The following is a 56,159-nucleotide window of genomic DNA, read 5'->3' on the forward strand; positions in this document are numbered from 1 at the left end:
GCGTCGAACACCGCGTTGGCGATGGCCGCCGCGCTGGGCACTGACGCCGACTCCCCGGCGCCCAGCGGCGGATCGTAAGGGCGCGGCATCATCACCACGTCCACCTCCGGCACCTCCGGGAAGGTCAGGATCGGGTAAGCCCCCCATTCTTTGGCGGAGACCGTTGATTCCTCAAAGGTCACTCGCTCTTTCAACACCCGGCTGGTCGATTGCAACACGTTGCCGTGAATTTGGTGGCGCACACCGTCCGGGTTGACCATCATGCCCGCGTCGTGGCCGACCACGATGCGCGTCACCGCCACTTCGCCGCTGGCTTTGTCGATCGCCACGTCGGCCACCCAGGCGGCCCAGGCCGCGCCAAAGCCGGGAAACTTGCTGTGGATGTAACGGGCGTAGGCAAAGCCGCGCCCGCGCAGCACGCCGTCTTCCGCCGGGGTCTGCATCGGTTCGGTATGCGGCGTCCAGCCGGCGCGCTCTGCGGTGCTGCGCATCAGCTCACTGGCGCGTTCGTCATGGATATAGCGCAGCCGGTATTCCAGCGGATCGACGCCGGCGGCGTGGGCCAGCTCATCGATATAAGATTCGTGGGCGAAGGTGTTCGGCAAGGCGGAAACGCCACGCATCCAGGAGGCGCGCACGATCGGCGCCATGTCTTCGATGCTGACGCGCAGCGCCGGATATTCATAAGGCGGCACCGAGGTGCGGTCGCCCATTTCATAGGCCACCGGCAACGGCTCGACCCGACCGGTCAGCAGCAGCGCCAGCGTCGGCGCGCCGTTGGAAGGGTAATAGGTGCGAAAGTCGTAGGCGACCGGGTGCCCGGCGGCGTCCAGCCCGCCGTCCACCTCCATCAGCTGCGCCGTGCCCTTCGGTTCCCACACATGTTCTTGTTCGCGGGTCAGCTGCACCCGCACCGGCCTGCCCACCGCGCGCGACAGCAGCGCCGCGTCGGCGCAGACGTCATCGGCGCAATTGCGGCCATAGCAACCGGCCGCCTCCATGCGAACAATCTCGATCTGCGCTTCCGGGTATTCCAGCAGCCAGGCCAGATCGGCGCGCAGCAGGTGCGGGTTCTGGCTGCCTGACCAGACCTGCAGGCGCTCCGGCCGGTAGTCCGCCAGCGCGCAGGAAGGGCCAATCGAGGCATGCAGCTGATACGGCCACAGGTAGCTGCGGGTGAAACGCCTGTCGGCCGCCGCCAGCGCCGCGTCCACATCGCCGGTATCGTGCACCACCCGGGTCGAATGCGGGTTGTCGTGCAGCGCCTGCGCCACGTCGGTCATCTGCGGCAAATTGCGCCGCCAGTCTTTCCAGCTGACCTGCAGCGCCTGCGCTGCCTTGATCGCCTGCTCTTCACGCTCGGCGACAATGCCGATGAAATCGCCGATCACCACCAGTTTGACGATGCCGGGAATATGCGCGATCGAGGTTTCGTCCACCGCCAGCAGGCTGGTGCCGACAAATTCGCCGCTGTCGTAACCGGCATAGGGCGGCCGCACCACTCGGCCGTGCAGCATGTTCGGCAGGCGCATATCGTGTACGAAGGTGGTTTCGCCGGTCGCCTTGGCCGGAATATCGACGCGCGCGGCGCTGGTGCCCACCAGGCGATACTCCGCCTGCGGTTTCAGCGGCGCGTCGCCGGAAATCGACAGCTCGACATGACCGCCGGCCACCAGCTCGGCGTAGCTGAGCGCCTGCCCCTGCGGACTGCGGATCACGCCCTCCTCCAGCGTCAGCTGTTCCACCGGCGCGTCGAAGCGCTGCGCTGCCTGGCGCAACAGCCAACGGCGTGCTTCGGCGGCGGCGTTGCGCAGCGGCACGGCGGAGATCTGCAGCGTGGCGCTGGCGATGGTGGCACCCTGATTCGGCGCGCGCTCGGTATCGCCCAACACCATACGCACCTGATCCATGCGCAGGTACAGCTCTTCGGCGACGATCTGCCCGAGCGCGGTGCGCACGCCGGTGCCGAGATCGACATGGCCGTTAAAGGCATAGATTTCGCCGCTGCCGCACAGGGCGATAAACAGCCCTTGCTCCCTGGGCTTCAGCACCGGCGTTTGCCCTTTGGGCACCGGCCCCGACGGCGGTTGCACGCTGTCAACGATCAGCAGCACGCCGTCGCGCTGCAGCAATTCGGCCTGGCTCGGCGATGAGGGACGGGAATCAGTCATGGGCGTGGGCGTCCTCATCGCGGCAGAGAATGATGGCGCGCTGAACCGCACGCAGGATTTCGAGATGGGTGCCGCAGCGGCACAGGTTGCCGGACAGCGCCTGACGGATCTCCGCCTCGCTCGGGGCGGGATTGCGATCCAACAGGGCTTTGGTGGTCATGATCATGCCGTTGAGGCAGTAGCCGCATTGCGCCGCCTGCTCTTCGATAAAGGCACGCTGCACCGGGTGCAGGCGCTGGCGATCGCCAAGGCCTTCCAGGGTCACGATCGCCCGGCCGGACACGCCGAGCGCCGGGATCACGCAGGAGCGCGCCGCCACGCCGTCGATCAACACGGTACAGGCGCCGCATTCGCCCAGGCCGCAGCCGTATTTCGGGCCGTTGAGCGCCAGATCGTTGCGCAGTACCAGCAAGAGCGGCGTATCCGCCATCACCTGCGCATGAAGCTGTTCGCCGTTCACCGACAGCATCAGCGGATGCTCCGTCAGCGTGGTGTTCGCGCCTTCCCTGGGCGACTGCACTTCAGATATCGCCATTGTTCGCGTCTCCGCCTGCACTTGATGGTCTTATGGGCTGGCCTCTCGCCACCCACCACCAGGCAACCGACGTTGCGCGGGCGAATCAGCCGGTGGGCGGATCTTCCAGCATTTTATTCAGCAGGAATATCAGCGCTATCCGTTCGGCCGGGTTGAGCGTGCCGAACGTCAGCTCTGTAATTTTCGCCGCCTGCGGCACCGTTTCCGTCAGCAGCACGGCGCCGGCGTCGGTCAGGCCGACCACCACCTTGCGCCGATCCACCGGATCCGGCGTCACCGTGATCAGATCGCGCGCCTTCAGCCGCTCGACGATGCCGCGTATGGTGGCCTGATCCACCGCCGTCACCTGCACCAGCTCGGTCAGCGAGCTCGGCCCCATATCGCGCACCGCGCACAGGGTGATGAACTGCACCGCCGTCAGCTGCGAGTCGCCGACGTTTTGCTGGAAAATCGCCAGGTGGCGCTGATAAACCTTGCGCAGCAGGTGCCCGACTTGCTCGGTAAAATGATAATTTTCGGGTTGGCCGCTCACGGCTGACGGGTATTCGGGGGGCGTCATTGCGTTACTCTCACCATCTATGGAATCCACGAGAATAGTACAAACCCCCGCCGTTGGCAGCAACGATTAAGCCCGGCGCACGCGCGAGGCCTCCGGCGCCACCACTTCCCCGTCCGCCACCACCGTTTGCCCGTCGAGGCGGATGTCGCAGCGGCGCAGCGCGATGTCCATATGGCAAGGCGTTTTGCGCGTGCCGCCCACTTCGGTATTCGGCCCGGTGGAGAACAGGAAGTTGCCGTAAAACGCGCGCGCGTCCATGCACATGCCGTCGTTCTTGTCGTGCAGGCCCATCGCCGTCCACTGGGCGCGCGGCTGCAGGCCCCAGCCGATGTGCGAGATGCCGTACACCTCCGGATCGTCAAAGTATTTCATGTATTCGCGCAGGTATTCCGCCTCGAAACCGCCGTGAATGCGGGCAACGAACCCTTGTTCGATCTCCAGCGTGATGCGTTCGCGCGCGTAGCTTTTAAACGGCAGCAAGATATCGCCGACCTCCAGCACCAGCACCCCTTCCGCCTGCTCCTCATTCGGCCAGGTGAACAGGAAGCCGCTCGGCCAGTGATCCCAGCGCCCCGGTTCATCGGCATAGCCGTACTCGGTCACCGTCGGGTATTGCCCGAGCGGCGCGCGGAAATCGCTGCCGGCGGCGGAGGTCACCTGCATCAGCTTCGCCTGCTCCAGTACGGCGGCGGCGGCCAGCACCCGCGCCTTGTCATCCGCGTTGGGCAACATGCGCGCCAGCACCTCCGGCGGCTCCACCGCCAGCAGGATGCGGGTGCCGGTTTTCAGGATCTGCTCCTGCTCCGGCGAATGCAGCAGCATCATGGTATCGACGATCAGATCGGCAGCCTCCAGCGCACGCTGCGCCGCCAGGTTGCCGGTCAGCGCGGTATCGCCGCAATAGGCGGTCATGTCGTTGCCCATCGCCCGCGGATGGTTGAACGCCGGCAGCTCGACGGCATACACCCTGGCGCCCAGCCGCAGCGCCGCGTCGGTCGCGGCGCGCACCGTGCGCGCATCGGAATAATGGCTTTTCAAAATCGCCACGCTCTGCGAAGCATCGACCTTCGACAGCGTAAGCACCTGCTCGAACAGCTGTACCAACTGGGTTTCATTGACCGCCATGGCCTGTCTCCTGTCTCGTCAAGGGTGTCCGACGCCCGCAAGGCGGCGGTGATTTTTCAAACAATTTAAAGTGAACACACTCGTTTTTATCTAAGTCAAAAAAGCAAAGGAAAGCAAGTCGCGACTGTCCATCATAAGAAAGTCCTATTTCATCCCTCTGCAATCCTGTGATTAACATGAGTTTAACAGTAATGCGCCGTCAATTAGCGTGAGCAAGATCTGATTTAACACTTTTGCAACTTTGCGTTATCTAGTGCATACACTATAAATCGATCGTCCAGCCACGCGTTGGGCCTACGCTGAAAAAAGCCAACAGACAGGGGAAACATGATGAGCAAACAACCACGCATCGCCGTCGTCGGCGCCGGGCTGGGGGGCGCCGCCGCCGCCGGGCTGCTGCAAAAAGCCGGCTTTACCGTCGATCTGTATGAACAGAGCCCGGCGTTCTCGCGCCTCGGCGCCGGCATTCACATGGGGCCGAACGTCCTGAAGATTTTCCGCCGGCTCGGCATTGAGCAGCGGCTGGAGCAGATGGCGTCTCATCCCGATTTCTGGTTCAGCCGCGATGCCGAGAGCGGCGACTATCTGTCGCGCATCGAACTGGGCGCCTTCGCCCGCCAGGAGTACGGCGCCGCCTATGTGACGGTACACCGCGGCGATCTCCAAGCGTTGCAGCTTTCCGCGCTGCAGCCCGGCACCCTGCATTTCGGCAAATGCCTGAGCAAGATTGAAGATCGCGGGGACGAGGTGGTGCTGAACTTCGTCGACGGTACCTCGGCCCATGCCGACATCGTGATCGGTGCCGACGGCATCAATTCGCGCATCCGCGAACATCTTCTGGGGGCGGAAGCGCCGACCTACAGCGGCTGGGTGGCCCACCGCGCGCTGATCCGCGGCGAGAAGCTGGCGAAATACAACCTGACGTTCGAAGACTGCGTGAAGTGGTGGTCGGCGGATCGCCATCTGATGGTCTACTACACCACCCAACGGCGCGACGAGTATTACTACGTGAGCGGCGTGCCGCACCCGGCCTGGGATTTCCAGGGCAGTTTCATCGACAGCAGCCGTGAAGAGATGTTCGAGACCTTCGCCGGCTACCACCCGATCGTGCAGGCGCTGATCGAATCCAGCGAGCAGGTCACCAAATGGCCATTGCTGAACCGCAAACCGCTGCCGCTGTGGAGCGAAGGCCGTCTGGTGCTGCTCGGCGACGCCTGCCATCCGATGAAACCACACATGGCGCAGGGCGCGGCGATGGCGATCGAAGACGCCGCCATGCTGACCCGCTGCCTGCAGGAAACCGGCCTCGGCGACTACCGCACCGCCTTCCAGCTGTATGAAGCCAACCGCAAGGAGCGCGCCTCCAGGGTGCAGGCGGTGTCCAACGCCAACACCTTCCTGCGCACTCAGGAAGATCCGGCCTGGGTCTACGGCTATGACCTGTACACGCAAGCGCTGAAATCGGAGAACGCCGCATGAGCACCTTCCTCTACGGCGCCCACGTTCACGCCAACGGCATTCGCCAACATTACCTGCGCTACGGCGGCCACGGCCCGGTGCTGATCCTGATTCCCGGTATCACCAGCCCGGCGATCACCTGGGGCTTCGTCGCCGAGCGGCTGGGAGAAAAATACGACGTCTACGTACTCGACGTGCGCGGCCGCGGTTTGTCGTCCAGCGGCCCGGAACTGGCTTATGACGCAGAGACCTGCGCGCAGGACGTCAATGCCTTCGCCGCCGCGCTGAACCTGGCCAGTTACGCCCTGCTCGGCCATTCGATGGGCGCCCGCTTCGCCCTGCGCGCCGCCGTTTTGCAGCCCGCCGGCGTGCGGCGGCTGGTGCTGGTCGATCCGCCGGTTTCCGGCCCCGGCCGCCGCGCCTATCCCGGCCAATGGCCTTGGTACGCCGACTCTATCCGGCAGTCGCTGCCGGGCATGAGCGCCGAGCAGATGCGCGCCTTCTGCCCGACCTGGAGCGAGGAGCAACGCCGGCTGCGCGCCGAGTGGCTGCATACCTGCTACGAGCCGGCGATCCAACGCGCCTACGACGATTTTCATCAGGTGGACAGCCACCGTGACTACCCGCTGCTGGCCATGCCGACGCTGCTGATGGCCGCGGGCAAAGGCGGCGTCATTCAGCCCGAAGACCGGGCAGAGATCCGCGCGCTGCAGCCGGAGATCGCCATCGTCGAGGTCGAGAACGCCGGACACATGATCCCGTGGGACGATTTCGACGGCTTCTTCCGCGCCCTGGGCGATTTTCTGGATTAACTGAGGAACACCGACATGAGCAACCACTACCGCATCGGCCAGATCGTGCCCAGCTCCAACACCACGATGGAAACCGAGATCCCGGCGATGCTAGGCGCGCGCCAGCTGATACGCCCGGAGCGTTTCACCTTTCACTCCAGCCGCATGCGCATGAAACACGTCAATAAAGAAGAGCTGGCGGCGATGGACGCCGAGTCCGATCGCTGCGCGCTGGAACTCTCCGACGCGCGGGTCGACGTGCTCGGCTACGCCTGCCTGGTGGCCATCATGGCAATGGGGCTGGGCTACCACCGCGAATCGCAGGCCCGGCTGGCGCAGGTGACGAAAGACAATCAGGCCGCCGCGCCGGTTATCAGCAGCGCCGGCGCGCTGGTCAACGGCCTGAAGGTGATCGGCGCCAAACGCATCGCGCTGGTGGCGCCCTATATGAAACCGCTGACCCAGCTGGTGGTGGACTACATCCAGCACGAAGGCATTGAGGTCAAGGTATGGCGCGCGCTGGAGATCCCGGACAACCTCGACGTCGGCCGGCACGATCCGGCCAGGCTGCCGGGGATCGTCGCCGAGATGGACTTACGCGAAGTCGATGCTATCGTGCTGTCCGCCTGCGTGCAGATGCCTTCGCTGCCGGCCGTTCCGACGGTGGAGGCCCAAACCGGCAAACCGGTGATCACCGCCGCCATCGCCACCACTTACGCGATGCTGACCGCGCTGGAGCTGGAGCCGATCGTCCCCGGCGCCGGCGCCCTGCTGTCCGGCGCCTATTGAGGAGGCATGATGAACGACACCCTCAGCGACAATTATCGCGGCGTCTGGGGCCAGCGCCTCGGCTTCGGCCGGCGCCCGGCGCTGCTGGCGATCGATTTTATGCAGGCCTACACCACCGAAGGCGCGCCGCTGTTCGCGCCGGGCGTGGTGAGCGCGGTCGAGGAAAGCCGCGAGCTGCTGGCCTGTGCGCGCCGCACGGGAATTCCTGTGATCCATACCCATATCCGCTATCATGCAGGCCATTTTGCCGATGGCGGCCTGTGGGTCAAAAAAGCGCCGGTGATGAAGGACATGGTGGCGGGCAACCCGCTGGCGGCGTTCTGCCCGCCGGTGGCGCCGCTGGCCGATGAGGTGGTGCTGAGCAAGCAATACGCCAGCGCCTTCTTCGGCACCGCGCTGGCGCCGCTGCTGGTGGCGCAAGGGATCGACACGCTGCTGATGATCGGCTGCTCCACCAGCGGCTGCATCCGCGCCAGCGCGGTGGACGCGGTGCAACACGGCTTTCGCGCCATGGTGGTGCGCGAGTGCGTCGGCGATCGTCACCCCGGCCCGCACGAAGCCAACCTGTTCGACATCGACAGCAAATACGGCGACGTGGTGCACAAACGGGAGGCGCTCGACTACCTGAACCGGTTATGAATCAACGATTCACCTGCAACGACAATAACGAAGGCGCAAACAGCGCCTCACGCGACCGCCCGAAACAGGGCGGCGCCCCTGCAACGCAAACACAACAGGCGCCTCCTGCGGAGGCCAACACGCACCACCTGGAGACAACATCATGGCCATTGTCGACACCCCGCTGGCGGGGAAAGCGGACGCAGAATCGCTGCTGCTGTACCGCAAAATCACCTGGAAACTGATCCCGTTTCTTTGCCTGTGTTACCTGGCGGCCTACCTCGATCGCATCAACGTCGGGCTGGCCAAGCTGCAGATGGCCGATGCGCTGCAGCTGAGCGAAGCGGCCTTCGGCCTGGGCGCCGGGCTGTTTTTCGTCGGCTATATTCTGTTCGAGGTGCCGAGCAACCTGATCCTGCAGCGCGTCGGCGCCAAGATGTGGATCGCCCGCATCATGATCACCTGGGGGCTGCTGTCCACCGCCACCATGTTCGTCACCACGCCCACCCAGTTCTACGTCATCCGCTTTCTGCTCGGCGTGGCGGAGGCCGGTTTTCTGCCCGGCGTGCTCTTTTACCTGACGCTGTGGTTCCCGACCTATCGCCGCGGCCGCATCATCGCGCTGTTCATGATCGGCCTGCCGCTGTCCAGCGTGATCGGCGGGCCGCTCTCCGGCTGGATCATGGGCCATTTCGACATGCGCCACGGGCTGCACGGCTGGCAGTGGCTGTTTTTGCTGGAGGGCATTCCCAGCGTGCTGTTGGGGGTGCTGACCTTCTGGCTGTTGCCTAACACTTATCAGCAGGCCAAATGGCTGACGCCCGAGGAAAAACAGCGCATCGCCGACGATTTGGCGCGTGACGACGCCGAGGCCGATCACGGCAAGCACAGCTTCCGCGACGGCTTCTTCAACCTGAAGGTGTGGATGCTCGGCGGCATCGACTTCGCCATTCTGCTCAGCGCCTACGCCATGGGCTTTTGGATGCCGACCTTCATCAAAACCGCCGGCGTTACCGACATCACCACCATCGGCTACCTGACGGCGATCCCCAGCGTCGCCGCCCTGCTCGGCATGTTGCTGATCGGCAGCAGTTCCGACCGACTGCGCGAACGGCGCTGGCATATCATCGTGCCGTTTATCGTCGGCGCGTTGGCAATGGCCGGCAGCACCTTCTTCACCCACAATGCGCTGGCCACGGTGCTGCTGTTCTCCATCGCCCAGGCGGCGATCATCGGCGCGGTGCCGGTATTCTTCAGCCTGCCGGCCACCTTCCTGCGCGGCACGGCGGCGGCGACCGGCTTCGCGCTGGCCTGTTCGCTGGCCAACATCGCCGGGCTGGTGAGCAATTCGCTGATGGGGCTGGCGCTGGATCTGACCGGCAAGAGTGGCGGCGCGCTCTGGGCCTTCGCCGGCTGCCTGCTGCTCAGCTCGCTGCTGGTGGTGGCCCTGCCGGCCAAGGTGGTGAACCGCTGAATGTCGGCCAAGCCGAAAAAGACGAAGGGCGCATAACGCGCCCTTTTGTTTACTTACCGGGAATGGCCGAACTTACTCGTCCTTCAGCCCGCGGTTGATCAGCATCGGTTCGATGCTCGGCTCTTTGCCGCGCCAGTCGATGTACAGCTTCTCCAGATCCTGGCTGTTGCCGCGCGACAGGATCATGTCGCGGAAGCGTTGGCCGTTTTCGGCGGTCAGGCCACCGTGTTCGGTGAACCACTGGAAGGCGTCGTCCGCCAGCATTTCCGTCCACAGATAGGCGTAGTAGCCCGCGGCGTAGCCGTTACCCCAGATGTGCTGGAAATAGCTGGAACGGTAACGCGGTGGCACATAGCTGAGATCGACCTTGTCTTTTTGCAGCGACTCGGCCTCGAACTTGTCCACGTCCTGCTGCGGCTGGTCGGCCGTCAGCATGTGCCAGTGCATATCCAGCAGCGCGGCGGACAGCAGCTCGGTCATGCTGTAGCCCTTGTTGAACTTGTCGGCCTTCTTGATCTTGTCGACCAGTTCCTGCGGCATCGCCTCGCCGGTCTGGTAGTGCTTGGCGAAGTGGCTGAACACTTTCGGATCGCTGACCCAGTGCTCGTTGAACTGCGACGGGAACTCGACGAAGTCGCGCGCGGTGTTGGTGCCCGACAGGCTCGGGTATTCCTGATCGGCGAACATGCCGTGCAGCGCGTGGCCGAACTCGTGGAACATGGTGATTACGTCGTCATACGACAGCAGCGCCGGCTGGCCCGGCGCCGGTTTGGTGAAGTTGGCGACGTTGTAAATCACCGGCTTGGTGCCGTTGAGCTTCGACTGATCGACGAAGTTGCTCATCCAGGCGCCGCCGCCCTTGTTGTCGCGCTTGAAGTAGTCGGTGTAGAACAGCGCCAGCGATTTGCCGTCCTTGTCGAACACTTCATACACCTTGACGTCCGGCTGGTAGACCGGGATGTCCTTGCGCTCCTTGAAGCTGATGCCGTACAGCAGGTTGGCGGCGTAGAACACGCCGTTGTTCAGCACGTTGTTCAGCTCGAAGTAAGGCTTGATCTGCGACTCGTCCAGATCGTACTTGGCCTTGCGCACCTGTTCGGCGTAGAACTGCCAGTCCCAGGCCTGCACCTTGAAATCGCCTTTCTGCTGGTCGATCACCGCCTGAATGTCCTTGGCCTCACGCTCGGCGCGCGCGGTGGCCGCCGGCACGATGTTGCGCATAAAGCTCAGCGCGGCATCCGGCGTCTTGGCCATCTGGTTTTGCAGTTTCCAGGCGGCGTAGTTCGGGTAGCCCAGCAGCTTGGCCTGCTCGGCGCGCACCTTGGCCAGACGGGAGATGGTCTGGCGGGTATCGTTGCCGTCGCCCTTCTCCGCACGCGTCCAGGAGGCGTCGAACAGCGCTTGGCGGGTATCGCGATCTTTCAGGCTCTGCAGCAGCGGCTGTTGCGTGGTGTTTTGCAGCACCAGCAGCCACTGTTTCTCCAGCTTGCGTTCGGCGGCCGCCTGGGCCGCCGCAGCCAGCTCGCCTTCCGACAGGCCGTCCAGCTTCGCCGGATCGGTTATCGCCAGCGCGCCGTTTTTGCTCGCCGCCAGCAGTTTGTTGGTGAACTGGGTGCTCAGCGTCGCCGCTTCCTGGTTCAGCGCCTTCAGCTTGGCCTTGTCGGCGTCCGACAGGTTGGCGCCCGCCAGCTCGAAGTTCTTGTAGGTCACTTCTACCAGCCGGCGCGATTCCGGATCCAGCTTCAGCGCATCGCGATCCTGATAGATGGCCTTGATGCGAGCGAACAGCTTGCCGTTGAGCATGATGTCGTCGTTCAATGCCGCCAGCTTCGGCGAGGTTTCTTCATCCAGTTTCTGCAGCGCGTCGCTGGTGTTGGCCGAAGTCATGGCGCCGAACACGTTCATCACCCGCGTCAGCAGCGAACCGGCCTGCTCCAGCGCCACGAAGGTATTCTTGAAATTAGGCTTGGCCGGGTTGTTGGCGATCTTCTCCACCTCTTCCCGCTTTTGCTTGATGCCCGCCTCGATCGCCGGCGCGTAGTCGCTCTCCTTGATCAGGTTGAACGGCGGCGCCTGGAACGGCAGACGGCTTTGATAGAAGAACGGATTCTGAGTCTTTTGCTTGTCGTGCTGATTGGCTTCACCGGTCACGGTAGCCTCCTTCGCCTGGCCGCTGGGCAGCGCGCTATGGTCGGCGTGAGGTTGGGTTTCTGCTGCCTGTGCCTGCGAGCCCAGCGCCATGCCGATCGCCAGCACCAATGTGGATAAACGCATCAAATCGAAACTCCTCCATGTTCACGGAATAAGGTCTCGGGGAATCGCTCCCTCTGAGTCATCACCTAGCTTAGGTGCAGTTGGCAGTTTGAGCAAAAACAAGTGATTAGAAGTTAGCCGCCTCGCCAACCTGCTGTATCAGGAACGTCAGCAACGCGCGCGTTTTGGCCGGTAGATAGCGGCGGCCGGGGTAAACGGCATACAGCTGCAACGGCGCCGGCGGCAGTGCCAGCGGCACCTCAACCAAACGGCCGTCGGCCAGAAACGGCCGGCAGCCGAGCTCGGAAAGCATGGCGAACCCCACGCCGGCCAAGGCCGCCTTCAGCGCCATCTCCCCGCTGTTGACACGATAGCGCGTATTGACCGGGACGGTAACGAAGGTTCCGTCCGGGCGGACGAACTGCCACGGCATCCCCTTCAGCGCATCCACCGTGCTGATGCAGGGCAATTGCGTGAATTGTTCAATCGCCGACGACGGCGGCCACTGCGCCAGCAACGCCGGAGCGGCCACCACGATGCAGGGGAAAGACGCCAGCGGCTGCGCGACATAGTCGCTGTCGTCCAGCATGCCCCGGCTGATCATCACCGCCAGATCGACATCATCGAGCAGCGACGCCATACCCGCCAGGTTGGTCACGCAGCTGATTTCGATCTGCGGATGCTGCACGGCGAACGCCGCCAGCGGCTCGCCCAACAGGTATGGCCCCACTTCATTGGGCACGCACAGGCGCAGCGGCCCGCGCAGCTGTTGCTGCCGCTCGCTGAGGGTTTGCGCGGTGTGTTCCAGCGACGCCAGCAGCGGCTGGGTGCGTTCATGCAACAGCTGGCCGTTCGGCGTCAGCCGCATCGAACGAGTGCTGCGTTCGAGCAATCGCTGCTCGAGCTGGCGCTCCAGCTGAGAGATGTAGCGGCTGACGTTGGAGGTCGGCATCGCCAGCGCCCGCGCCGCCCCGACGAAGCTGCCTTGCTCCACCACCGCCACGAAGATGCGTAACAGGTTTAAATCCAATTTATCGCGCATGATTATCCCTAATTTGATAACAAACCATGCCATTTCTACCATCTAATCCCGATCAACGCCAAGCGCTACACTGCCGGCCTGACTCTGCAACCGATAGATGCTTATGACACCCACGAGAAAGCTGACGGCGATAACGCTGGTCATCGCCTTTATTCAGTTCACCAATGCCCTGGAATACATGGTATTCAACCCGATATTCCTCTACATGGCCGCCGATTTTTCCGTGCCCGTCAGCTTCGCCGGCTATGTCAGCGCGGCCTATACGCTGGCCGCGGTGATTTCCGGCATCGGCGCATTTTTCTGGATCGGCGGCGTTGAGAAGCGGCGCTTTCTGCTGCTCAACGTCACGCTGCTGGGCGTGACCACCTTATTGATCGCCACAACCCAGCAGTTTTACTGGCTGCTGGCACTGCGGCTGTTGGCCGGGCTGTTGGGCGGCACCACGATGGGCGTCGGGATCGGCCTGCTGCTCAACGCCGCACCGGCCGCACTGCACGGCAAAATGTTGGCGACGGTGATCGCGTCCTTTTCGTTGGTGAGCATTGTCGGCATGCCGGGCATGCTGTACCTGTGCGAAGTGGCGAGCTGGCGCGCCGCGCTGGTGACTATCGGCGGGCTGTGTCTGCTGGCGGCCGTCTTGGTCGCGCTGTTCGTTCCCAGGGATGCGCCGCAGCCACGGGCTACCGCGCCCGTCGCGCTCGATCGCCGATTGCTGCTGTTCGCCGCCGCAGCCGGCCTGACGCAGTTCAGCCCGATGCTGCTGATCCCGGTGCTGGCGCCGCTGCTCACCCAGCGGCTACAGGTGGCAGACGCGCATTTGCCCTGGCTGTTTCTCATCGGCGGCGTGGCCGGCTATCTGGCGACCGTACTGGCGGGCCGCTGGCTGCAACGCTTTGGCACCGTGACGCTGACGGTGGGCGCCACGCTGTTGCTGCTGGGCAGCCTGTGGCTGGCGGCGCGCGGTGGCGATCGCGGCGAGCTGTTCATGGTCGCGTTTCTTGCGGCGGCCTATGCGCGGCTGGTGGCGATCTCTTCCCTGAGCATGCGCTGGCCGGACGCTCGGCAGCGCGCCGCCTTTGGCGTACTGCAAACCGCCCTGATACACCTGAGCGCCACGGCGGCCTTCTTGCTCTCCTCCGCGTTGCTGAGCAGCGGCCTCACCCCGCTTAGCCTGCAACGCCTGTTATGGCTGTGCGCGCTGAGCGCGGTCGCCGTCGCGCCGCTCAGCGTTTGGCTGCAGGCGCGGCTGCGTCAGCGCGGCGCCTGATAAACCACCTTGCCGTCCACATAGGTGCGATAAATGTTGCGATCGTCTCCCAGCGTCATCAGCACGAACCCTTGTTCCGCCGACGTGGCGCTGTTGGCGTAGCGCAACTGCTGCAGCGGCGTGACCGCCGGATCGAGCACCACAAAATCCGCCTCTTTGCCGACGTTGAAGTTGCCGATTTTGTCGTCCAGCGCCAGCGCGCGGGCGCCGCCCAGGGTGGCGTGATAGAACGCTTCTACGGCGGAGAGCCGGTAATGCTGCAGCTGGCCGACTTTGTACGCCTCCCCCAACGTGCGCAGCATATTGAAGGTGGTGCCGGCCCCCACGTCGGTGCCGATGCCGAGCTTCACCCGCTTGCGCCAGGCCTGCTGCAGGTCGAACAGCCCGCTGCCGAGGAACAGGTTGGAGGTGGGGCAAAACGCGATCGCCGAGCGGGTCTCGCACAGGCAGTCCCACTCCTGCTCCTCCAGGTGCAGGCAGTGGGCGAACACGCTTTTGCCACCGGTCATGCCGTAGCGATGGTAAACGTCCAGATAGCTTTGGCTCTGCGGGAACAGCGATTTTACCCAGGCCACTTCCTGCGGATTCTCGCTCAGGTGCGTCTGCAGCCAAACGTCGGGGAATTCTTCGCGCAGCCGCTGCACCTGCGCCAACAGCGCCGGGGTACTGGTGGGCGCAAAGCGCGGCGTAATGGCGTAGCCGAGGCGGCCTTTGCCGTGCCAGCGTTCGATCAACTCACGCGTCTGGCGATAACTTTGCTCCGGCGTTTCCAGCAGCGCCTCCGGCGCATGGCGATCCATCATCACCTTACCGGCGATCAGGCGCATATTCAGCGCTTGCGCCTGGGTGAACAGCGCATCGACCGACTGCGGGTGCACGCTGCCGAACACCAGCGCGGTGGTGGTGCCGTTGCTCAGCAACTCCCGCAGAAAGAAGGCCGACATCTCGTCGGCGTGCTGTTCGCAGCCGTAACGGCTTTCGGTCGGGAAGGTGTAATTGTTTAACCACCCCAGCAACTGGTCGCCATAGGCGCCGATCATTTCGGTTTGTGGGTAGTGGATATGGGTGTCGATAAAGCCCGGCACGATCGGTTTATCGCGATACTCCGTGACCGCGAAACCCGGCGGCAACAGCGCCTCACCCTGCTGCCAGCTGCCGAACCAGACGATGGTGCCCTCGTTGAGCAGCAACAAACCGTCGGGAATGTGCCGCAGGCGTTCGTCGAGCTGTTGCGCTTCCTCCACGCAGGCGGTGATATCAAAAAAATTGCCACGAATAGCCGTGGTGAATTGCAGTGCCATTATTTTCTTCCTTGTGACGACCGGCCAAGCTCACCCGCGTAATAATCTTCGCTGATGAAACAATGCCTTTTATTACCCAAACTCAAAGACCGGATTAAGCATAGCAAGCCGTGTGCCAATAGGCGGCCATAAAATACATTTACATTTAAAAACAGAGACATATTAATTTAATCAAAGAAAAACAACCGATGAAAAAGAATAAAACGCGCGGCGATCTTCAACGGTAGACCAATAGCAACCGTTTGCTTGCCGGAATAACGCCGCGCCGCTGCACCTTTACCGGGCAAGCGGATAATTTCGCGGCCGCTGCGGTTATTTTAACGCGATGCAAAGCGGTCTGCCCCATTCCGCAGGCCACCCGACAAACTTGAAACGATAACCATTCTCAATTATCATCCGCGCATCTTTTTGACCAGCAATGCGAAAACCATGTCCGCCACCGCTTCTGCCCCGCACACCGCGCTGTCGCGCCTTTACGCCACCCACCATGCCTGGTTGCAGGGATGGCTGCGCAGGCGGCTGGGCTGCGCTTTCGACGCGGACGACGTGGCGCAGGACACCTTCATGCGCCTGCTGAAAAGCGACGCCGCGGCGACCCTGCGCGAGCCGAAAGATTTTCTGGTCACCGTCGCCAAGCGGGTGATGGTCGATCTGTTTCGCCGCAGAACGCTGGAGCGCGCCTATCTGGAGATGCTGGCGCTGATCCCGGACGGCTATGCCCCGTCGCCGGAGCTGCGCCAGAGCCTGCTGGAAAGCCTGCAGCAGATCGACGCCATGCTCGACGGCCTGGGGCCAAAGGTGAAACAGGCCTTCCTGCTGTCGCAGCTCGAAGGCCTGGGCTATGCGGACATCGCCGTGCGCCTCGGCGTGTCGGTCAGCTCGGTTAAAAAATACATGGCCAAGGCCACCGAGCATTGCCTGCTGTTCAGCCTGGAAAACGACGTTTTCTCATGAGCAACGCCATCACCCCCGAGCAGCGCCAGGCGCTGAAGATGGCCGCACACTGGTATGCCCTGCTGTGCGATGAACACGTCACCGACCGCCAGCGCCAACAGTGGCAAGCCTGGCATCAGCAGCATGACGATCACCGCTGGGCCTGGCAGCGCGTCGAAGCGTTGCAGAGCCAGCTGCAGGGCGTACCGGGCAAGTTCAGCTACCGTGCGCTCGATCGCGCCGGCCGCCAATCGGCGATCGATCGCCGCACCCTGCTGAAGAGCCTGCTGCTGTTGCTCGGCGTGGGCGGCGGCGGCTTCCTTTACCAGTCGCCGCTCGGCCGGGAGCTGCGCGCCGACTACCGCACCGCCACCGGCGAGATCAAACCCATAGTGTTAAGCGACGGTACCCAGCTGGTGCTGAACACCGCCAGCGCGGTGGACGTGCATTACGACGATCGCCAACGGCTGATCCGCTTGCACGCCGGGGAAATCAGCCTGGTGACCGGACGCGACCCCCGGCCGCTGTGGGTGCAAAGCCCGCAGGGAGCGATGCGCGCGCTCGGCACCCGCTTTTTGGTGCGTGAGAACGGCGGCGAGACGCGCCTGACGGTGCTGGAGCATGCGGTCGAAGCGCAGCTGGCGCAGGACGCGCGGCAAACTCGCCGGGTGGAAGCCGGAGAACAGATAAGCTTCAGCGCCGCGGCCTTCAGCGACAAACAACCGGCTGCGGCGGAGGACGGCTGGCTGCGCGGCGTGCTGAGCGTCAGCCAGTGGCGGCTGGACCGGGTGATCGCCGAACTGGCGCGCTACCGGCGCGGCCATCTGAGCTGCGATCCGGCCGTCGCCGGCCTGCGCGTCAGCGGCAGTTTCCCGCTCAACGATACCGATCGCGCCCTTGCCCTGCTCAGCCAGACCCTGCCGGTGCGCCTGCAGAGCTTTACCCGCTATTGGCTGAAAATCGTCCCCGCCTGAATCTTTTTAAATGAAAATGATAAAAAATCGCATTCTTGATTGTCCCTTTTGCTTTGCTCATCCGACTCCCAGGAAAACACTGCAGCAATAAATAAAAAATGATTCAGGAGAAGGTATGAACAACGCTTGGGGAAAGGGAGCGCCGGCTTCGCTTTGGGGAAAACGGGCCACGCCGCTGGCCGTGGCCATTGGCCTGGCCTTCGCCGCACCGCTGACGGCGAGCGCCGCCAGCGCCGCTGCAACCTATCACATTCCGGCCGGTGAGCTGGACGGCGCGCTGAACGCGTTCGCCGCGCGCGCCGGCATCGCGCTCTCGGTGGACGGCACGCTGACCGCCGGTAAGCGTTCGCCGGGCCTGAGCGGCAGCTACGGCGTCGATGACGGCCTGAACGCCCTGCTGGCCGGCAGCGGCCTGCAGGCTAAAGCGCTCGGCAACCACGGTTACACGCTGGCCAAACTGCCGCAGCCGCAGAAGGAAGAAGACATCACCGTGGTCGGTGACTGGCTGGCGGAAGGCCGTCAGGTAGACGTGTTCGAACATCCCGGCGCGCGCGACGTGGTGCGCCGCGAAGAATTCGCCAAAACCGGCACCACCACCGTGCGCGAAGCGTTGAACCGCGTGCCGGGCGTGGTGGCACCTGAGAACAACGGCACCGGCAGCCATGACATGGCGCTGAACTTCGGCATTCGCGGCCTCAACCCGCGCCTCGCCAGCCGCTCCACCGTGTTGATGGACGGCATCCCGGTGCCCTTCGCCCCTTACGGCCAGCCGCAGCTGTCGCTGGCGCCGGTCTCGCTCGGCAATATGGATGCGATTGACGTGGTGCGCGGCGGCGGCGCGGTGCGTTACGGGCCACAGAGCGTCGGCGGCGTCGTCAACTTCGTCACCCGCGCCATCCCGAAAACCTTCGGCATGGAGGCCGGCATGCAGGGGCAGCTCAGCCCAACCTCGCGCCAGGATCACCCGAAAGGCACCGGTAACCTGATGATCGGCGGCACCGCCGACAACGGCCTCGGCGCGGCGCTGCTCTACTCCGGCACCCGCGGCAGCGACTGGCGCGAACACAGCGCGACCAAAATTGACGATGTGATGCTGAAAAGCCGTTACGCCCCGAACGAAGTGCACACTTTCAACAGCCTGCTGCAATACTACGAAGGCGAAGCGGACATGCCGGGCGGCCTGAGCCGGGCGGACTACAACGCCAACCCGTTCCAGTCGACGCGCCCGTACGACAAGTTCTGGGGTCGGCGCCAGCTGGCGAACTTCGGCTACCAGTATCAGCCGGATCAGCAGCATAAGTTCGACGTGCAGAGCTTCTACACCTACACCCTGCGCAGCGGCTATCTCGATCAGGGCAAAAACCTGACGCTGTCGCCGCGCGAATACTGGGTGCGCGGCGTGGAACCGCGCTACAGCCAGAGCTTCCGCTGGGGCGATTCAGCCCATGAAGTGGGCGTCGGCTACCGCTACGTCAGCGAATCCACCCACGAGCTGCGCTACACCAGCAAAGCCAGCACCGGCCGGCTGCCGTCCACCGCCAGCCCGTACGATCGCGACACCCAGTCCGGCACCGAGGCGCACGCCTTCTATATCGACGATCGCATCGACATCGGCGACTGGACTATCACGCCGGGCATGCGCTACGAGTACATCAAGTCGTATCAGAACAACTACATCAAGAACAACCGCCTCGACGTTAGCTATAACGCGCCGCTGCCGGCGTTGAACGTGATGTATCACCTGAACGAATACTGGAACCTGTACGCCAACACCGAAGGCTCCTTCGGCACCGTACAGTACAGCCAGATGGGCAAAGCGGTCGACAGCGGCAAGATTGAACCCGAGAAGGCGCGCACCTGGGAGCTGGGCACCCGCTACGCCGGCGATGCGCTGACCGGTGAGATCGGGCTGTTCCTGATCAACTTCAACAACCAGTACGACTCCAACCAGGTGACCGACAGCGTGACCGCGCGCGGCAAAACCCGCCACGCCGGGCTGGAAGGCAGCCTGCGTTACGATCTGTCGCAGCTGACGCCGAAACTGGACGACCTGACCGCCTACGCCAGCTACGCCTACGTCAACGCCACCATCCGTGAAGACGGCGGCTACAAGGGCAATCAGGTGCCGTTCTCGCCGAAGCATAAAGGCACGCTGGGGCTGGACTACACGCCGGGCAACTGGGCGTTTAACCTTAACGGCGAGTTCCAATCCAGCCAGTTCGCCGACAACGCCAACACCGTGGCGGAAAGCGCCGACGGCAGCACCGGCCGCATTCCCGGCTATATGCTGTGGGGCGTGCGCGCCGCCTATGATTTCGGCCCGGAAATGGCCGGTCTGAATCTGGGCGTCGGCGTGAAAAACCTGCTCAACCACGAGTATTTCACCCGCGCCTATGACGACAATAACAAAGGTCTGTACATCGGCCAGCCGCGCACCATCTATCTGCAAGGCTCGGTGAAGTTCTAATCCCCGGCGGCGGGCGCACCTCATCGCGCTCGCCGTCTCACTAATAGCGTGACATTGTCACCAAACCCGTTCTTTCCACCTTGCCCAAGCGACGAAAAATAAGTCGCTTCTGCCGCCAATGCGCGTAATATCGACGATCCGCCCTAATTTATGGGCGCGGATTTTTTGCCGTTCTGGCCTGAAAAGCGAGGGAAAATAAGATGAATCATAATGACCTTTCTCAGTGCCGCGTGGACACCGACCGTTTGTTGATTGCCCCCTTTACCGCAGCAGACGCCGACGATGTTTACCAAGCGATCACCCCCACTCTGACGCGCTTTATGACCTTTGAGCCGGAGGCGTCGCCGGAAGATTTCGCCAACGTCTGGCAAGGCTGGCTGCCGCTGATGCGCGAAGGTGAAGAAGTGATCTTCGTCGCCCGCCGGCGTGAAGACCGGCAGTTCGTCGGCGTCGGCGGCGCACATAACCTGCGCAGCCACACCCCGGAGCTGGGCATCTGGGTGAAAGAGGGCCTGCACGGCCAGGGCTACGGCCGCGAAATCGTGCAGAGTATCGCGCGCTGGGCCACCGAGCGCTTTCAGCCGCCGCACCTTGTCTACCCGGTGGCCGAACAGAATACCGCCAGCCGCCGCCTGGCCGAGTCGCTGGGCGGCGTGCTGGCCGGCCGCTGCGAACGCGTCAAGTATGACGCCGTGGTGTACCACCTGCCGCCTCAGCGCTAATCAGCATCGGGCCGCCGGCCCGGTGTGACCTTTTTTTCTCTGCGCCGTGATAACCGCTGCCACTGCCTGCAGGTTTGTGCTAATGATAGAGGCATGTAGGGTAAAAACAGTTGAGGAACAGCAACATGATTATTTTTGTTACCGGCGCCACCTCCGGTTTCGGCGAGGCCATTGCGCGCCGTTTTATCCGTGAAGGCCATCAGGTGATCGCCGCCGGGCGCCGCCTTGAACGTCTCGAAGAGCTGCAGGAAGAACTCGGCCAAGCGCTGCACATCGTGCGGCTCGACGTGCGCAACCGCGCCGCCATTCAACAGGCGATCGAAGCGCTGCCGGCCGAGCTGCGCCAGATCGACGTGCTGGTGAACAACGCCGGGCTGGCGCTGGGGCTGGAGCCGGCGCACAAGGCCAACGCCGATGACTGGGAAACCATGATCGACACCAACGCCAAGGGGCTGGTGAACATGACGCGCGCGCTGCTGCCGGCCATGGTCGAGCGCAACGTCGGCCATGTGATCAACATCGGCTCCACCGCCGCCAACTGGCCTTACGCCGGCGGCAACGTGTACGGCGCCACCAAGGCGTTCGTCAAACAGTTTAGCCTGGGCCTGCGCGCCGATCTGCACGGCACGCGCATCCGCGTGACCGATATCGAGCCGGGCCTGGTGGGCGGCACCGAATTCTCCAACGTGCGCTTCAAGGGCGATGACGGCAAGGTCAACAAAACCTACGAAGGCGCCGATGCGCTGACGCCGGAAGACATCGCCGAGTCGGTGTTCTGGGTCGCAACGCTGCCGGCGCGCGTCAACATCAACACGCTGGAAATGATGCCGGTCAGCCAGTCCTTCGCCGGGCTGAACATCCACCGCGGCGCCTGATCTCCAACGGCGGGAGGCGACTCCCGCCCTGTTTCCTCAGGCCGCACGCCAGCCGGAAACGATGATCAGCATGCCCACCAGCGCCACCCCGGCGCCCACCCAGTCCAGCGCCGACAGCTTCACCCCGTCCACCACCCGCAGCCACAGCAGCGCCGTCGCTACATACACGCCGCCGTAGGCCGCGTAGACCCGCCCGCTGGCCGCCGGATGCAGCGTCAACAGCCAGACAAACAGCATCAGGCTCAATGCCGCCGGCAGCAATAGCCAGGCGCTGCCCTGTTTCTTGAGCCAGAGATAAGGCAGGAAACAGCCGATAATTTCGGCGAGCGCAGTGGCGAAAAACAACAGCGTGGTTTTTAACATCGGTCGCAGTTTTCTCTCGGTAAATTAAACGAATCGGCGCTTGGCTGGTGAATTCCAGGAACGCAGTGGTATATTTGTCACCACGCCTGCGGGCGAGGTAACGTCAGTGTCGCCATCATCAGGCGCACTCACTCATAAGGATGAAACGATGAAAACATTTTCGACCCAACGACTGCTACGCGGGATGCTGCCGGTCGCCATGCTGGCCGTCATGGGCGCCTGGCAGGCGCCGGCGCTGGCCGCCACCTGCACTCAGGGCAGCACCTGCGTCACCGTCGATGGCAAAGGCAGCGGCGCGATGAGCACCGAAGAAGCGCGCCAGAGCAAAGAGCAGTGGAATGATACCAAAACCCTGCGCCACAAGGTTAACACTCGCGTCGAGAAAGAGTTCGACAAGGCCGATCGCGCGGCGGATGACGAAGACCGCTGCAACGACAGCAACAACGTCAACGCGTACTGGGAGCCGGACACCCGTAAATGCCTGGATCGCCAGACCGGGCGTCGGATTATTCCTTAATCCGCCTGCGGCGGGCGGGCAAGCGTGAAACCCGGCCGCCGTTACTGCTATCCTGTTACAGGAAGTCCATTGTCTAAAAGGATGACGTGATGAAAAAAACGCTGATATTAACCGCTGTATTGCTGGCCGGCGCGCCGTTGGCGGCCCTGGCCTCCTGCGAAAGCGTGAAAGCGGACATTTCGCAAAAAATCATCAATAACGGCGTTCCGGAGTCCGGCTTCAAACTGGAGATCGTGCCTAACGATCAGGCCGATCAAGCCGGCGGCCAAGTGGTCGGCCACTGCGAAAACGACACCCAGAAGATCGTCTATACCCGCCTGAACAACGGCGACGATCGCGGTGACGCGGCGCAGACCGGCACCAGCCAGGACACCTCCAACACGCAGTAAGCCGCTTCGGCTACCCAGGGCGCGCAACAGCCGCGCCCTTTCCTTTTCCCTTAAGCCTGCTCCGCCTCTTCCTCTTCGCCCTGCGGTCGACAACGCGCCGGGATCAGCATCGCCGCCGCCAGCGCCAGCAACGACACCAACGCCGACACCAGGAACACCCAATGCAACGAAGCCGCCACCTGCTGGATCAGCTGCGCCAGCGCTTCGCTCCCCATGCTCTGCCGCACCGCCGGCTCCATCAGCCGTTGCACCGGATCGTCGATTTCCGGCAAACGCCACTGCAGGTTGAGGTTCAGCGTGGCGCCCAGAATGGCGGTGCCGATGGCCGACCCCACCATGCGGGTAAATACCGTGCAGGCGGTGGCGATGCCGCGAATGCTGTAATGCGCCGCGTTCTGCACCGACACTAAAAACGTGGTGTTGCACAGCCCCATGCCGGCGCCGACCATAAACGCCGCCACCCGGCCCCACAGCAGGCCACCGTTCGGCTGCAGCATCAGCAGGATCAGGCCGCCCGCCACCAACAGCAGCGCCCCCAGCAGCGCCGTCGCGCGATACGAGGTCATCAGCATCAAACGGCCGCTCAGCGTGCTGGCCAGCGGCCAACCGATCGACATCAGCGCCAGCGTGGTGCCCGCCTCCAGCGGCGAGCCGCCCATCACGCCCTGAATGAAAGTCGGCAGGAAGGCGCTGATGCCCATCATCGCCGCGCCGATCACCAGCCCGCCGATGTTACCGGCGACGATCACCCGGCTTTGCCACAGCGCCAGCGGGAACAGCGGTTCGACCGCGCGCCGCTCCTGACGTATCAGCAGCGCCAGCGAAGCCGCCGCCAGCGCGAGCAGCGGCGCCACCCACCATCCCAGGCTTTCCATCTGCAACAGCGCCAGCAGCAGCGCCGAAACGAACAGCGTCAGCCAGGCGGTGCCCGCCAGATCCAGCGCGTGCCGCCGCAGCTGCTGATGCGCCGGCAGATAGCGCCAGAGGAAGAACATCGCCAGCAGGCCGATCGGCAGATTGACCCAGAACACCAGCGCCCACGGCAGATGCTGGACGATAAACGCGCCCAGCAGCGGGCCGATGATCGCCGACACGCCCCACACGCTCGACAGGTAGCCCATCACCTTCGGCCGCTCGGTGGCGCTGTAGATGTCGCCGATGATGGTGGAGGCGATCGGCATGATGGCACCGGCGCCCAACCCTTGCAGCAGACGGAAGCCGATCAGCCAATACATGTCGGGGGCGAAGCCGCACAGCACCGATCCCAGCAGGAACAGCGTAGCGCCGAAGAAGAACACCCGCTTGCGGCCGTAGAGATCCGCCAGCCGCCCGTAGATGGGGATGGTGATCGCCTGCGCCAGCAAATAGACCGCGAACACCCACCCCAGCAGCGAGAAGCCGCCGAGATCGCCGATGATGGTCGGCATGGCAGTGGCGACGATGGTGGCTTCGATCGCCGACATGAACATCGCCAGCATGCAGGCGATCAGAATCAACGGGCGGTGGGCGATGGGTGCGGGTGAAACGTTATTTGTCATGGCGTTATGCAGGTTTCCTGGCGTTTTTATTTTCCCTGAGTATATCAGCAAGCGCCTGCGCCAAGTCTATCCGCCCTCACATCCTGTCTTTGCCGGCGGCGAATCGCACCATTTGGACCGATTGTTACGGCGTAACGTTTTGCTGCGGATTTTTTTCACTTTCCGCGCATCCCAGCGCTGACGCGGGCTGAGGCGCCGATCCGCGCAATCTCAATCAACTGATTTTGTTCATAAAACTTGGCATGGCCAACGACAGGGTGCTATACCTTCCCTAGCCGGGGTCATTGGGCTTCGTGCTTTCTCTAGTTTAAATATCAGTATCTTATGCTGATTAACTCACGTATTGAGCCACCGTTCAGCGCGCTATGCCGAACACACCCTTCGCTCAATGTCGCTAACCTCATGCGAAACGCCCGTTTTGTACCGCCACGCCCGCCGGGCAGTGGGTAACAATCAGAGCGGAATGCGCCGTCTCATCGGCCGCTCCGCGCAACGGAGGACGCAACATCATGCACAAGTCAGCGCCATACCGGCGCCTGCTCCTCGGGAGCCTGCTGTTTATCGCCGTCATCGCGCTGCTGGTTTACGGCATCGGTTGGGAAACCCTTAAGTCGCGCCGGGAAGATTTGATTTACCTCGGCCAGCAGCACATGTTCCTGGTGGTGTGTTCCATGCTGCTGTCGCTGCTGGTCGGCATTCCCAGCGGCATCCTGCTGAGCCGCCCCTTCGCCCGCCGCTGGGCGGAGCACGTGATGCAGATCTTTAACGTCGGCAACACCCTGCCGCCGCTGGCGGTGCTGGCGCTGGCGATGGTGATTATCGGCATCGGCGACCGGCCGGCGGTGGTGGCGCTGTTCCTCGCCTCGCTGCTGCCCATCGTGCGCAATACCTATGCCGGCCTGCGTTCGGTGCCGCCGGCGCTGGTCGAGGCCGCCAACGGTATTGGCATGACCGCCGGGCAGCGGCTGCGCCAGGTCGAACTGCCCAACGCGCTGCCGGTGATCTTCGCCGGGGTGCGCATCGCGATGGCGATCAACGTCGGCACCGCGCCGCTGGCGTTTTTGATCGGCGCCAGCAGCTACGGCGAGCTGATCTTCCCCGGCATCTACCTGAACGACTTCCCGACGCTGATCCTCGGCGCCGCCGCCACCGCGCTGATCGCCCTGCTGCTGGATCTGGCGCTGGCCGGTCTCGGCCGCCGGCTCAGCCCGCACACCGCATCCTGATGGGAGAAACGCGATGACTCGATGGTTACAACACCTCCGCCACGCGCTGCTGTTCTCTTTGCTGATGACCGGCGCGGCCGCCTGGGCCGCCCCGCTCACGCTGGCGAGCAAGAACTTTACCGAACAGCGCATTCTGTCGGCGATCACCGTGCAATACCTGCGGGCCAAAGGTTTTCAGGTCGAACCCAAGACCAATCTGGCCACGGTGATCACCCGCAACGCCATGATCAACAAACAGATCGACATGACCTGGGAATACACCGGCACCTCGCTAATCATCTTTAACCACATCAATAAGCGCATGACGCCGCAGGAAACTTACGACACGGTGAAAAAGCTCGACGCCAAACTCGGCCTGGTGTGGCTGCAGCCGGCGGACATGAACAACACCTACGCCTTCGCCATGCAGCGCCAGCGCGCGGAAAAAGAGCAGATTCGCACCATGTCGCAGCTGGTGGCCAAAGTGGAACAGGTGCGTAAAACCGACCCGAAACACAACTGGCTGCTGGGGCTGGATCTGGAGTTTGCCGGCCGCTCGGACGGCCTGAAGCCGATGCAGGCGCTGTACGACATGCCGCTCGATCGCCCGCAAATCCGCCAAATGGACCCCGGCCTGGTTTACAACGCTATCCGCGACGGCTTCGTCGATGCCGGGCTGGTGTACACCACCGACGGCCGGGTGAAAGGATTCGATCTGCAGGTGCTCGAAGACGACAAGGGCTATTTCCCGAGCTATGCGGTCACGCCGGTGGTGCGCGCCGACGTGTTGCAAAACACGCCGGGGCTGGAAGCGGCGCTGAACACGCTGTCGAAACAGTTCAACAATCAGGTGATCACCGAGCTTAACGCCAGGGTGGATATCGACTACCAGACGCCGCAACAGGTCGCCGACGCGTTCCTCAAGCAGCGCGGCCTGATTTAGGGAGGCATGTGATGAATACTGTACTTTACGCCTGGCAAAACTGGGCCTATATCGCTGGATTGACGCTGGAGCACCTGCTGCTGGTCGGCGTCGCCGTCGGCCTGGCGATCCTGATCGGCGTGCCGCTCGGCGTGCTGATCGTCCGCCACAAATGGCTGGCGACGCCGGTGCTGAGCCTGGCCACGCTGGTGCTGACCGTGCCCTCCATCGCCCTGTTCGGGCTGATGATCCCGCTGTTTTCCTTAATCGGCCACGGCATCGGCTACGTGCCGGCGATCACCGCGGTGTTCCTTTATTCGCTGCTGCCGATCGTGCGCAACACCCACACCGCGCTCGACAATCTGCCCGGCGGGCTGCGCGAAGCCGGCCGCGGCATCGGCATGACGTTCTGGCAACGCCTGCGCTGGGTAGAGATCCCGGTGGCGCTGCCGGTGATTTTCGGCGGCATTCGTACCGCCGTGGTGATGAATATCGGCGTGATGGCGATCGCCGCAGTGATCGGCGCCGGCGGCCTCGGCCTGCTGCTGCTCAACGGCATCAGCAGCAGCGACATCCGCCAGTTGATTACCGGCGCCGTGATGATCAGCCTGCTGGCGATCGTCCTCGATTGGTTATTGCACCGCTTGCAAATTGCGCTTACGCCCAAGGGGATCCGCTCATGATTAAATTGGAAAATCTGACCAAACAGTTCATGCAGAAGAACGGCACGCCGTTCAACGCCGTCGACAACATCAATCTGGACGTACCGGAAGGCGAAATCTGCGTGCTGCTCGGCCCTTCCGGCTGCGGCAAAACCACCACGCTGAAGATGATCAACCGCCTGATCGAACCCACCGGCGGCACCATTCTGATCAACGGTGAAGACACCAGCGCACTGGATACCGTCAGCCTGCGCCGCAAAATCGGCTACGTCATCCAGCAGATCGGTCTGTTCCCCAACATGACCATCGAAGAGAACATCACCGTGGTGCCGCGCATGCTGGGCTGGGACAAAAAACGCTGCCACGATCGCGCCGAGGAGCTGATGAGCATGGTGGCGCTGGATCCCAAGCGCTTTTTGCACCGCTACCCGAAAGAGATGTCCGGCGGGCAGCAGCAGCGCATCGGCGTGATCCGAGCGCTGGCGGCCGATCCTCCGGTGCTGCTGATGGATGAACCCTTCGGCGCGGTGGACCCGATCAACCGCGAAACCATCCAGAACGAGTTTCTCGACATGCAGCGCCAGCTGAAAAAGACCGTGATGCTGGTGAGCCACGACATCGATGAAGCACTGAAGCTCGGCGATCGCATCGCGGTGTTCCGCCAGGGCAAAATCGTACAGAACGCCAGCGCCGATGAGCTGCTGGCGCGGCCGGCGAACGAGTTCGTCGCCTCCTTTGTCGGCCAGGACCGCACGCTGAAGCGCCTGCTGCTGGTGCAGGCCGGCGACGTGGCCGATCAACAGGAAACGGTGACGGTGCGGCGGGAGACGCCGCTAGTGGAAGCGTTCGGGCTGATGGACGATATCGACGCCCGCTCGGTGACGGTGGTGGACGCCGACGGCAAGCCGCTAGGGTACGTCAAACGCCGTGAAGCGCGCGGCGCACCGGGCGTCTGCGCCGACAGCCTGCACCGTTTCCGCGTCACCGCGCGTGCGGAGGAGAACCTGCGCGTGGTGCTGTCGAAACTGTACGAGCACAACACCTCCTGGATGCCGATCGTCGATGAAGACGGCCGCTACAGCGGCGAAATCTCGCAGGATTACATCGCCGACTACCTCAGCTCCGGCCGCACGCGCCGGGTGCTGACGCCGCAATAACTCACTCAGGGGCGCTCACCGCCCCGCCCACGCCGCAGTTTGCTAAAGATTCACTGGTCATCGGCCGGAGCGCCAAGCACAATGCGCTGATGACCCTTTGATTTTTCTCACGACGCCGCCCACGCATGAAAAGATTGGTCCACCTGCACCACTATCGCGCCCTGTTGCGCAGCCTGTTTATCGCCGTGTTCATCGGCGTCGCCGCCGCTCTGGCGGTGTGGCTGTTCCACCGTTCGATGATTGGCCTCGAGTGGCTGCTGCTCGGCAATGCCGACGGCAGCCTGGTGGCCGCCGCCGCCGCGCTGCCCGGCTGGCGGCGCGCCCTCACTCCGGCGCTGGGCGGCCTGGCGGCAGGCCTGCTGCTGTATATTCACCAGCGCTACCGCCACCAGCGCCCGGCGGCGCCCACCGACTATATGGAAGCGATCGAGACCGGCAACGGCAAGCTGGACACCGGCGCCAGCCTGGTGAAGTGCCTGGCGTCGCTGCTGGTGGTGTCGAGCGGCAGCGCCATCGGCCGCGAAGGCGCGATGATCCTGCTGGCAGCGCTGGTGGGCTCGCTGTTCGCTCAGCGCTTTACGCACGAGAAAGAGTGGAAACTGTGGGTGGCCTGCGCCGCCGCCGCCGGGATGGCCAGCGCCTATCATGCGCCGCTGGCGGGCAGCCTGTTTATCGCCGAGATCCTGTTCGGCACCCTGATGCTGGCCTCGCTCGGCCCGGTGGTGATCGCCGCGGTCAGCGCCCTGCTGATGACCAACCTGCTCAACGGCGGCCAGGCGCCGCTCTATCTGGTGACGCCGCTCGCGGCTCCCTTGCCGACGCAATACCTGCTGATGGCGCTGGTCGGCGTGGTGGCCGGCGCCGGCGGGCCGCTGTTTTTATGGCTGATGACCGCCACCGGCCATGCCTTCCGCTCGCTGAGATTGAAACCGCCGTTGCAGCTGGCGCTGGGCGGCCTGATCGTCGGGCTGCTTTCGCTGCTGTTCCCGCAGGTATGGGGCAACGGTTACAGCGTGGTGCAGGCGCTGCTGATCGCGCCGCCGGGGGTGCTGCTGCTGGGGGCGATCCTGGTGTGCAAACTGTTGGCGATCCTCGCCAGCAGCGGGTCGGGCGCGCCGGGCGGGGTCTTCACCCCGACGCTGTTCGTCGGCGCCGCGCTCGGTTCGATCATCGGTCAGCTGTTTGGCCTGTGGCCGGGCATGGATACGGCGGTGCCGCTGCTGCTGGCGCTGACCGGCATGGCTACCCTGCTGGCCGCCACCACCCATGCGCCGATCATGGCGGCGCTGATGGTATTTGAAATGACCGGCGAATACGCGCTGCTGCCCGGCATTCTGCTTTCGTGCGTGATCGCCACCACCGTGTCGCGCGGCCTGCGGCCGGTGTCGGTGTATCATTCGGCGCCGCCGCCCAAACGCGAGGCTTAGAACTCGCCCTGCTGCAGGATTTTCCTGAACTGCGGGCACTGCAGGTGCTCGGGTTCAGGGCAATCGACCAGGTGGCGCAGCCCGTCGCGCACCTGCACCAGGCGCTGGATATGGCGATCCAGCTCATCCGCCCGCGCCGCCAGCAGCCCGCGATCGAGCGCTATCCTGCCCCGTTCGTCAAACAAGGCGCTCATCTCGTCCAGCGTAAAACCGGCCAGGCGCGCCAGCGCGATCAGCCGCAGTTGGTCAAGCACGCCGGCGGCGTATTGGCGACGCAAACCGTGGCGGCCTATCGACGCGATCAGCCCTTTCTTCTCGTAATGCCGCAGCGCGGAAGGCGCGATCCCACTCAGGCGCGCCACCGCGCCGATATCCAGTTCTTTTGCCATTGACTTGAAGCCGACTTTAAGTTGCACACTGTGCGCACATTATCACGTCACTGAGCCAAGGACACCCCTATGACCCCCGATCTGTTAGTGCGCATCCTGTTAACCGGCGTTGGCGCCACCCTCTGCATGGATCTGTGGGCACTGCTGCTGAGGCGGCGCTTCGGCATCCCTTCCCTCAATTATGCGCTGGTGGGCCGCTGGTTTCTCGGCATGTTCGACGGCCGCTGGTTTCACGCCACCATCGTTACGGCGCCGCCGCGCCGGGGGGAGAGAGAAATCGGCTGGATATTGCATTACGCCATCGGCATCGCGTTTGCCTTTATCCCGATCGGTTTGGCGGGCATCGGGTGGTATGCGGCGCCGGAGCCGCTCATCGCGCTGTTGAGCGGCTGGCTGAGCCTGGCGGCGCCGTTTCTGGTGATGCAGCCCGCGCTGGGCTTTGGCGTGGCGGCGGCGAAAACCGCCTACCCGCGAAAAGCGCGGCTCCTTAGCCTGCTCACCCACACGGTGTATGGGCTGGGCCTGCTGATTGCCGCCCGGCTGTTGGCGGCGCTGTGCGCTTGAGCGAGCTTACAGCAGCGTGGAAATATCGAGGTAGTGCGCCAGCTCGCGCTGCTCTGCGCGTGGCAAATAGGGAATCTCACCCAGCAGCGGCGCGGGAATGCGCTGCTGCAGCGCCGCGATGGTTTCGGCATAGTGCGCCAACCCCGGGTTGATGCGGTTGGCCACCCAACCCAACAGCGGCAGGCCGTCGTTGATGATCGACTGCGCGGTCAGCAGTGCGTGGCTGACGCAGCCCAGCTTGATGCCCACCACCAGCACCACCGGCAGCTGTTCCTGCACCACCCACTCGGCGTAAGGCCGCAGATCGTTCATCAGCACCCGCCAACCGCCGCTGCCTTCCACCACCACCGTGTCGGCTTTGGCGGACAGATCCCGCAGACCGCTGCTCATCACGCCATAGTTGATGTCCTCGGTCGCATGCGCGTGAAACACCTCATCCAGGCAGGTGATGGGATTGATCTCCTCGTAGGACAGCGGCAGGGTTGACGATGCCTGCAACACCAAAGCGTCTTTATTGCGGATGCCCTCGCTGGTTTCCTGGCAGCGTGCGGCGATCGGCTTGTAGCCGGCCACCGAACGGCCCTCGGCGGCCAGCGCCTGCATCAACCCGCGGGAAACCACGGTTTTACCGACGTCGGTATCCGTGCCTGTCACAAATAAACGCTTCAACATGAATAAAATGCCCCAGAATGCCCCGTTAACAATGTGTCGCCGCATCGGCGGCGAAGAAGTCTTTCGGAAAAATTCTAGGGGATGCGCCCCCATAGGGGCTTGAGGTAGCTCAATCTTTTGCGGAATTAATAAGAAGTTCTGATGTTAGCCCTGCAGCAGCTGTACCAGCAACGAACCGTTGTACAGCGCCTCTTTCACCAGCGCCGCGCCGGGCATGGTGCCCTGATTGAAGAACTGCGTGGATTCGACCTTGACCTGCTCGCTGTAGGCCGGCAGCGCCTGCTGGCGAATGCAGGAGACGATGGCCGGGTGCAGGATCTCCGCCGCGCGGTTGAGCGGCGAGCCCACCAGGATCTTCTCCGGATTGAACAGATTGACCATGATTGCCAGAATGCGCCCCACGCTGTGCCCAACGCCGAGAATGATGTCCCGCGCCAGCTGATCGCCCGCCAGCGCGGCGTCGCACAGCGATTCGACGGTCAGCGGCGCGCCGTGCAGGCTGGAGCTCATCGAGCCGCTCAGCCGCTGCTGGGCGATCTCCAGCATGTTTTCGATGCTGGCCACGGTTTCGAGACAGCCGTGGTTGCCGCAGTAGCAGCGTTTGCCGTAGGGATCGACCTGGGTGTGGCCGATCTCCACCACGCTGTGGCTGCCGGCGTGCAGCACATGGCCACCGGTGATCACCCCGGCACCGACGTTGTGATCGATCACCACCTGAATGACGTTCTGGCTGCCGCGCGAGGCGCCGTACAGCGCCTCGGCCATGGTCCAGGCGCTGATATCGTGCTGCAGGTAAACCGGCAGGCCGGTGCGGGTTTCCAATGCCGGACCGAGCGGCATCTCCAGCGCGTCGTAAAACGGCATGCGATGCACCACGCCAGACTGCACGTCGATCATGCCCGGCAGCGTGATGGCGATCGCCGTCAGCCGCTCCAGCTTGCTTTGGTGGCGGATAAAGAATTGGTCGACTTCGGTCAGGATGCGTTTCAGCAACGGTTCAGGGTGTTCGGCCGCCAGCGGCAGCTGCTCCTCAACCACCAGTTTGCTGCTGAGATCGCGCAGCGCCAGCGTGATGCTGCCGCGGCTGATGCGGGCGGAAAGGTAGTGCCAGGCCTCGGTGTCCAGCACCAGCCCCACCGCCGGGCGGCCCCGGCTGCCGATTTCCTGGTACTCGGTTTCCTTGACCAGATGGGCTTCCAGCAGTTCGCGCACGATCTTGGTGATGCTGGCGGGCGCCAGCTGCGCGCGTTTTGACAGTTCGATGCGCGAAATCGGGCCCAGTTGATCGATTAGCCGATAAACCGCCCCCGCATTGGTCTGTTTGATTTGATCGATATGCCCAGGCTGCCCAACCGCAATCACAAACCTGCTCCTACTATTTTTCGCGCTTCTAAATAAAGACTAGGGGTTATGGTGGGGCTTTTGTCATACAGCGTCAACTATTTGATTCGTTATGTGATTTGCTGCACAAATTCCTCGCAATTTCAGCGTGAATTGATTTTTATTTGCCCAAGCTCAACGTCATTTCAGCATCAACGCCATCAGCGCCTGCGCGGCGGCGGTCAGCGGCCGCCGGCGGTGATGCACCAGCCACACTTCGGTGGTGGCGTCCGGCTCCGCCAGCGGCAAATAGCGCACGCCGTCCACCCGCACCCGGGCAAATGAGGCCGGCAGAATCGACACCCCTAACCCGGCGGAGACCAGCCCGATGATGGTCATCGCTTCCCCCACTTCCTGGGTGATGTACGGGGTAATGCCTGCCTTGCCGAGCAACAGCAGTATTTCGTCGTACAGCGCGGTGCCCACTTCGCGCGAGAAGAACACGAACGGCTCCTGCGCCAGATGTTGGAAACGCAGCGCGCCGCCGGGCGTTTCCGCCAGCGGATGCCCTTCCGGCACCACCGCCACCAGCGGTTCACGCAGCAGTAGCTGGTAGTGGAGCGCCTCCGGCAGCCGCGTGTTGCGCATTACCCCCAGATCCAGCTCACCGTTCAGCAACGGCTCGATCTGCTGTTTGGTGTTGATTTCGCGCATTTTGATATGCACCTGCGGAGACTGCTGACGGAAAGCGCGCAGGCTGCGCGACACCACGCCGATGAAGGGCGCGGAAGAGGTAAAGCCGATGGTCATTTCCCCCAGCTCGCCGCGATCCAGACGCGCCGCCTTTTCCGCCGCCCGCCCGACCTGATCGAGCACCTGATAGGCTTCTTTGAGGAACATCTCCCCGGCCTGGGTCAAACTGACGTTGCGGTTGTTGCGCGCCAGCAGCCGCGCGCCGACCATCTCTTCCAACGCCTGGATTTGCTGGCTGAGCGGCGGCTGGGAGATCCGCAGCCGTTCGGCGGCGCGGCCAAAATGCAGCTCTTCCGCCACGGCGATAAAGTAACGCAGGTGTCTCAGTTCGATATTCATATTTAAAACATCTTAATTTTAATTATTAATATATTAGACAAAAAACTCGCCACTCCCTATCATTTTGTTATCTGTAAAGTGTCTGTTTATCTCCCCGAAGTTCGGTAAGGAAACGCTGTGACAACCCCTGTGCGTTCTGCGGCCGCGATGCCGTCGACGCTGGCCGCCAACGATGACGCGGCCGCTGCGCCAAAAGTAAAACGCTCCACCCTCAACAACAAACTCCCCTATATCGAACGCGGCACGCCGCAGTTTATGCGCGTGACGCTGGCGCTGTTTTCCGCCGGGCTGGCGACCTTCGCGCTGCTCTACTGCGTGCAACCGATTCTGCCGGTGCTGTCACAAGATTTCGGCGTATCGCCGGCGGAAAGCAGCCTGTCGCTTTCGGTCTCCACCGGTCTGCTGGCGATCGGCCTGATGTTCACCGGGCCGCTGTCCGACGCCATTGGCCGCAAGTCGGTGATGGTGGTAGCGCTGCTACTGGCGGCGGTATGCACGCTGATCTGCGCCTTTATGACCAGCTGGCACGGCATTTTGCTGATGCGCGCGCTGATCGGCCTGTCGCTGAGCGGCGTGGCGGCGGTCGGCATGACCTACCTCAGCGAAGAGATCCACCCCAGCTTCGTCGCCTTCTCAATGGGGCTGTACATCAGCGGCAACTCGATCGGCGGCATGAGCGGCCGCCTGGTGACCGGGGTGTTGACCGACTTCTTCTCCTGGCGCGTATCGCTCGGGGTCATCGGCCTGTTCGCCCTCGCCGCCGCCTGCATGTTCTGGCGCATCCTGCCCGCCTCGCGGCATTTTCGCGCCAGCTCGCTGCGCCCGCGCACCCTGCTGATCAACTTCAAGCTGCATTGGCACGATAAGGGCCTGCCGCTGCTGTTCGCGGAAGGGTTCCTGCTGATGGGCAGCTTCGTCACCCTGTTCAACTACATCGGCTATCGCCTGCTGGCAGATCCTTACCACCTGAGCCAGGCGATTGTCGGCCTGCTGTCGGTGGTATACCTCACCGGCTCCTACAGCTCGCCCAAGGCCGGCGCGCTCACCTCACGCTTCGGGCGCGGCCCGGTGCTGCTGGCCTCGATCGTGATTATGCTGATCGGGATTCTGATTACCGCGCTGCCGCAGGTGCCGGCTATCTTTATCGGCATGATGCTGTTCACCGCCGGTTTCTTCGCCGCCCACTCGGTGGCCAGCAGCTGGATCGGCCGCCGTGCGCGCCGCGCCAAAGGCCAGGCGTCGTCGCTGTATCTGTTCTGCTATTACGTTGGATCCAGCGTGGCCGGCACCCTCGGCGGCGTGTTCTGGCACAGCTTCGGCTGGAATGGCGTGGCGGCGTTCATCAGCCTGATGCTGCTGCTGGCGCTGCTGGTGGTGCATTACCTGAAACGCCTGCCGGAAGCGGCCCGCCTCTGAAAAGAAAAAGCCGCGGTGGTTTGCCGCGGCTCGTCATGCCAGTGCCTGTGATTATTGGCCGGTTTTCCAGCGGGTGCGCAGGTACTCCACCGCCTTGTCCGTTTGCGGCTCAGTCAAATAACGTTGCCGGAACAGAATGGTTCCCCCCATTCCCGGCAGGCTCTCGTTGAGATCCAGCTGCCTTTTCAGCTCGGGAACGCCGCCGTCGACGGTCCAGGCCGGCTCGCTGGCGGCAGGCGTACCCACTTTATACAACGCCACCCCGGCATAGAGCCGAACCGGCGTGCCTTTCACCACCTCGGCCCACCAGTTGGCCAGCACGTCGTAGCGGACAATTTCACGATCAAAAGGCCAATACAGCTGCGGCGCGATGTAATCGAGCAGCCCCAGTTTGACCCACTGGCGCGTATCGGCATAGGCCGTATCGTACGATGGCGCGCCGGCCCGCGTCGCCGAGCCGGCAGGATCGTCCGCCTGGTTTCGCCAGACGCCCGCCGGGCTGACGCCAAACGCCACCGCGGGCTTCAAGGCTCGCACGGTGGCTGAAACCTGTTTTATCAATTGCAGCGTGTTGTCCCTGCGCCAGGCGGCTTTGTCTGCAAACCCTTTGCCGTATGCGCGATACGTTCGTTCATCATCCAGCGGCGATTGCGGCGTTTCGTAATAGAAATAATCGTCAAACTGAATGCCGTCGACCTCATAGTTTTTGACAATTTCGGTCACCACGCTGGTGATCCAGTTGCGCACGTCGGGCAGACCGGGATCGAGCACGAAGCGCTCGTTGGCGGTGCGAATCCAGTCGGGATGCAGCGCATAGACGCTGGCCGGCGGCGACTGCAGCGTATGATTAAGTGCGTCAATCGTTTGTGGGCGGGTATTCATAGAAACCCGATAGGGATTCAGCCAGGCATGCACTTTGATGCCGCGGCGGTGCGCTTCTTGCAGCATAAAGGCCAGCGGATCGTAACCCGGATCCTGGCCCACGGTGCCGGTCAAGACTTCTGACCAGGGCAAGATGTTTGAGCGCCACAGGGCCGTGCCGTCCGGTTTAACCTGAAAATACACCGCGTTAATCCCGGTTTTCACCATCTCGTCCAGCGCGTCCGTCAGCCCCTGTTTCTGCAGGCGAACCCGCTCTTGCGCGGTTTCCGCTTTCAGGGAGGCCGCCGGCGGCCAATCCAGGCCAATGACCGTGGCCAGCCAGATGCCCCGCATCGGTGTTATCGGCGGCGTCGGTTGCGGGGGCTTCTCCGGTTCGGGCGGCTTGGCGCACCCGCTCACGCCCAGCATGGCGGCCATCAACAGCCATCCGCCTAATTTTGTTGCGCCTGTCGGCATTCTGATTCTCCTTCCGTGAGTGACGGTTATCCCATGTCGTTGCGTGCAGAACAAGAAACGGCCCGATTTCTCAGTGCTATTTCGCTGCCGGCGTCGCCCTGTTCAGACGACGCCGGTGTCCTTATCCCATTACCAGCTCAGCCCCGTGCCGCGAGGGAACGCCACCTTGCCCGTATTGGTTTCCACATCGTAGTCATGCCAGGTATTGACCGGCAGTTTGCCCTGCGGTTTGATTTTGCCCGTCAGCACCTGCGCCAAAGAGACCATCGAAGGGCCACGCCACACGCCGCTGTCATAACCGTAATAGGAATAGGTGGCGACGGCCGCCTCCACCTCGGCGGCATAGTTCACGATATCGTAAGGTGCGCGCAGTGAGAGGTGAACGCGTTTCTTCCCCTGCTCGGCGGCGTATTTCAACCAGCCCGGATAAGGGCTGCTGTCATTGCTCGCTCCGGTTGCGGAGGTAACGACCCCATCCTGTTCAGCCGGCGTAAAGCGGGTTGATAGGGTTCCTAGCAAGAACACGTCGCAGCCGGCAATATGTTCCCTAACCTGGGCGTCGCTCAGCTCCGTTTCCTTCGCGGCAACGACGTTCTGATACCCCTCCTGCGCCATCACGCGCGCAATGCCGCTGGCTTGCTCGCCCCACGGCGTCAGAATAAAGTAGCGCAGCGCCTTGTCCTTTAACGGCAACAGGCTGTGGCGGTTGATCACCACGGTAATGGAACGATCGGCGATGCGTTTTTCCAGCTTGTGCGCTGACGACGCAACGTCGTTGGAACACGGCCTATCGCTATGGTCCATCAGGCTATGGCGTAATTTCAGGCGCAAAATTCGCTCGACCGAGGCATCGATATCGGCCTCGCTGAGATGCCCCGTTTTCACTCTGTCCGCAAGGTACCGGATCAACGCCGGTAGCAGGCTCGCCTGGGCCGGCGAGGCGATGCTGACAGGCATCAAAGCAATATCCACCCCGGCGGCAAAGACGTTTTCAGCCGCTGCTTGCTGGCTGAAATGCTCGGCAATCGCGCCCATATCCAGCGCATCTGAAATCGTTACGCCCGCATACCCCAATTCATTGCGCAGGATCTGGGTCTGAATTTCATGCGACATGGTGGCCGGCACCGTGATTTTTTCACCGCTGCGGGTATCTATCTGGCGGTTATCCAATGCCGGATACTGAATATGCGCGGTCATGACCATGTCCGGCGCCACGCAGCGATCGATGGCCTGCTTGTAAGGGGCGATATCGATGGCAAAGGCCTCTTCCCGCGTGCGATCGACGCGCGGCAGGCCGGTATGTGAGTCGGTGGAGGTGCTGCCATGGCCGGGGAAGTGCTTATACGCGGTGATCAGCCCCTGGTGTTTCATGCCCGCCACCATTTTCTCTGCCAGACGAGAAACGGTGTTCTTATCATCGCTGAAGGCGCGAACGTTAATCACCGGGTTGAACGGGTTGGTGTTGACATCCACGACCGGGGCAAAGTTGGTATTGATATGCAACGCGCGCATATCCTGAGCCATCAGCTTGCCCTGTTCAACGGCGAGCTGTTCATCCGCTCCCCCTTCAATCGCCGCCGCCAGCGCCATATTGCCGGGGAATGAGGCATAGTCGCCGCGCGGCAGCCGGAAAACGTTACCGCCTTCGTTATCCGTGCCAATAAACAAACGAATGCCCGCGTGGGTTTTCATCGCGGCATACCAGGCCGTCAACGTGTTGATCTGCTGCTTGTCTTTCAGATTATTGGCGAACAGGATCACCCCACCCACGTGGTTATCGGCGATCAGCTTGCCAATGGCTTCATCGGGGACGGTCATATCCTGATTGCTGCTACCGTTCCGATCCCAGTAGCGAAAATCCAGCATGATTTTTTGCCCGATCTTCTCTTCCAGCGTCATGTTTTTGACTTTCTGTTTAATATCCACAGTGAACCTCCGTTTAAAGCACCCGTTAATGACAGAAGAAAAGATAACCCCAAGGGCTCATAGCGTCCTGCCATTCTGTTTGTTCCAGTGATTGGACAACGGCGATCGGAAAATGGATTAAACAAAACGCAAACAAACAGGAGAAAATCCATCAATGAATCAAAACACTACGCATACCGGGTGTATTACGTGCCCTGCCGTAGAGGCCGCTATGGCGCATTTTCCGCTGGTAAGCCGGGTGGCCGGTGAAGCTGCCGTCGGCTCAGGGGCCGATGTTGCCCCCAGTCCGCCACTCTTCTATAGTATGTTGTAACTAATATAGGAGCATGCGATGAGCAGATACGATGTAATTGGCCGGATGAACGCCTGCTTTACCGAGCTGGAGCAGGCGCTCGGCGCGCTGCAGCAGCAGATCGCCCCGCTGCGGTTGCTGGCGGCGCGGGTGTTCAGCCTGCCGGAGGTTGAAAAAGGTCAGGAGCATCAGGCTATCTCGCATATCGCGGTCGAACAACATGTGGGGCAAGCAGCGCGCGATCTGGCGCTGGAGCATTATCAGCGGCTATTCATCCACCATAACCGGGAGAATGTCAGCAGCAAGGCCGCCGTGCGCCTGCCCGGCGTCATCTGCCTGGCGGTGGAACAGCCGGAGTATCAGGCGCTGCAAACGCAGCTGGCGCTCATCAACCGACTGAAGGGCGAACTGGAACAGATTATCACCGTCGATTCCGGCCTGGCGCCGGAGCAGCGTTTCGAGTTCGTGCACACCCATCTGCACGGGCTGATTACCCTCAGCGCCTATCGCACCCTCACCGCCCTGACCAATCCCGACTCCGTGCGCTTCGGCTGGGCCAACAAGCACATCATCAAAAACGTCAAGCGGGACGACATCCTGGCGCAGCTGGAGAAAAGCCTGAAAGCCGGCCGTGCAGTGCCGCCGCACAGCCGTGAACAGTGGGCTGCCCTGGTCAGCCGCGAGATAGACGACGTCAGCCGCCTGCCGCAACACGCGACGCTGAAAATCAAGCGGCCGGTCAAAGTGCAGCCAATCGCCCGGGTGTGGTATCAGCAGCAGCAAAAACAGGTGCAACACCCCTGCCCGCTGCCGCTGATCGCCCTGTGTCAGGCCGAGAGCGGCGCCACAGTGCCGAAGATTGGCGAGCTGCTCAACTACGACGTCGACGCGGTGAAACACCGCTACAAACCCGACGCCCGGCCGCTGCGGCTGCTGGTGCCGCGCCTGCACCTGTATACCGACGACGCTACTCGCTGAGGGCATACACCCGCAGGCGATGGCCGTCCGGATCTCGCGCCACGAAGGTGTAACCGAACTCCATCTCGGTCGGCGTTTGCTCAATCGGCAGCCCGAGTTCGCGCCACTGGTTATAGCGCGCCTCGACCTCTTGCGGATCCTGGCACAAAAAGCCCAGTTCACCGCCGCCGCCGGTCAGGGTCGCCGTAGGTTTTACCCCCTGTTTGGCCCACATCCCCAGCTTGAAGCCGTTGTTGAGCACGAACAGGGCGAAGCCGGGGGAAAGCTCTACCGGCGCCTGTCCCAGTAAACGTTGATAAAAGGCAGCGCTGTTCAGCGGGTTGTCGACGTAAAGCAGGGTCATGCTGGGAAGGGTCATCGGTCTGTCCTCTGGGTGATGGGAACCGGCCGGTTCCCGATAGGCACAGACTAAGGGGTGCGACTGACAGTTTATGGCAGCAGCGTGCCGCTATTGCTCCGCAATGCCCTCGCTGAGGCGCCACTCTTTCAGCAGCAGCCGCCGGCCGCGCGGATAGCGCTGTTCCAAAGGTGTAGCGGCCTGAATGCGATCGAGGCGAAAATGGCGAAACGCCTGGCGCAGCTCGCACCAGGCAACCAGCATCTGGAACTGGTCGAAAAAACCCAGCGCAAAGGGCCACAGCAGGCGTTCGCTGCGCTGCCCCGCCAGATCGAGATAGTCGATATGCAGCTTGCGCTCGCGGCGGATGGTGTCACGGATCAGCACCCGCATCGCATCCGCCACCGGCGGCGCCTGAACCGGCGCGATCAACAGCGTGTTGGCCTCCAGCTCCTCCCGCAGCGCCGGCGGCAGCACGTCGGCGATCTTGGCCAGCGCCTGGCCCGCCGCACTCGCCAGCTGGCTGTCGCCGCGGCGGCTGACCCAGCGCATCCCCAGCACCAGCGCCTCTGTCTCTGCCTGCGAGAACATCAGCGGCGGCAGCATAAAGCCGGGCCGCAGCACATAGCCGACGCCCGCCTCGCCGACGATCTCCGCCCCCTGCTGCTGCAGCGTAGCGATATCGCGGTACAGCGTGCGCATGCTGATGCCCAGCGTTTGCGCCAGCGCATGGCCCGCCACCGGATAACGGTGGCTGCGCAGCAGCTGCATCAGATCGAGTAAACGTTGTGCGCGCGACATATCACGGCTCCCTGCATAACGCAGTTTGGACAAAGTCGGCAAAGGCCCGCGCCTTGGCCGAGACGAAATGACCGCCGGGGAACACCGCCCACAGCGCCAGCGGCGGCAGCTGCCAGTCCGCTAATGCCGCGATCGCCGCCCCGCTTTGCAGCTCGCTGCGGAACATGCCTTCGCTGGCGATAGTGGGCCCGAATCCCGCCAACACCAGCTCGCGCACGCACTCCGCCGCATTGACCCGCATGCGCCCCGGCAGCCGCAGCGCGCGCTGTTCTCCTTCGCGGCTGAAGCGCCAGTGCTCGCCGCCACCACGGCGGTGGTAAATCACCAGCTCGTGCTGCAACAGATCTTCCGGCCGCTGCGGCATGCCGGCGGCGGCAAAATAGCCGGGCGTGCCGATCACACATTGCTTTACCTCACCCAGTTTACGGGCGGTAAAGCCGGAATCTTCCAGCTCGCCGATACACAGGGCAATATCGATGCCCTCTTCAATCAACGACAGGTTGCCGTCATCCAGCAGCAGATCGACGCTCAAACGCGGGTTGGCGCGCATAAACGCCGTCAAATCAGGCAAGGGAACGATGCGGGCGAACACCGCCGCCGAGGCGACCCGCAGCCGGCCGCTCAGCATTTCGCCGGCGTTCTGCACCAGCGCTTCCGTCTCCGCCAGCTCGTTCAGGATACGCCGAGTGCGTTGATACAGCTGCTGCCCCGCATCCGTCGGCTGCAGGCCGTGGGTCGAGCGCAGCATCAGGCGTGTGCCGAGCTGCTGTTCCAGCCGCGCCACCGCTTTCGAGACCGCCGGCTGCCCCACGTGCAGCCGCCGCGCCGCTGCGGTAAAGGAACCGCTCTCGTAAACGCAGGCATAGGTTTCGTAATCGGCAAACTTGCCCATAGCATTCCTTACTGGAATAACGGTTAGCATTTATTGCAGTCTACACGCGCCATTCAGGAATGGGCAAGATGAGCGCAACCCTCATTCCCGTCAGGAGAACGCATGACACTGCAAGACAAACTCGATGCCTTCAAAGCGGAGTTCGAATCCGGCCAACTGCCGTTCACACTCACAGAACAAGAGCACGCGCTGATGCGTAAGGCGATCCAAACGCAGATCGCTGCCGGCATCGCCGAACGCGCCCTTAAGGTCGGCGACGCCGCGCCCGGCTTTACCCTGTCGGACGGCGAAAACCGGCCATGTTCCTCCGCGGCGCTGTTGGCGAAGGGCCCGCTGGTCGTCAGTTTCTATCGCGGGATCTGGTGCCCCTACTGTACGCTCGATCTGCAGGCCCTGCAGGCCGCATTGCCCGCCATCACGCAGTACGGCGCGCAGCTCGTGGCCGTTTCGCCGCAGAGCGCGGTGCATAACCGCCAGGCCATGCACGATCACGATCTCACCTTTGCGCTGCTCAGCGATGCCGGCAACCGTCTGGCGGCCCAATTCGGCCTGCGTTACCGCCTGCCGGACGCGCTGATCGCCCTGTATCAACAGCGGCTCGGCCTCGATCTGGCGCAGTTCAACCAGGATGATAGCTGGACGCTGCCGCTGCCGGCGCGGTTCGTCATCGCCCGCGATGGCCGTATCGCCTATGCCGAAGCGCACGCCGATTACACCCGGCGGCCGGAGCCGCAGGCGCTGTTGTCGGTGCTGGAGAGATTGGCTTGAAAAGACGGGGCGCAAACGCGCCCCGTTTGAACATGACGTGATTATTTCTGCATGCTGCCGACCATCGCTTCCGGCCGCACCCACTCGTCGAACTGCGCGTCGGTCAGGTAGCCGAGCTTCAGCGCCGCGGCTTTCAGCGTCAGCCCTTCCTTGTGCGCTTTCTTGGCGATTTCCGCCGCCTTGTCGTAGCCGATGTGGGTGTTGAGCGCCGTCACCAGCATCAGCGATTCGTTCAGCAGCTGGGTGATGCGATCGCGGTTCGGTTCGATGCCCACCGCGCAGTGCTCGTTGAAGCCCTGCATGCCGTCGGCCAGCAGGCGAATCGACTGCAGGTAGTTGTGGATCACCATCGGGCGGAACACGTTCAGCTCGAAGTTGCCGGAAGCGCCGCCGATGTTCACCGCCACGTCATTGCCCAGCACCTGGGCGCACAGCATGGTCATCGCCTCGCACTGGGTCGGGTTAACTTTGCCCGGCATGATGGAGCTGCCCGGTTCGTTCTCCGGGATCGAAATCTCGCCGATGCCGCAGCGCGGGCCGGACGCCAGCCAGCGCACGTCGTTGGCGATCTTCATCAGTGAAGCCGCCAGCCCTTTCAGCGCGCCATGCCCTTGCACCAGCGCGTCGCAGGTCGCCAGCGCTTCGAACTTGTTCGGGGCGGTGACGAACGGCTGATGGGTCAACTCCGCCAGCGCTTTGGCCACGCGCACCGCGTACTCAGGATGGGTGTTCAGGCCGGTGCCGACCGCCGTGCCGCCCAGCGCCAGCTCGGCGATGTGCGGGATACTGTCTTCGATGTGCTTCAGGTTGTGCGCCAGCATCGCCGCCCAGCCGGAGATCTCCTGCCCCAGGGTCAGCGGCGTGGCGTCCTGCAGGTGGGTGCGGCCGATTTTGACGATGTCGCGGTAGGCTTCGGCCTTGTCGCTCAGCGTCTTGTGCAGCACTTTCAGCTCGGGGATCAGGTGCTCGCGCAGCGCAATCACCGCCGCCACGTGCATCGCGGTGGGAAACACGTCGTTGGAGCTCTGGCTTTTATTGACGTCGTCGTTCGGGTGCACCTTGCGCTCTTCACCGCGCACGCCGCCCAGCAGCTCGCTGGCGCGGTTGGCCAACACTTCGTTCATGTTCATGTTGGTCTGGGTACCGGAACCGGTTTGCCAGATGGACAGCGGGAACTGATCGGCATGGCTGTCCGCCAGCACTTCGTCGGCGGCGTTGATGATGGCGGCGCCCCGCTCGGCCGGCAGCAGCCCCAGATCCACGTTCACCTGCGCAGCGGCGCGCTTGGTCAACGCCAGCGCATGGATCAGCGCGGTCGGCATCTTTTCGGAGGAAATGCGGAAATGCGCCAACGAGCGCTGGGTCTGCGCGCCCCACAGCTTGTCGGCCGGTACTTCGATGGGGCCCATAGAGTCTTTTTCGATACGAACGCCTGCCATCATTGTCTCCTTAGCATAATTCCTAAAATTGTAGGGTTAGGCCGACGCGCTCCCCCCCGTCGGCACGCACTCCCAGTATAGTGACATAATAACTATTCGCATTAAGAGAGTTATCTCACAGCACGTTTCATCTCTTTTACTCCTTCATGACGCGGTTATTTGCCGCCGGTTAACCCGCGCCAAAATAAACGGCCGGGCATGCCCCGGAGAATACAAGCGTGGGTCACGATTAACGCGGATGACGCGAATTAAAATTATTGATGCGCTGGGCCTGTAAATGATTAAGCTCATCGATACGTTGCTGCTGCAGATGATTGATTTCGTCGTAGGCGTCCTGCCGTTCATTATGGCGATAGGCCCCGGTCGCCACCGCGCCGGCGGTGAGCGCCAGCGGATGGGCCACGGGCGCGATCGCGGCGGGAAGCACGACCGGCGCGGGTGCAACGACGATCGGCGCCGGCGCGATCACCACGGTGCGCGGCGCGGCGTAAGGATAGGTGACAATCACCGCCGCCTGGGTTGCGCCGGTGCAAAGCCCCAACAGCAACAACAGTTTTTTCATGCAACAGACCTCTGGTTTCGTTAAATCGACTCGTTAGCCCTTACGGTAAAGAGGTCTGGCGCGTCGGTTTAAGCTCGGCGTGTGATCGCCCCGCGCAGCGCGAAAATAATAATAAGGGAATGGCTCAGACGGTAAAAAATAAATTCAGCCGACATATTTTGACATGCTGAAAAATAAATAATGAGGCAGGATGCCCGGGCTATCGGCAATAACCCCACTGCCCCAAAGAATAATCGATTAGCGGCTTTTGACGGCCGCCTTGAGGCCCAGTGCGCCATTTGAGGCGCCGATCGTTATCACGTTATACTTTGGCCCGTTGCCGGGCGCGACGTTATCCGGCGTTATTTTGATCGCGCCCATGATTTTTCCCGCCGACGCGGGCGTATGATGGTCGTCGGCATAGATTAAGTTAATCTTATAAAATCAGTGAGTTATTGCTATGCAGTGCGGCAATGACGCAGAAGGACGTTTATCGACATGCAAAAAATGACCAACGCGGTACAGAATTACGCCTGGGGCAGCCACGATGCGCTGACCCGTCTTTACGGCATCGCCAACCCCGATAATCAGCCGATGGCCGAACTGTGGATGGGCGCCCATCCCAAGAGCCCTTCCCGCGTGCCGGGCGCCGATGGCGCACTGCGTTCGCTGCGCGAGCTGATCGATGAAGACCAGCCAAAGCAACTGGGCGCCGACGTCGCCAGCCGCTTTGGCGAGTTGCCGTTCCTGTTTAAAGTGCTGTGCGCCGATCAACCGCTGTCGATCCAGGTCCACCCGAGCAAAGCGGCGGCCGAGATCGGCTTCGCGAAAGAGAACGCTGCCGGCATCCCGCTGAGCGCCGCCGAACGCAATTACAAAGACCCCAATCACAAGCCCGAGCTGGTCTTCGCCCTGACGCCGTTCCTGGCGATGAACGGCTTTCGCGAACTGACCGATATCGTTTCCCTGCTGCAGCCGATCGCCGGCGCGCACCACGACATCGCCACCTTCCTGCAGCAGCCGGACACCGCGCATCTGTCCACCCTGTTCGCCAGCCTGTTGACCATGAGCGGCGAGCAAAAATCGCTGGCGCTCGGCGTGCTGAAAGCCGCGCTCAACAACCAGCAGGGCGAGCCCTGGGATACCGTGCGCTTTATCGCCGGCTTTTATCCGGACGACAGCGGCCTGTTCTCACCGCTGCTGCTGAACGTGGTGCAGCTCGCGCCGGGCGAAGCGATGTTCCTGTACGCGGAAACGCCGCACGCCTACCTGAAAGGGGTGGCGCTGGAGGTGATGGCCAACTCGGATAACGTGCTGCGCGCGGGCCTGACGCCGAAATTCATCGACGTGCCTGAGCTGCTGGCCAACCTGCAGTTCCGCCCACAGCCGGCGTCCGGCCTGCTGACCCAGCCGGAGCAACGCGGCAACGAGCTGTTCTTCCCGATCCCGGTGGAGGATTTCGCCTTCTCGCTGCACGATTTGACCGCCGCACCGCAGGCGCTGGCGCAGCGAAGCGCGGCCATCGTGTTCTGCGTCGCCGGCGAAGCGACGCTGGAAAAATCCGGGCAGCGCCTGACGCTCAAACCGGGCGAATCCTGCTTTATCGGGGCTTTCGAATCCCCGGTCAACGTCAGCGGCAGCGGCCGCATCGCCAGGGTTTATAACCAGCTGACCTAACCGTTGATAAATTTCAGCAAATTGCTTGCTGAAAGCGAGAGCTACCCCCACAATTAAACGCCTGCGGGCGTTTTTTGTCGGCCCCTATTTGCCCCTCCCGCGCAACGGAGGGTGATAAGAAAAAAGGATGAAACAGAGCTATGAAAAAATCGTTAGTCGCTGTCAGCGTCATTGTGGTTCTTGGCGCAGCATGGACCGGGGCATCCTGGTACACCGGGAAACTGATCGAGCAGCACATGGGCGAAGTCGTGGACAACGCCAACGGCCAGCTGAAAGCTTACCTGCCGAAAGCCGGCGTGAAGTTGAGCTATGAAAATTACCAGCGCGGCCTGTTCAGCAGTAAAGTGCGTTATGTGCTGCGTTCCGACGGCACGGATACCAGTGAAAACGCGGCGCTGAAAGCCGGTGAAGAAGTGGCGTTCCTGGAAACCATCGATCACGGCCCGTTCCCCTTCGCCCAGCTGAAAAAATTCAATCTGCTGCCGAGCATGGCGTCGGTGCATACCGAGCTGGAAAATACCCCGGCGGTGAAAGGTCTGTTTGACACCACCAAAGGCAAATCGCTGTTTACCGCCGATTCGCGCATCTCTTACAGCGGGGACACCTCGTCTGCCATCGACATCATCCCGCTGGACTACCAAAAAGATAAGTCTTCGCTGAAATTCAGCGGCGCCACCATTAACGCTGACGTGTCCAGCGATCTGAAAAAATTCGTGCTGGACGCCAATAGCGACAATATCGTGTTCGCCAGCCCGAACGAATTCGGTCAAAACGAGCAGATCACCTTCCAGGGCTTCAACCTGAAAGGCAACAGCAACGAGAGCAAGTTCGGCGTGAAGCTCGGCGATCAGACGATGACGCTGAAGCAGTTCAAACTGACGATCGACGGTAAAGATACCGTGGCGTTGGACGGTTTCAACCTGGTGAGCAAGTTCGGCGAGCAAGGCAGCAGCAACATCGGCGGCCAGATCGACTACACCATGGACGCGCTCAAGGTGCAGGGCAACGACTTCGGCGCCGGCAAGCTGGCGCTGAAAATCGACAACGTCGACGGCAAGGCGCTGAAAGACTTCGCCGACAGCTACAACCGCCAGACCATGGCGCTGCTGCAACAGGGCGAGAACCTGGATCCGGCCGTGTATGAGCAGCAAAACGCCGAACTGCTGCAAAAGAACCTGCCGCTGCTGCTGAAAGGCAACCCGAGCCTCAGCATCGCACCGCTGAGCTGGAAAAACAGCAAGGGCGAGAGCACCTTCACGCTGGATCTGGCGCTGACCGATCCGAGCAAGGCCGCTTCCCCGGCACAATCGCCGGATCAGCTGATCGCGCAGGCGGTTAAAAAGCTGGATATCAACCTGACCATTCCGGAAGCGATGGCTACCGAAGTGACCGCGAAAACCGCGCTGTTGCAGGGTTACAACGAGGAAGACGCGCAGAAACTGGCGCAGCAGCAAGTGCAGGGCCTGGCGGCCATGGGCCAGATGTTCAAGCTGACCACCCAGAAAGACGGCGTGATCGCGAGCACGTTCCACTATGCCGACAATCAGGTTGACCTGAACGGCAACAAAATGTCGCTGCAGGAGTTCATCGGCCAGTTCGGCCTGCTGGGCGCCCCGGCGGAAGACGGCGAACCGGCGCAGGATGCACAACCTGCTCCGGCACCGGCGCAGTAAGCGTTTGAAAGCCTGATCAAGGGCCCCCTGCGGGGCCCTTTTTATTTACGCCGCGTAAACCGCATCGCGGATCTGCTGCGGATAGCGGCCGCACATGCCCTCAAACGCGGTGTTGGTCAGTATCACCACGCTCAGCTGCGCCTGTGGGTCAAAGAACCAGCTGTGGCCGTAAACCCCGCCCCAGGTCAGCGTGCCGGCATGCTGCGGCGTCTGTGCCGCTTCTGCGTCCACCAGCAGCGCCCCGCCAAAACCGAATCCCCAGCCCGGCCCTTGCGTTTGCGCCTGCGCGCCCACGTGCGGGCTGCGCAGCAACGCCACCGTGTCCGGCTGCAAAATGCCCTGCCCGCCGCTGCGTAATGCCTCCACCAGCTTCAGCACGTCGTCGGCATCGCCGACCATGCCTGCGCCGCCGGAAGGATAGGCCCCGGCGTTGAGCGCCCGCATCGGTGAAAACAGCACCTCGCCCCCCGCCATCTCCTTCGGCAGTGCCACCCGCAGGCCTTCATGCATGCGCTGCGGCCCTTGCGGGGTGTTGTAATACGGCGTCGCCAGGTTCGCGGCGTCCGTCGCATGGAACGCGGTATTGCCTAGCCCCAGCGGCTGCGCCACCCATTCGACAAACAGCTGCGGCAGCGGCATGCCCGTCACCCGTTCCAGCACCGCACCAAGCACGTCGATCGCCAGCGAATAGTTGAAGCGCTCCCCCGGCGCCGACAGCAACGGCGCCTGCGCCAGCAGCCGCAGGTTTTGCTCCAGCGTCAGCGTCGACAGCTCCACGCCGTCCTGGATCCCCAACTGATGATAAACGCCCGCCGGTGGTTGGTTCAGCCGGTAGTCCAGCCCCGCGGTATGGCTCAGCAAATGACGAATCTTGATCGTCGGGCGCCGGCCGTCGGCGAGCGCCGGAGTAAACCACGGCAGCCACTCGCTGACCGCGTCGTCCAGGCTCAGCTTGCCCTGTTCGATCAGGCGCAGCGCCGCCAGCGTGGTATAGGGTTTGGAGACCGACGACAGCCGGAACTGCGTTTCTCGCCGCATCGGCCGCCGCGCTTCGCGATCGGCATAGCCGGCCGCCCCGGCGTAACAAATCTCGCCCTGCCGCGCCACCAGCACCACGCTACCCACGATGCGCCCTTCGGCCATCGCCTGTTGATCGATCGCCGCGATCCGTTCTGTTAACGCCCGTTGTTCTGCCGACATGATTTTCATCTCGCGAATGGAAAGTAAAATCAGTCTAAAAGGTTCGTCATAAATTAAAATAAGGCATAATTTAATGAATCATTAAGCACAGGTTATTGATAGATGAGTTCACTCCTGCAGCTGCTGCCCTATTTCGAAGCCGTCGCACGCCTGGGCAACTTTACCCGCGCGGCCAGCCAGCTCGGCGTCACGCCGCCGGCGGTGTCGCAAAACATTCAGACGCTGGAGAATCAGCTGGGAGTGCGGCTATTTCACCGCACCAGCCGCTCGGTGCGCCTCAGCGACGAGGGCCGGTTGTTCTATCAGAAGGTGTCGCCGGCGATGAGCCAGATCGACGTGGCGGCGGACGACGTGCGCGCCCTGGGCGCACAGCCGGCGGGCCAGCTGCGCATCACGCTGCCGCAGCTGGCCGCCTCGCTGCTGGTGATGCCGCACCTGGCGGAATTTCAACGGCGCTATCCCGACGTGCAGCTGGAGCTGTTTACCGAAGACCGCTTTTCCGATCTGGTGCTGGGCAGTTTCGATGCCGGCATTCGCATGCACGCCATGCTGCAAAAAGACATGATCGCCGTGCCGATCGACAACGGCCAGCGCCGGGTGCTGGTCGCCTCGCCCGACTATCTGGCGCGCTGCGGCGTTCCGGCCACGCCGGACGATTTGCCTGCTCACCACTGCCTGCGCTACCGTTTCCCCGGCAGCGGCAAACTGGAACCCTGGTATTTTAGCCTGGGCGACGATGAACGCGCGCTGGACGTCAGCGGCAGTTTGATTTTTAACGAAGATCGGCTGATCAAGGATGCCGCGTTGGCAGGCCTGGGTATCGCACAGCGTTTTCAGGGCACGGTGTTGCAGGAGCTGGCGCAGGGGCAATTGGTGGAAGTGCTGCCGGGTTACGCCAGCGAAGCGTCGGGCTTTTTCATCTACTTTCCCGCCGGCAAGCATCTGCCGCTCAAGCTGCGCGCCTTTATCGATTTCATGCGCGAGCGGCGTGAACGGCAGCACCGGTGGTAGGGGCGCCTCGCCGGCGCCCCTGACCGTCAGCGCTTCTCCAGCGCCTGGATGATGTGGTAAGCCGCTTCGACGCGATCGTCGTTCGGGAACCACTTGTTGGCCAGCATCACCACGGCGATATTCTTCGCCGGGATAAATACCGCGTAGGTGGAGAAACCACCGGTGGAGCCGGTTTTGTTATACCAGCCGGCGCGCAATTCCGGCTGCGGCGGCGTGATGGCGCTGGCCGGCGTGCCGTTCATAATCATCCCGGCGTTGTTGCCTTCAATCAAACGCGACAGTTTCACCGGATACGGGTAGTTCTCCCACATCAGATCCTGCGTGAACGCGCCCGCCTTGTAATAACCGACGTGCGTCGCGGCCAGCGCGTCGCGCCACGGCTGCGCTACCTTCACCTGCTGCAGGTTGGCGTCCAGATAGCGAATCAGATCGCGGGCGTTAGACTTGATGCCGTAAGACTCGGCGTCCAGCGGACCGGGGTTGACCCGCACCGGCTTATCGTCCTTGCTGTAACCCTGCGCATAGTTGGCCATCTGCGCCGCCGGCACCTGCACGTAGGTGTGGCTCATGCCCAACGCCGGCAGCATCCCCTGTTCCATCGCCTGGATAAACGGCTGGTCGAGGCTCTTGGCGGCGATCATGCCCAGCATGCCGATGCCGAGGTTGGAATAGACGCGGTAGCTGCCCGCCGGGTGTTTCGGCTGCCAGGCCCGGTAATAGGCCATCAGCTGGGCGTTGTTGGTCACGTCATCCGGCACAAACAGCGGCAGGCCGGAGGTGTGGGTCGCCAGATTCAGCAGGCTGACGCCGTCGAAGGCGCTGCCGCGCAGCTCGGGCAGATAGTGGCTGGCCGGGTCTTTAAACGACAGTTTGCCCTGCTGCTGCGCATAGACCGCCAGCGTCGCGGTGAAGGTTTTGCTCAGCGAGCCCACTTCAAACAGCGTCTGCTCGGTGATCGGTTTACCGGTCTGCTTCGAGGCGACGCCATACGGGTAAATCTGCTGTTTGCCGTCGACCGACACGGCGATCGCCATGCCCGGCACGCCGTATTTTTTCATCAGCGGCTGAATAACGGCGTCGATATCCTGCTGCTGTGCGGCGTGCGCGGTCGGCAGGATCAGTGCGGCGATCAGCGCGGCCGCCAGGCGGTTCATTTTCGTCATGATAGAAGCTCTTAGGTTGCAGGGCATCGGCCGCGGCCAAAAGTTTTTATTGGCGTTATATACGGCGCTTTCCCTGATTGATGATGTCATTCCTTTACGGCTGCCGTGACACTCTGAGCAGCCGCGCCAAATATCGGATTTTGCCGCCGGGTTGACAAGCAATAATAATTTCAGCCAGCATAAAGAAAAACTTATGGCTATCGACAATGCGCAATCGACTTCCCCTCAACGCCCTGCGGGCGTTCGAATCCTCCGCTCGTCACCTGAACTTCACCCGCGCCGGTCTGGAGCTGCGCGTCACCCAGGCCGCCGTCAGCCAGCAGGTGCGCATGCTGGAAGAACAGCTGGGCATTCAGCTGTTCCGCCGCCTGCCGCGCGGGCTGGATCTGACCGAAGAGGGCCAGGCGCTGCTGCCGGTATTGAGCGACGCCTTCGACCGCATCGAGGCGGTGCTGCAGCAGTTCGAAGGCGGGCATTTCCACGAGGTGCTGACGGTGGCGGTGGTCGGCACCTTCGCCGTCGGCTGGCTGATGCCGCGGCTGGCGGCGTTCCGCACGGCGCACCCGTTTATCGATCTGCGGGTGCTCACCCACAACAACCTGGTCAATCTGTCGGCCAACGGCATGGATTTCGCCATCCGCTTCGGCGAAGGGCTCTGGCCCGCCACCTGCAATATCAAGCTGTTCGACGCGCCGCTGACGGTGCTCTGCCCGCCGGCGGTCGCCGCGCGCCTGCGCACGCCGCAGGATCTGCAGCACGAGCAGCTGATGCGCACCTACCGCAAGGATGAATGGGAGCGCTGGTTCGCGGCGGCACAGGTGACGCCGTGGCGGATCAACGGCCCGGTGTTCGACTCGTCAAGGCTGATGGTGGAAGGCGCGATCCAGTGCGACGGCGTGGCGCTGGCGCCGGTCAGCATGTTCCGCCGCGAACTGACCGCCGGCGCGCTGCAGCGGCCGTTTGCCGCCGAGGCCGCGCTCGGCGCCTATTGGCTGACCCATTTGAAATCGCGGGATCTGACGCCGGCGATGAAAACCTTTATCGGCTGGATCCGCCGGGAGGCGGAAGAGGAACAGCGGCAGGGCTAGGCGGAACCGCGCCGGATCAGCGTCGGCGGCAGAATGACATTCTGCGCCGGCAGGTCGGCGTCACCGATGCGCTGCAGCAGGCGCGCGGCGGCGCTGCGCCCCACTTCCCGCGCCGAGCTGGAGACGAAGGTCAGCGGCGGCTCGGTCAGTTCGGCTTCCGGCACGTCACCGAAGCCGATCAGCGCCACCTGCCGTCCGTAGTAGGCGTCTACCCCTTCCGAACCTATGCTGCGGCCGCTGCGCGCCAGGCCAAAATAGGCGCCGAGCGCCACCGACGCCTTGTGGCAGACGATGGCGGTAATGTTCGGGTAATGGCGCAGCAGTTGCTCCGCCGCTTCCGCCGCCTCACGCTGCCGGCAATCGCACTCGACGATCCATTCACTGCGAAACGGCAGGCCGTACTGCACCAGCGTGGCGCAAAAGCCGCCCAGCCGCTCGGCGCGCGTCAATGAATCGCTCTGGCCGCCGAGGTAGGCGATTTGGCTGTGGCCGCGCTTGATCAAAAATTCGGTGGCCAGCTTGGCGGCCTGCATGTTGTCCGGCCGCACCACGTCCACGCCATCGAGACCGCTGGAGCGCGCCACGCAGACCAGCGGTACGCCCTGCTCGGCCGCCTTCTCCTTCAGGCCCGCCGCCGCGCGAATGCCGCCCGCCAGCACGATGCCGTCGACGCCCTGCGCCAGCAGCGCGTCAAACGCCCGCTGCAGGCCCTGGCCGTCGCGCCCGCTCTGCGTCAAAAACAGCAGCTTGTCGTGCGCCTCCAGCGCTTCGCTCAGCCCGGCGGTCATTTCGGCATAGAAAGGTTCGCAGATGTCGCGCAGAATAAGGCCAATCACCCCGGACTCCCCGCCGCGCAGCGTCGCCGCCTGGCGATTGCGCACGTAGCCCAGCAGCTCTATCGCCTGATTGACCTTCTCGACGGTGGTCGGCGAAATGCGCCCCTTGCCGCTCAACACCAGGGAAACCGTGGTGACCGACACGCCCGCCTGCTGCGCCACATCGGTGATGGTGATTTTTTTGATGCTCATAGTCTCTGCGAACCCGTTCCTGGGCAACCCGCCGTAATGATCAAGGGTATACCGAATCCGTTAGCTCAGTAAAACGTTTTACTGCCTGCCGCATTGTCGCCAAAAACCGGGCGGCAGATTTGTGATTGGCGGCGCATTTTTGCTAGGTAAAACGTTTTATCTTCTTTTTACCTAATCAGAAGTCCCCTTTTTGCTCGTCTTTTCGCCAGGAGAAGTCGGTTATGTCAGCAGCCAACAAACCAAAAATCACCCTCTGGGAGTTCTTCCAGAGCCTGGGCAAAACCTTCATGTTGCCCGTCGCCTTGCTCTCTTTCTGCGGCATCATGCTGGGGATCGGCAGCTCGCTGAGCAGCCGCGACGTGATCACCCTGATGCCGTTTATCGGCCACCCGATCTTCCAGCTGATCTTTACCTGGATGAGCAAGGTCGGTTCCTTCGCCTTCAGCTTCCTGCCGGTGATGTTCGCCATCGCCATTCCGCTGGGCATGGCGCGCGAAAACAAGGGCGTCGCCGCCTTCTCCGGCTTCGTCGGCTTCGCCGTGCTGAATTTGGGCACCAATTTCTACCTGACCGCCGCCGGCGTGCTGCCCACCAGCGATCCGCTGGTGCTGAAAGCCAACAACATCCAGAACATTCTCGGCATTCAGTCTATCGATACCGGCATCCTCGGCGCGGTGATCGTCGGCATCATCGTCTATCGCCTGCATGAACGCTTCCACACCATCCGCCTGCCGGACGCGCTGGCGTTCTTCGGCGGCACGCGCTTCGTGCCGATCGTCACCACCGTGGTGCTGGGCCTGTGCGGCCTGGTGATCCCGCTGATCTGGCCGTGGTTCGCCGCCGGCATCACCGGGCTGGGCTGGGTGATCAACAGCGCCGGCGCCTTTGGCCCGATGCTGTTCGGCACCGGCGAACGCTTGCTGCTGCCGTTCGGCCTGCAGCACATACTGGTGGCGCTGATCCGCTTTACCGAGGCGGGCGGCACGATGGAAGTGTGCGGCCACAGCGTCAGCGGCGCCCTGACCATCTTCCAGGCGCAGCTCTCCTGCCCAACCACCACCGGCTTCGCCGAGAGCGCCACTCGCTTCCTTTCGCAGGGTAAAATGCCGGCGTTCCTCGGCGGGCTGCCGGGCGCGGCGCTGGCGATGTATCACTGCGCCAAACCTGAGAACCGCCATAAAATCAAAGGGCTGTTGATTTCCGGCGTGGTGGCCTGCGTGGTCGGCGGCACCACCGAGCCGATCGAGTTCCTGTTCCTGTTCGTCGCACCGTTCCTCTACCTGATCCACGCACTGCTCACCGGGTTGGGCTTTACCGTGATGGCGCTGCTGGGCGTGACCATCGGCAACACCGACGGCAATATCATCGACTTCGTAGTGTTCGGCATTCTGCACGGCACCGCCACCAAGTGGTATCTGGTGCCGGTGGTGGCCGCCGTCTGGTTCGTCGGCTATTACGCCATTTTCCGCTTCGCCATCCAGCGCTTTAACATCAAAACGCCGGGCCGCGAAAGCGACAGCGCCGTCAGCCAGAGCGCGCCGGCCGGCGCGGTGGGCAAATCCGGCTACAACGTGCCGGCGATTTTGGCGGCGCTCGGCGGCCCGGACAACATCATCACGCTGGACAACTGCATCACCCGCCTGCGCCTGTCGGTCAACGACATGAGCCGGGTGGACGACGCGGCGCTGAAAGCCAACCGCGCCATCGGCGTGGTGCATCTCAACGAGCATAATCTGCAGGTGGTGATCGGCCCGCAGGTGCAATCGGTGAAGGATGAATTAGACTCACTGATAGCCACGGCGCAACCTGCCGCGGCGCTGCAGGGAGCCACCCATGTTTGATTTCGCCACCCCGATCGACCGCCACGGCACCTGGTGCACCCAGTGGGACTATATCGCCGATCGCTTCGGCAGCGCCGATCTGCTGCCGTTCACCATCTCCGATATGGATTTCGCCACCGCGCCGTGCATTCTCGAGGCGTTGCAGCAGCGCCTGCAGCACGGCGTGCTGGGCTACAGCCGCTGGCAGCACGAGGATTTTCTCGGCGCGCTGCGCCACTGGTATCAGCAACGTTTCAACGCCGCCATCGACACCGCAACGGCGGTGTACGGCCCTTCCGTTATCTACATGGCGGCGCAGCTGATCCGCCAATGGTCCGTACCGGGCGACTACGTGGTGACCCATACTCCGGCCTACGACGCCTTCTACAAGGTGATCCTCGCCAACCAGCGCCAGCTTTTGGCCTGCCCGCTGCAAAAAGCCGGCGACGACTGGCGCTGCGACATGGCGCACCTTGAGGCCTTGCTGGCGCGGCCGCAGACCAAGATCCTGCTGCTGTGCAGCCCGCATAACCCCACCGGCAAAGTGTGGCGCCGCGACGAGCTGCAGCAGATGGCCGAACTGTGCGAGCGCCACGACGTGCGCGTCATCAGCGATGAGATCCACATGGACATGGTCTGGGGGGAACACCGCCATACGCCGTGGAGCCAGGTGGCGACCGGCGGCTGGGCTCTGCTGACCTCCGGCTCCAAGAGTTTCAATATCCCGGCGCTGACCGGCGCCTACGGCTTCATCAGCGACGACGCCAGCCGCGAAGCCTACTTCCAGCAGCTCAAAGCCCGCGACGGCCTCTCCTCGCCGGCGGTGCTGGCGGTCGCCGCGCACGTGGCCGCCTATCGCCACGGAGAACCCTGGTTGGATTCCCTGCGCGACTATCTGCAGGATAATCTGACCTACGTCGCCGAGCGGTTGGAACAGGCGTTTCCGGCGCTGGGCTGGCGCCCGCCGCAGGCCACCTACCTGGCCTGGATCGATCTGCGGCCGTTGGCCGTTGACGATCGGGCGCTGCAGCAGGTGCTGATCGAGCGCGAAAAGGTGGCGATCATGCCGGGCTTTACCTACGGCGAGGAAGGTCGCGGGTTCCTGCGCCTCAACGTCGGCTGCCCGCGCAGCAAGTTGGAGGCCGGCATGGACAAGCTGATCGCTGGATTGCGGTTGGTGCTGGGCGAGCAATAGCGCGA

The 56,159-nt window shown here is 62.8% G+C and carries 52 protein-coding genes; 28 read left to right on the forward strand and 24 right to left on the reverse strand.

The annotated features are described in order from the left end of the window. From AWX27_RS01775 to AWX27_RS01790, 4 genes are all read right to left on the reverse strand, one after another. Window positions 1–2,171, reverse strand: a 2,171-nt coding sequence (locus AWX27_RS01775; RefSeq protein WP_156428558.1) for a xanthine dehydrogenase family protein molybdopterin-binding subunit, incomplete at its 3' end; no start/stop codon positions are given. After that, a complete protein-coding gene (locus AWX27_RS01780; RefSeq protein ID WP_060419070.1) occupies window positions 2,164–2,706 on the reverse strand; it encodes a (2Fe-2S)-binding protein in 543 nt (180 codons plus the stop codon). The genes AWX27_RS01775 and AWX27_RS01780, both read right to left, overlap by 8 nt. An 85-nt stretch (window positions 2,707–2,791) precedes the next feature. Continuing rightward, window positions 2,792–3,265 (reverse strand): MarR family winged helix-turn-helix transcriptional regulator, encoded by a 474-nt coding sequence (locus tag AWX27_RS01785; RefSeq protein ID WP_033634451.1) that lies wholly within the window; start codon window positions 3,263–3,265, stop codon window positions 2,792–2,794. 66 nt (window positions 3,266–3,331) lie between these two features. After that, window positions 3,332–4,390: a 2,5-dihydroxypyridine 5,6-dioxygenase gene (locus tag AWX27_RS01790; protein WP_060419072.1), complete on the reverse strand. Its 1,059-nt coding sequence runs from the start codon at window positions 4,388–4,390 to the stop codon at window positions 3,332–3,334. 327 nt (window positions 4,391–4,717) lie between these two features. Between AWX27_RS01790 and AWX27_RS01795 the strand changes: the two genes are divergently transcribed. The 5 genes from AWX27_RS01795 to AWX27_RS01815 all read left to right on the forward strand — a co-directional run bounded on the left by AWX27_RS01795 (window position 4,718) and on the right by AWX27_RS01815 (window position 9,520). Continuing rightward, the gene (locus tag AWX27_RS01795) at window positions 4,718–5,869 is read left to right on the forward strand and encodes an FAD-dependent monooxygenase (protein ID WP_060419074.1); all 1,152 of its coding nucleotides are present in this window, start codon (window positions 4,718–4,720) and stop codon (window positions 5,867–5,869) included. Further along, complete coding sequence (locus AWX27_RS01800) at window positions 5,866–6,660, forward strand: alpha/beta hydrolase (protein ID WP_060419076.1); 795 nt, start codon at window positions 5,866–5,868, stop codon at window positions 6,658–6,660. Before AWX27_RS01795 ends, AWX27_RS01800 begins: the two co-directional genes overlap by 4 nt. Window positions 6,661–6,726: 66 nt before the next feature. Beyond that, window positions 6,727–7,428 (forward strand): maleate cis-trans isomerase family protein, encoded by a 702-nt coding sequence (locus AWX27_RS01805; RefSeq protein WP_170310522.1) that lies wholly within the window; start codon window positions 6,727–6,729, stop codon window positions 7,426–7,428. A gap of 9 nt (window positions 7,429–7,437) precedes the next feature. Beyond that, window positions 7,438–8,067 (forward strand): N-carbamoylsarcosine amidohydrolase, encoded by a 630-nt coding sequence (locus AWX27_RS01810; protein ID WP_055312376.1) that lies wholly within the window; start codon window positions 7,438–7,440, stop codon window positions 8,065–8,067. Window positions 8,068–8,209: 142 nt separating this feature from the next. Next, window positions 8,210–9,520 carry an MFS transporter gene (locus AWX27_RS01815; RefSeq protein WP_004938595.1) on the forward strand — a complete coding sequence of 437 codons (1,311 nt, stop codon included), beginning with the start codon at window positions 8,210–8,212 and terminating at the stop codon, window positions 9,518–9,520. A 72-nt stretch (window positions 9,521–9,592) separates the two neighbouring features. On the opposite strand, the gene dcp is transcribed toward AWX27_RS01815, so the two are convergent. Beyond that, window positions 9,593–11,794 carry a peptidyl-dipeptidase Dcp gene (dcp, locus tag AWX27_RS01820; protein ID WP_060419080.1) on the reverse strand — a complete coding sequence of 734 codons (2,202 nt, stop codon included), beginning with the start codon at window positions 11,792–11,794 and terminating at the stop codon, window positions 9,593–9,595. 106 nt (window positions 11,795–11,900) lie between these two features. Further along, window positions 11,901–12,815 carry a LysR family transcriptional regulator gene (locus AWX27_RS01825; protein WP_060419082.1) on the reverse strand — a complete coding sequence of 305 codons (915 nt, stop codon included), beginning with the start codon at window positions 12,813–12,815 and terminating at the stop codon, window positions 11,901–11,903. A gap of 103 nt (window positions 12,816–12,918) precedes the next feature. Here AWX27_RS01825 and AWX27_RS01830 point away from each other — a divergent pair, with 103 nt between their 5' ends. Continuing rightward, entirely contained in the window at window positions 12,919–14,082 is a 1,164-nt protein-coding gene (locus AWX27_RS01830; RefSeq protein WP_060419718.1) for an MFS transporter, read from the forward strand. Here the strand turns inward: AWX27_RS01830 and guaD are convergent. Continuing rightward, window positions 14,067–15,383, reverse strand: coding sequence for a guanine deaminase (gene guaD / locus AWX27_RS01835; protein ID WP_060419085.1), 1,317 nt, complete (start codon window positions 15,381–15,383; stop codon window positions 14,067–14,069). The genes AWX27_RS01830 and guaD overlap by 16 nt on opposite strands. A gap of 429 nt (window positions 15,384–15,812) precedes the next feature. Between guaD and fecI the strand changes: the two genes are divergently transcribed. The 5 genes from fecI to ydfG all read left to right on the forward strand — a co-directional run bounded on the left by fecI (window position 15,813) and on the right by ydfG (window position 21,354). Continuing rightward, window positions 15,813–16,337: a ferric citrate uptake sigma factor FecI gene (fecI, locus tag AWX27_RS01840; RefSeq protein WP_060419087.1), complete on the forward strand. Its 525-nt coding sequence runs from the start codon at window positions 15,813–15,815 to the stop codon at window positions 16,335–16,337. Then, window positions 16,334–17,290 (forward strand): ferric citrate uptake sigma factor regulator FecR, encoded by a 957-nt coding sequence (gene fecR, locus AWX27_RS01845; protein WP_060419088.1) that lies wholly within the window; start codon window positions 16,334–16,336, stop codon window positions 17,288–17,290. The genes fecI and fecR overlap by 4 nt, the downstream gene beginning before the upstream one ends. A gap of 115 nt (window positions 17,291–17,405) precedes the next feature. Beyond that, window positions 17,406–19,757: a TonB-dependent Fe(3+) dicitrate receptor FecA gene (gene fecA, locus AWX27_RS01850; RefSeq protein WP_060419090.1), complete on the forward strand. Its 2,352-nt coding sequence runs from the start codon at window positions 17,406–17,408 to the stop codon at window positions 19,755–19,757. Window positions 19,758–19,957: 200 nt separating this feature from the next. Next, complete coding sequence (locus AWX27_RS01855; protein ID WP_060419092.1) at window positions 19,958–20,479, forward strand: GNAT family N-acetyltransferase; 522 nt, start codon at window positions 19,958–19,960, stop codon at window positions 20,477–20,479. Window positions 20,480–20,604: 125 nt separating this feature from the next. After that, entirely contained in the window at window positions 20,605–21,354 is a 750-nt protein-coding gene (ydfG, locus tag AWX27_RS01860; RefSeq protein WP_016927858.1) for a bifunctional NADP-dependent 3-hydroxy acid dehydrogenase/3-hydroxypropionate dehydrogenase YdfG, read from the forward strand. Between the two features lie 36 nt (window positions 21,355–21,390). Here the strand turns inward: ydfG and AWX27_RS01865 are convergent, their stop codons facing one another. Beyond that, window positions 21,391–21,717: a YnfA family protein gene (locus AWX27_RS01865; RefSeq protein ID WP_025302721.1), complete on the reverse strand. Its 327-nt coding sequence runs from the start codon at window positions 21,715–21,717 to the stop codon at window positions 21,391–21,393. A gap of 148 nt (window positions 21,718–21,865) precedes the next feature. Between AWX27_RS01865 and AWX27_RS01870 the strand changes: the two genes are divergently transcribed. Both AWX27_RS01870 and AWX27_RS01875 read left to right on the forward strand, forming a co-directional pair. Next, window positions 21,866–22,234: a DUF1283 family protein gene (locus tag AWX27_RS01870; RefSeq protein ID WP_038873959.1), complete on the forward strand. Its 369-nt coding sequence runs from the start codon at window positions 21,866–21,868 to the stop codon at window positions 22,232–22,234. Between the two features lie 89 nt (window positions 22,235–22,323). Next, window positions 22,324–22,623 (forward strand): DUF1161 domain-containing protein, encoded by a 300-nt coding sequence (locus AWX27_RS01875; protein WP_049199199.1) that lies wholly within the window; start codon window positions 22,324–22,326, stop codon window positions 22,621–22,623. A gap of 50 nt (window positions 22,624–22,673) precedes the next feature. On the opposite strand, the gene AWX27_RS01880 is transcribed toward AWX27_RS01875, so the two are convergent. Beyond that, a complete protein-coding gene (locus AWX27_RS01880; protein WP_016927859.1) occupies window positions 22,674–24,161 on the reverse strand; it encodes an MDR family MFS transporter in 1,488 nt (495 codons plus the stop codon). A gap of 509 nt (window positions 24,162–24,670) precedes the next feature. Between AWX27_RS01880 and AWX27_RS01885 the strand changes: the two genes are divergently transcribed. From AWX27_RS01885 to clcB, 5 genes are all read left to right on the forward strand, one after another. Next, a complete protein-coding gene (locus tag AWX27_RS01885) occupies window positions 24,671–25,387 on the forward strand; it encodes an ABC transporter permease (RefSeq protein ID WP_004938551.1) in 717 nt (238 codons plus the stop codon). Between the two features lie 64 nt (window positions 25,388–25,451). Beyond that, complete coding sequence (locus AWX27_RS01890) at window positions 25,452–26,309, forward strand: glycine betaine ABC transporter substrate-binding protein (RefSeq protein ID WP_204275976.1); 858 nt, start codon at window positions 25,452–25,454, stop codon at window positions 26,307–26,309. 11 nt (window positions 26,310–26,320) lie between these two features. Next, on the forward strand, window positions 26,321–26,971 hold the full coding sequence (osmW, locus tag AWX27_RS01895) for an osmoprotectant ABC transporter permease OsmW (protein WP_049199194.1): 651 nt from the start codon (window positions 26,321–26,323) through the stop codon (window positions 26,969–26,971). Further along, complete coding sequence (osmV, locus tag AWX27_RS01900) at window positions 26,968–28,107, forward strand: osmoprotectant ABC transporter ATP-binding protein OsmV (protein ID WP_060419095.1); 1,140 nt, start codon at window positions 26,968–26,970, stop codon at window positions 28,105–28,107. The genes osmW and osmV overlap by 4 nt, the downstream gene beginning before the upstream one ends. Window positions 28,108–28,232: 125 nt before the next feature. Next, window positions 28,233–29,534 carry a voltage-gated ClC-type chloride channel ClcB gene (clcB, locus tag AWX27_RS01905; protein ID WP_038873948.1) on the forward strand — a complete coding sequence of 434 codons (1,302 nt, stop codon included), beginning with the start codon at window positions 28,233–28,235 and terminating at the stop codon, window positions 29,532–29,534. On the opposite strand, the gene AWX27_RS01910 is transcribed toward clcB, so the two are convergent. Beyond that, window positions 29,531–29,923 carry a helix-turn-helix domain-containing protein gene (locus tag AWX27_RS01910; protein ID WP_060419097.1) on the reverse strand — a complete coding sequence of 131 codons (393 nt, stop codon included), beginning with the start codon at window positions 29,921–29,923 and terminating at the stop codon, window positions 29,531–29,533. The genes clcB and AWX27_RS01910 overlap by 4 nt on opposite strands. A 69-nt stretch (window positions 29,924–29,992) precedes the next feature. Here AWX27_RS01910 and AWX27_RS01915 point away from each other — a divergent pair, with 69 nt between their 5' ends. Further along, entirely contained in the window at window positions 29,993–30,487 is a 495-nt protein-coding gene (locus AWX27_RS01915) for a DUF2938 family protein (protein ID WP_060419099.1), read from the forward strand. 6 nt (window positions 30,488–30,493) lie between these two features. On the opposite strand, the gene bioD is transcribed toward AWX27_RS01915, so the two are convergent. The 3 genes from bioD to AWX27_RS01930 all read right to left on the reverse strand — a co-directional run bounded on the left by bioD (window position 30,494) and on the right by AWX27_RS01930 (window position 33,571). After that, a complete protein-coding gene (bioD, locus tag AWX27_RS01920; RefSeq protein ID WP_049199186.1) occupies window positions 30,494–31,159 on the reverse strand; it encodes a dethiobiotin synthase in 666 nt (221 codons plus the stop codon). Between the two features lie 144 nt (window positions 31,160–31,303). After that, entirely contained in the window at window positions 31,304–32,521 is a 1,218-nt protein-coding gene (locus tag AWX27_RS01925) for a sugar metabolism global transcriptional regulator Mlc (protein WP_060419101.1), read from the reverse strand. Window positions 32,522–32,680: 159 nt separating this feature from the next. Continuing rightward, the gene (locus AWX27_RS01930) at window positions 32,681–33,571 is read right to left on the reverse strand and encodes a LysR family transcriptional regulator (protein WP_047727629.1); all 891 of its coding nucleotides are present in this window, start codon (window positions 33,569–33,571) and stop codon (window positions 32,681–32,683) included. Between the two features lie 147 nt (window positions 33,572–33,718). Here AWX27_RS01930 and AWX27_RS01935 point away from each other — a divergent pair, with 147 nt between their 5' ends. Further along, window positions 33,719–34,987 (forward strand): MFS transporter, encoded by a 1,269-nt coding sequence (locus tag AWX27_RS01935; RefSeq protein ID WP_031300458.1) that lies wholly within the window; start codon window positions 33,719–33,721, stop codon window positions 34,985–34,987. A 51-nt stretch (window positions 34,988–35,038) separates the two neighbouring features. On the opposite strand, the gene AWX27_RS01940 is transcribed toward AWX27_RS01935, so the two are convergent. Then, window positions 35,039–36,325 (reverse strand): glycoside hydrolase family 10-like protein, encoded by a 1,287-nt coding sequence (locus tag AWX27_RS01940; protein WP_060419103.1) that lies wholly within the window; start codon window positions 36,323–36,325, stop codon window positions 35,039–35,041. A gap of 129 nt (window positions 36,326–36,454) precedes the next feature. Further along, window positions 36,455–38,251, reverse strand: a complete 1,797-nt coding sequence (locus tag AWX27_RS01945; RefSeq protein WP_060419105.1) for a glycoside hydrolase family 3 protein — start codon at window positions 38,249–38,251, stop codon at window positions 36,455–36,457. Window positions 38,252–38,582: 331 nt separating this feature from the next. Between AWX27_RS01945 and tus the strand changes: the two genes are divergently transcribed. Continuing rightward, window positions 38,583–39,521, forward strand: a complete 939-nt coding sequence (gene tus / locus AWX27_RS01950; protein ID WP_038873930.1) for a DNA replication terminus site-binding protein — start codon at window positions 38,583–38,585, stop codon at window positions 39,519–39,521. Here the strand turns inward: tus and AWX27_RS01955 are convergent. The 3 genes from AWX27_RS01955 to AWX27_RS01965 all read right to left on the reverse strand — a co-directional run bounded on the left by AWX27_RS01955 (window position 39,511) and on the right by AWX27_RS01965 (window position 41,551). Next, complete coding sequence (locus AWX27_RS01955) at window positions 39,511–39,879, reverse strand: VOC family protein (RefSeq protein ID WP_060419106.1); 369 nt, start codon at window positions 39,877–39,879, stop codon at window positions 39,511–39,513. The genes tus and AWX27_RS01955 overlap by 11 nt on opposite strands. Before the next feature lie 90 nt (window positions 39,880–39,969). Continuing rightward, complete coding sequence (locus AWX27_RS01960) at window positions 39,970–40,659, reverse strand: helix-turn-helix transcriptional regulator (protein WP_060419108.1); 690 nt, start codon at window positions 40,657–40,659, stop codon at window positions 39,970–39,972. 1 nt (window position 40,660) lies between these two features. Next, on the reverse strand, window positions 40,661–41,551 hold the full coding sequence (locus tag AWX27_RS01965; RefSeq protein ID WP_060419111.1) for a LysR family transcriptional regulator: 891 nt from the start codon (window positions 41,549–41,551) through the stop codon (window positions 40,661–40,663). Between the two features lie 102 nt (window positions 41,552–41,653). Between AWX27_RS01965 and AWX27_RS01970 the strand changes: the two genes are divergently transcribed. Continuing rightward, window positions 41,654–42,319 (forward strand): peroxiredoxin-like family protein, encoded by a 666-nt coding sequence (locus AWX27_RS01970; protein WP_060419113.1) that lies wholly within the window; start codon window positions 41,654–41,656, stop codon window positions 42,317–42,319. 41 nt (window positions 42,320–42,360) lie between these two features. Here AWX27_RS01970 and fumC read toward each other — a convergent pair whose 3' ends face one another. The 3 genes from fumC to AWX27_RS25405 all read right to left on the reverse strand — a co-directional run bounded on the left by fumC (window position 42,361) and on the right by AWX27_RS25405 (window position 44,680). Beyond that, window positions 42,361–43,758: a class II fumarate hydratase gene (fumC, locus tag AWX27_RS01975; RefSeq protein ID WP_060419115.1), complete on the reverse strand. Its 1,398-nt coding sequence runs from the start codon at window positions 43,756–43,758 to the stop codon at window positions 42,361–42,363. A 229-nt stretch (window positions 43,759–43,987) separates the two neighbouring features. After that, the gene (locus tag AWX27_RS01980) at window positions 43,988–44,320 is read right to left on the reverse strand and encodes a hypothetical protein (protein ID WP_060419117.1); all 333 of its coding nucleotides are present in this window, start codon (window positions 44,318–44,320) and stop codon (window positions 43,988–43,990) included. A gap of 237 nt (window positions 44,321–44,557) precedes the next feature. Continuing rightward, a complete protein-coding gene (locus tag AWX27_RS25405; RefSeq protein ID WP_255359321.1) occupies window positions 44,558–44,680 on the reverse strand; it encodes a hypothetical protein in 123 nt (40 codons plus the stop codon). Between the two features lie 117 nt (window positions 44,681–44,797). Between AWX27_RS25405 and manA the strand changes: the two genes are divergently transcribed. Continuing rightward, on the forward strand, window positions 44,798–45,976 hold the full coding sequence (gene manA, locus AWX27_RS01985) for a mannose-6-phosphate isomerase (protein WP_060419119.1): 1,179 nt from the start codon (window positions 44,798–44,800) through the stop codon (window positions 45,974–45,976). Between the two features lie 140 nt (window positions 45,977–46,116). Then, entirely contained in the window at window positions 46,117–47,649 is a 1,533-nt protein-coding gene (locus AWX27_RS01990; RefSeq protein WP_060419122.1) for a YdgA family protein, read from the forward strand. A gap of 45 nt (window positions 47,650–47,694) precedes the next feature. On the opposite strand, the gene AWX27_RS01995 is transcribed toward AWX27_RS01990, so the two are convergent. Next, the gene (locus AWX27_RS01995) at window positions 47,695–48,849 is read right to left on the reverse strand and encodes a serine hydrolase domain-containing protein (RefSeq protein ID WP_060419721.1); all 1,155 of its coding nucleotides are present in this window, start codon (window positions 48,847–48,849) and stop codon (window positions 47,695–47,697) included. Window positions 48,850–48,951: 102 nt separating this feature from the next. On the opposite strand from AWX27_RS01995, the gene AWX27_RS02000 reads away from it, so the two are divergent. Then, window positions 48,952–49,860, forward strand: a complete 909-nt coding sequence (locus AWX27_RS02000) for a LysR family transcriptional regulator (RefSeq protein WP_060419124.1) — start codon at window positions 48,952–48,954, stop codon at window positions 49,858–49,860. A gap of 26 nt (window positions 49,861–49,886) precedes the next feature. Here the strand turns inward: AWX27_RS02000 and blaSRT are convergent, their stop codons facing one another. Beyond that, window positions 49,887–51,023, reverse strand: a complete 1,137-nt coding sequence (gene blaSRT / locus AWX27_RS02005) for an SRT/SST family class C beta-lactamase (protein WP_060419126.1) — start codon at window positions 51,021–51,023, stop codon at window positions 49,887–49,889. 206 nt (window positions 51,024–51,229) lie between these two features. On the opposite strand from blaSRT, the gene AWX27_RS02010 reads away from it, so the two are divergent. Then, a complete protein-coding gene (locus AWX27_RS02010) occupies window positions 51,230–52,111 on the forward strand; it encodes a LysR family transcriptional regulator (protein WP_060419128.1) in 882 nt (293 codons plus the stop codon). Here the strand turns inward: AWX27_RS02010 and AWX27_RS02015 are convergent. Next, complete coding sequence (locus AWX27_RS02015) at window positions 52,108–53,139, reverse strand: Mal regulon transcriptional regulator MalI (RefSeq protein WP_060419130.1); 1,032 nt, start codon at window positions 53,137–53,139, stop codon at window positions 52,108–52,110. The two genes, AWX27_RS02010 and AWX27_RS02015, sit on opposite strands and share 4 nt — an antisense overlap. 221 nt (window positions 53,140–53,360) lie before the next feature. On the opposite strand from AWX27_RS02015, the gene malX reads away from it, so the two are divergent. Further along, entirely contained in the window at window positions 53,361–54,980 is a 1,620-nt protein-coding gene (malX, locus tag AWX27_RS02020) for a maltose/glucose-specific PTS transporter subunit IIBC (RefSeq protein WP_049201912.1), read from the forward strand. Further along, complete coding sequence (locus AWX27_RS02025; protein ID WP_060419132.1) at window positions 54,973–56,154, forward strand: MalY/PatB family protein; 1,182 nt, start codon at window positions 54,973–54,975, stop codon at window positions 56,152–56,154. The genes malX and AWX27_RS02025 overlap by 8 nt, the downstream gene beginning before the upstream one ends. Window positions 56,155–56,159 lie beyond the last annotated feature (5 nt).

It is taken from the genome of Serratia sp. 2880STDY5682894 (genome assembly GCF_001537385.1).
Classification (GTDB): Bacteria; Pseudomonadota; Gammaproteobacteria; order Enterobacterales; family Enterobacteriaceae; genus Serratia; species Serratia nevei.

Coding starts and splice junctions, on each gene's coding strand:
- blaSRT (WP_060419126.1), bottom strand. CDS start 51,023: ATGACGAAAATGAACCGCCTGGCGGCCGCGCTGATCGCCGCACTGATC.
- AWX27_RS01795 (WP_060419074.1), top strand. CDS start 4,718: ATGATGAGCAAACAACCACGCATCGCCGTCGTCGGCGCCGGGCTGGGG.
- AWX27_RS01780 (WP_060419070.1), bottom strand. CDS start 2,706: ATGGCGATATCTGAAGTGCAGTCGCCCAGGGAAGGCGCGAACACCACG.
- fecA (WP_060419090.1), top strand. CDS start 17,406: ATGAACAACGCTTGGGGAAAGGGAGCGCCGGCTTCGCTTTGGGGAAAA.
- AWX27_RS01805 (WP_170310522.1), top strand. CDS start 6,727: ATGGAAACCGAGATCCCGGCGATGCTAGGCGCGCGCCAGCTGATACGC.
- AWX27_RS01885 (WP_004938551.1), top strand. CDS start 24,671: ATGCACAAGTCAGCGCCATACCGGCGCCTGCTCCTCGGGAGCCTGCTG.
- AWX27_RS02025 (WP_060419132.1), top strand. CDS start 54,973: ATGTTTGATTTCGCCACCCCGATCGACCGCCACGGCACCTGGTGCACC.
- AWX27_RS02000 (WP_060419124.1), top strand. CDS start 48,952: ATGAGTTCACTCCTGCAGCTGCTGCCCTATTTCGAAGCCGTCGCACGC.
- AWX27_RS02015 (WP_060419130.1), bottom strand. CDS start 53,139: ATGAGCATCAAAAAAATCACCATCACCGATGTGGCGCAGCAGGCGGGC.
- AWX27_RS01995 (WP_060419721.1), bottom strand. CDS start 48,849: ATGTCGGCAGAACAACGGGCGTTAACAGAACGGATCGCGGCGATCGAT.
- AWX27_RS01990 (WP_060419122.1), top strand. CDS start 46,117: ATGAAAAAATCGTTAGTCGCTGTCAGCGTCATTGTGGTTCTTGGCGCA.
- AWX27_RS01810 (WP_055312376.1), top strand. CDS start 7,438: ATGAACGACACCCTCAGCGACAATTATCGCGGCGTCTGGGGCCAGCGC.
- AWX27_RS01830 (WP_060419718.1), top strand. CDS start 12,919: ATGACACCCACGAGAAAGCTGACGGCGATAACGCTGGTCATCGCCTTT.
- AWX27_RS01965 (WP_060419111.1), bottom strand. CDS start 41,551: ATGGGCAAGTTTGCCGATTACGAAACCTATGCCTGCGTTTACGAGAGC.
- AWX27_RS01890 (WP_204275976.1), top strand. CDS start 25,452: ATGACCGGCGCGGCCGCCTGGGCCGCCCCGCTCACGCTGGCGAGCAAG.
- AWX27_RS01855 (WP_060419092.1), top strand. CDS start 19,958: ATGAATCATAATGACCTTTCTCAGTGCCGCGTGGACACCGACCGTTTG.
- AWX27_RS01815 (WP_004938595.1), top strand. CDS start 8,210: ATGGCCATTGTCGACACCCCGCTGGCGGGGAAAGCGGACGCAGAATCG.
- AWX27_RS01980 (WP_060419117.1), bottom strand. CDS start 44,320: ATGAAAAAACTGTTGTTGCTGTTGGGGCTTTGCACCGGCGCAACCCAG.
- osmV (WP_060419095.1), top strand. CDS start 26,968: ATGATTAAATTGGAAAATCTGACCAAACAGTTCATGCAGAAGAACGGC.
- AWX27_RS02010 (WP_060419128.1), top strand. CDS start 51,230: ATGCGCAATCGACTTCCCCTCAACGCCCTGCGGGCGTTCGAATCCTCC.
- AWX27_RS01880 (WP_016927859.1), bottom strand. CDS start 24,161: ATGACAAATAACGTTTCACCCGCACCCATCGCCCACCGCCCGTTGATT.
- osmW (WP_049199194.1), top strand. CDS start 26,321: ATGAATACTGTACTTTACGCCTGGCAAAACTGGGCCTATATCGCTGGA.
- AWX27_RS01865 (WP_025302721.1), bottom strand. CDS start 21,717: ATGTTAAAAACCACGCTGTTGTTTTTCGCCACTGCGCTCGCCGAAATT.
- AWX27_RS01940 (WP_060419103.1), bottom strand. CDS start 36,325: ATGCCGACAGGCGCAACAAAATTAGGCGGATGGCTGTTGATGGCCGCC.
- AWX27_RS01870 (WP_038873959.1), top strand. CDS start 21,866: ATGAAAACATTTTCGACCCAACGACTGCTACGCGGGATGCTGCCGGTC.
- AWX27_RS01935 (WP_031300458.1), top strand. CDS start 33,719: ATGCCGTCGACGCTGGCCGCCAACGATGACGCGGCCGCTGCGCCAAAA.
- clcB (WP_038873948.1), top strand. CDS start 28,233: ATGAAAAGATTGGTCCACCTGCACCACTATCGCGCCCTGTTGCGCAGC.
- AWX27_RS01915 (WP_060419099.1), top strand. CDS start 29,993: ATGACCCCCGATCTGTTAGTGCGCATCCTGTTAACCGGCGTTGGCGCC.
- AWX27_RS01930 (WP_047727629.1), bottom strand. CDS start 33,571: ATGAATATCGAACTGAGACACCTGCGTTACTTTATCGCCGTGGCGGAA.
- fecR (WP_060419088.1), top strand. CDS start 16,334: ATGAGCAACGCCATCACCCCCGAGCAGCGCCAGGCGCTGAAGATGGCC.
- fecI (WP_060419087.1), top strand. CDS start 15,813: ATGTCCGCCACCGCTTCTGCCCCGCACACCGCGCTGTCGCGCCTTTAC.
- AWX27_RS25405 (WP_255359321.1), bottom strand. CDS start 44,680: ATGGGCGCGATCAAAATAACGCCGGATAACGTCGCGCCCGGCAACGGG.
- manA (WP_060419119.1), top strand. CDS start 44,798: ATGCAAAAAATGACCAACGCGGTACAGAATTACGCCTGGGGCAGCCAC.
- AWX27_RS01825 (WP_060419082.1), bottom strand. CDS start 12,815: ATGCGCGATAAATTGGATTTAAACCTGTTACGCATCTTCGTGGCGGTG.
- AWX27_RS01955 (WP_060419106.1), bottom strand. CDS start 39,879: ATGACCCTTCCCAGCATGACCCTGCTTTACGTCGACAACCCGCTGAAC.
- malX (WP_049201912.1), top strand. CDS start 53,361: ATGTCAGCAGCCAACAAACCAAAAATCACCCTCTGGGAGTTCTTCCAG.
- dcp (WP_060419080.1), bottom strand. CDS start 11,794: ATGCGTTTATCCACATTGGTGCTGGCGATCGGCATGGCGCTGGGCTCG.
- AWX27_RS01790 (WP_060419072.1), bottom strand. CDS start 4,390: ATGGCGGTCAATGAAACCCAGTTGGTACAGCTGTTCGAGCAGGTGCTT.
- tus (WP_038873930.1), top strand. CDS start 38,583: ATGAGCAGATACGATGTAATTGGCCGGATGAACGCCTGCTTTACCGAG.
- ydfG (WP_016927858.1), top strand. CDS start 20,605: ATGATTATTTTTGTTACCGGCGCCACCTCCGGTTTCGGCGAGGCCATT.
- AWX27_RS01970 (WP_060419113.1), top strand. CDS start 41,654: ATGACACTGCAAGACAAACTCGATGCCTTCAAAGCGGAGTTCGAATCC.
- AWX27_RS01875 (WP_049199199.1), top strand. CDS start 22,324: ATGAAAAAAACGCTGATATTAACCGCTGTATTGCTGGCCGGCGCGCCG.
- AWX27_RS01960 (WP_060419108.1), bottom strand. CDS start 40,659: ATGTCGCGCGCACAACGTTTACTCGATCTGATGCAGCTGCTGCGCAGC.
- AWX27_RS01800 (WP_060419076.1), top strand. CDS start 5,866: ATGAGCACCTTCCTCTACGGCGCCCACGTTCACGCCAACGGCATTCGC.
- bioD (WP_049199186.1), bottom strand. CDS start 31,159: ATGTTGAAGCGTTTATTTGTGACAGGCACGGATACCGACGTCGGTAAA.
- AWX27_RS01785 (WP_033634451.1), bottom strand. CDS start 3,265: ATGACGCCCCCCGAATACCCGTCAGCCGTGAGCGGCCAACCCGAAAAT.
- fumC (WP_060419115.1), bottom strand. CDS start 43,758: ATGGCAGGCGTTCGTATCGAAAAAGACTCTATGGGCCCCATCGAAGTA.
- guaD (WP_060419085.1), bottom strand. CDS start 15,383: ATGGCACTGCAATTCACCACGGCTATTCGTGGCAATTTTTTTGATATC.
- AWX27_RS01910 (WP_060419097.1), bottom strand. CDS start 29,923: ATGGCAAAAGAACTGGATATCGGCGCGGTGGCGCGCCTGAGTGGGATC.